The organism is Mucilaginibacter straminoryzae (genome assembly GCF_022953055.1).
In the GTDB taxonomy this organism is placed as follows: domain Bacteria; phylum Bacteroidota; class Bacteroidia; order Sphingobacteriales; family Sphingobacteriaceae; genus Mucilaginibacter; species Mucilaginibacter straminoryzae.
The window spans coordinates 1-57,671 of the sequence record NZ_JALJEJ010000015.1 but is presented as its reverse complement, the minus strand read 5'-3'; the positions used below and the strand labels follow the sequence as shown (position 1 = coordinate 57,671).

At 45.3% G+C, this 57,671-nt stretch carries 50 protein-coding genes, 1 pseudogene and 1 riboswitch; of the genes and pseudogenes, 28 read left to right on the top strand and 23 right to left on the bottom strand.

Annotated elements, in window-relative coordinates; translation table 11 throughout:
• Window positions 1-236: 236 nt before the first annotated feature.
• Window positions 237-614: a PleD family two-component system response regulator gene (locus MUY27_RS19890; RefSeq protein ID WP_245133126.1), complete on the top strand. Its 378-nt coding sequence runs from the start codon at window positions 237-239 to the stop codon at window positions 612-614.
• Window positions 615-646: 32 nt separating this feature from the next.
• On the opposite strand, the gene MUY27_RS19885 is transcribed toward MUY27_RS19890, so the two are convergent.
• Window positions 647-1,408 (bottom strand): response regulator transcription factor, encoded by a 762-nt coding sequence (locus MUY27_RS19885; protein ID WP_245133125.1) that lies wholly within the window; start codon window positions 1,406-1,408, stop codon window positions 647-649.
• Window positions 1,409-1,540: 132 nt separating this feature from the next.
• On the opposite strand from MUY27_RS19885, the gene MUY27_RS19880 reads away from it, so the two are divergent.
• The 4 genes from MUY27_RS19880 (at window position 1,541) to MUY27_RS19865 (ending at window position 4,117) form a co-directional block, all read left to right on the top strand.
• Window positions 1,541-1,786, top strand: a complete 246-nt coding sequence (locus MUY27_RS19880) for a hypothetical protein (RefSeq protein WP_245133123.1) — start codon at window positions 1,541-1,543, stop codon at window positions 1,784-1,786.
• Window positions 1,787-1,794: 8 nt separating this feature from the next.
• Window positions 1,795-2,550, top strand: a complete 756-nt coding sequence (locus tag MUY27_RS19875) for a DUF3667 domain-containing protein (protein WP_245133120.1) — start codon at window positions 1,795-1,797, stop codon at window positions 2,548-2,550.
• Window positions 2,551-2,729: 179 nt separating this feature from the next.
• The gene (locus MUY27_RS19870; protein WP_245133118.1) at window positions 2,730-3,209 is read left to right on the top strand and encodes a hypothetical protein; all 480 of its coding nucleotides are present in this window, start codon (window positions 2,730-2,732) and stop codon (window positions 3,207-3,209) included.
• Window positions 3,210-3,487: 278 nt separating this feature from the next.
• Complete coding sequence (locus tag MUY27_RS19865; protein WP_245133117.1) at window positions 3,488-4,117, top strand: hypothetical protein; 630 nt, start codon at window positions 3,488-3,490, stop codon at window positions 4,115-4,117.
• An 18-nt stretch (window positions 4,118-4,135) separates the two neighbouring features.
• On the opposite strand, the gene MUY27_RS19860 is transcribed toward MUY27_RS19865, so the two are convergent.
• The 5 genes from MUY27_RS19860 to MUY27_RS19840 form a co-directional block, all read right to left on the bottom strand.
• Window positions 4,136-5,563 (bottom strand): T9SS type B sorting domain-containing protein, encoded by a 1,428-nt coding sequence (locus MUY27_RS19860; protein ID WP_245133115.1) that lies wholly within the window; start codon window positions 5,561-5,563, stop codon window positions 4,136-4,138.
• Window positions 5,564-5,681: 118 nt separating this feature from the next.
• Window positions 5,682-7,133, bottom strand: coding sequence for a T9SS type B sorting domain-containing protein (locus MUY27_RS19855; RefSeq protein ID WP_245133113.1), 1,452 nt, complete (start codon window positions 7,131-7,133; stop codon window positions 5,682-5,684).
• Window positions 7,134-7,216: 83 nt separating this feature from the next.
• Window positions 7,217-8,371 (bottom strand): glycoside hydrolase family 18 protein, encoded by a 1,155-nt coding sequence (locus MUY27_RS19850; protein ID WP_245133111.1) that lies wholly within the window; start codon window positions 8,369-8,371, stop codon window positions 7,217-7,219.
• A gap of 145 nt (window positions 8,372-8,516) precedes the next feature.
• The gene (locus MUY27_RS19845) at window positions 8,517-9,692 is read right to left on the bottom strand and encodes an alginate lyase family protein (RefSeq protein WP_245133109.1); all 1,176 of its coding nucleotides are present in this window, start codon (window positions 9,690-9,692) and stop codon (window positions 8,517-8,519) included.
• A gap of 367 nt (window positions 9,693-10,059) precedes the next feature.
• A complete protein-coding gene (locus tag MUY27_RS19840; protein ID WP_245133107.1) occupies window positions 10,060-11,016 on the bottom strand; it encodes a glycosyltransferase family 2 protein in 957 nt (318 codons plus the stop codon).
• 272 nt (window positions 11,017-11,288) lie between these two features.
• Here MUY27_RS19840 and MUY27_RS19835 point away from each other — a divergent pair, with 272 nt between their 5' ends.
• The 8 genes from MUY27_RS19835 to MUY27_RS19800 all read left to right on the top strand — a co-directional run bounded on the left by MUY27_RS19835 (window position 11,289) and on the right by MUY27_RS19800 (window position 20,702).
• The gene (locus MUY27_RS19835) at window positions 11,289-12,209 is read left to right on the top strand and encodes a beta-1,6-N-acetylglucosaminyltransferase (protein WP_245133105.1); all 921 of its coding nucleotides are present in this window, start codon (window positions 11,289-11,291) and stop codon (window positions 12,207-12,209) included.
• Window positions 12,210-12,299: 90 nt separating this feature from the next.
• On the top strand, window positions 12,300-13,640 hold the full coding sequence (locus MUY27_RS19830) for a sigma-54-dependent transcriptional regulator (RefSeq protein ID WP_245133102.1): 1,341 nt from the start codon (window positions 12,300-12,302) through the stop codon (window positions 13,638-13,640).
• Between the two features lie 161 nt (window positions 13,641-13,801).
• Entirely contained in the window at window positions 13,802-15,799 is a 1,998-nt protein-coding gene (locus tag MUY27_RS19825; RefSeq protein ID WP_245133100.1) for a KUP/HAK/KT family potassium transporter, read from the top strand.
• A 32-nt stretch (window positions 15,800-15,831) separates the two neighbouring features.
• Window positions 15,832-17,583, top strand: coding sequence for a HAMP domain-containing sensor histidine kinase (locus tag MUY27_RS19820; RefSeq protein ID WP_245133099.1), 1,752 nt, complete (start codon window positions 15,832-15,834; stop codon window positions 17,581-17,583).
• Window positions 17,584-17,637: 54 nt separating this feature from the next.
• Window positions 17,638-18,405: an exodeoxyribonuclease III gene (gene xth, locus MUY27_RS19815; RefSeq protein ID WP_245133096.1), complete on the top strand. Its 768-nt coding sequence runs from the start codon at window positions 17,638-17,640 to the stop codon at window positions 18,403-18,405.
• Window positions 18,406-19,062: 657 nt separating this feature from the next.
• Window positions 19,063-19,338, top strand: a complete 276-nt coding sequence (locus MUY27_RS19810) for a hypothetical protein (protein ID WP_245133094.1) — start codon at window positions 19,063-19,065, stop codon at window positions 19,336-19,338.
• Between the two features lie 131 nt (window positions 19,339-19,469).
• Window positions 19,470-20,015, top strand: a complete 546-nt coding sequence (locus MUY27_RS19805; protein WP_245133092.1) for a peroxiredoxin — start codon at window positions 19,470-19,472, stop codon at window positions 20,013-20,015.
• Window positions 20,016-20,117: 102 nt separating this feature from the next.
• Window positions 20,118-20,702 (top strand): carboxymuconolactone decarboxylase family protein, encoded by a 585-nt coding sequence (locus tag MUY27_RS19800; protein ID WP_245133090.1) that lies wholly within the window; start codon window positions 20,118-20,120, stop codon window positions 20,700-20,702.
• 242 nt (window positions 20,703-20,944) lie between these two features.
• Here the strand turns inward: MUY27_RS19800 and MUY27_RS19795 are convergent, their stop codons facing one another.
• From MUY27_RS19795 to MUY27_RS19780, 4 genes are read right to left on the bottom strand one after another with little or no spacing between them, the layout of a single operon-like run.
• On the bottom strand, window positions 20,945-22,486 hold the full coding sequence (locus tag MUY27_RS19795) for a DHA2 family efflux MFS transporter permease subunit (protein WP_245133087.1): 1,542 nt from the start codon (window positions 22,484-22,486) through the stop codon (window positions 20,945-20,947).
• 5 nt (window positions 22,487-22,491) lie between these two features.
• Entirely contained in the window at window positions 22,492-23,553 is a 1,062-nt protein-coding gene (locus MUY27_RS19790; protein WP_245133085.1) for an HlyD family secretion protein, read from the bottom strand.
• Between the two features lie 24 nt (window positions 23,554-23,577).
• The gene (locus tag MUY27_RS19785; RefSeq protein ID WP_245133083.1) at window positions 23,578-24,939 is read right to left on the bottom strand and encodes a TolC family protein; all 1,362 of its coding nucleotides are present in this window, start codon (window positions 24,937-24,939) and stop codon (window positions 23,578-23,580) included.
• A gap of 3 nt (window positions 24,940-24,942) precedes the next feature.
• Window positions 24,943-25,572, bottom strand: coding sequence for a TetR/AcrR family transcriptional regulator (locus MUY27_RS19780; protein ID WP_245133081.1), 630 nt, complete (start codon window positions 25,570-25,572; stop codon window positions 24,943-24,945).
• A gap of 191 nt (window positions 25,573-25,763) precedes the next feature.
• Here MUY27_RS19780 and MUY27_RS19775 point away from each other — a divergent pair, with 191 nt between their 5' ends.
• Window positions 25,764-28,238 carry a PIG-L family deacetylase gene (locus MUY27_RS19775; RefSeq protein ID WP_245133079.1) on the top strand — a complete coding sequence of 825 codons (2,475 nt, stop codon included), beginning with the start codon at window positions 25,764-25,766 and terminating at the stop codon, window positions 28,236-28,238.
• A gap of 71 nt (window positions 28,239-28,309) precedes the next feature.
• Complete coding sequence (locus tag MUY27_RS19770) at window positions 28,310-28,507, top strand: hypothetical protein (protein WP_245133077.1); 198 nt, start codon at window positions 28,310-28,312, stop codon at window positions 28,505-28,507.
• Window positions 28,508-28,585: 78 nt separating this feature from the next.
• On the opposite strand, the gene MUY27_RS19765 is transcribed toward MUY27_RS19770, so the two are convergent.
• The gene (locus MUY27_RS19765) at window positions 28,586-29,431 is read right to left on the bottom strand and encodes a DUF2911 domain-containing protein (protein WP_245133075.1); all 846 of its coding nucleotides are present in this window, start codon (window positions 29,429-29,431) and stop codon (window positions 28,586-28,588) included.
• A gap of 626 nt (window positions 29,432-30,057) precedes the next feature.
• On the opposite strand from MUY27_RS19765, the gene MUY27_RS20605 reads away from it, so the two are divergent.
• The gene (locus tag MUY27_RS20605) at window positions 30,058-30,183 is read left to right on the top strand and encodes a hypothetical protein (protein ID WP_262918370.1); all 126 of its coding nucleotides are present in this window, start codon (window positions 30,058-30,060) and stop codon (window positions 30,181-30,183) included.
• A 60-nt stretch (window positions 30,184-30,243) separates the two neighbouring features.
• Here MUY27_RS20605 and MUY27_RS19760 read toward each other — a convergent pair whose 3' ends face one another.
• Window positions 30,244-30,837, bottom strand: coding sequence for a porin family protein (locus MUY27_RS19760; RefSeq protein ID WP_245133073.1), 594 nt, complete (start codon window positions 30,835-30,837; stop codon window positions 30,244-30,246).
• Between the two features lie 124 nt (window positions 30,838-30,961).
• Here MUY27_RS19760 and MUY27_RS19755 point away from each other — a divergent pair, with 124 nt between their 5' ends.
• From MUY27_RS19755 to MUY27_RS19745, 3 genes and pseudogenes are all read left to right on the top strand, one after another.
• A complete protein-coding gene (locus MUY27_RS19755; RefSeq protein WP_245133071.1) occupies window positions 30,962-31,177 on the top strand; it encodes a hypothetical protein in 216 nt (71 codons plus the stop codon).
• Window positions 31,178-31,232: 55 nt separating this feature from the next.
• Entirely contained in the window at window positions 31,233-32,966 is a 1,734-nt protein-coding gene (locus MUY27_RS19750; RefSeq protein WP_245133067.1) for a S41 family peptidase, read from the top strand.
• 83 nt (window positions 32,967-33,049) lie between these two features.
• Window positions 33,050-33,820: pseudogene (locus MUY27_RS19745) on the top strand (DUF817 domain-containing protein).
• Between the two features lie 57 nt (window positions 33,821-33,877).
• Here MUY27_RS19745 and infB read toward each other — a convergent pair.
• From infB to MUY27_RS19725, 4 genes are all read right to left on the bottom strand, one after another.
• Window positions 33,878-36,883 carry a translation initiation factor IF-2 gene (gene infB, locus MUY27_RS19740; RefSeq protein WP_245133065.1) on the bottom strand — a complete coding sequence of 1,002 codons (3,006 nt, stop codon included), beginning with the start codon at window positions 36,881-36,883 and terminating at the stop codon, window positions 33,878-33,880.
• Between the two features lie 61 nt (window positions 36,884-36,944).
• Entirely contained in the window at window positions 36,945-38,183 is a 1,239-nt protein-coding gene (gene nusA / locus MUY27_RS19735; protein ID WP_245133064.1) for a transcription termination factor NusA, read from the bottom strand.
• Between the two features lie 2 nt (window positions 38,184-38,185).
• The gene (locus MUY27_RS19730; RefSeq protein WP_245133062.1) at window positions 38,186-38,653 is read right to left on the bottom strand and encodes a ribosome maturation factor RimP; all 468 of its coding nucleotides are present in this window, start codon (window positions 38,651-38,653) and stop codon (window positions 38,186-38,188) included.
• Window positions 38,654-38,838: 185 nt separating this feature from the next.
• Window positions 38,839-39,243: a winged helix-turn-helix transcriptional regulator gene (locus MUY27_RS19725; RefSeq protein WP_245133061.1), complete on the bottom strand. Its 405-nt coding sequence runs from the start codon at window positions 39,241-39,243 to the stop codon at window positions 38,839-38,841.
• Between the two features lie 185 nt (window positions 39,244-39,428).
• On the opposite strand from MUY27_RS19725, the gene MUY27_RS19720 reads away from it, so the two are divergent.
• Entirely contained in the window at window positions 39,429-40,031 is a 603-nt protein-coding gene (locus MUY27_RS19720) for an FMN-dependent NADH-azoreductase (protein ID WP_245133059.1), read from the top strand.
• Between the two features lie 63 nt (window positions 40,032-40,094).
• On the opposite strand, the gene MUY27_RS19715 is transcribed toward MUY27_RS19720, so the two are convergent.
• The gene (locus MUY27_RS19715; protein WP_245133058.1) at window positions 40,095-40,514 is read right to left on the bottom strand and encodes a hypothetical protein; all 420 of its coding nucleotides are present in this window, start codon (window positions 40,512-40,514) and stop codon (window positions 40,095-40,097) included.
• 24 nt (window positions 40,515-40,538) lie between these two features.
• Here MUY27_RS19715 and MUY27_RS19710 point away from each other — a divergent pair, with 24 nt between their 5' ends.
• Entirely contained in the window at window positions 40,539-41,396 is an 858-nt protein-coding gene (locus MUY27_RS19710) for a fumarylacetoacetate hydrolase family protein (RefSeq protein ID WP_245133056.1), read from the top strand.
• On the opposite strand, the gene MUY27_RS19705 is transcribed toward MUY27_RS19710, so the two are convergent.
• Complete coding sequence (locus MUY27_RS19705) at window positions 41,393-42,163, bottom strand: hypothetical protein (protein WP_245133054.1); 771 nt, start codon at window positions 42,161-42,163, stop codon at window positions 41,393-41,395. The genes MUY27_RS19710 and MUY27_RS19705 overlap by 4 nt on opposite strands.
• A gap of 128 nt (window positions 42,164-42,291) precedes the next feature.
• Entirely contained in the window at window positions 42,292-43,914 is a 1,623-nt protein-coding gene (locus tag MUY27_RS19700; RefSeq protein ID WP_245133053.1) for an NADP-dependent glyceraldehyde-3-phosphate dehydrogenase, read from the bottom strand.
• 196 nt (window positions 43,915-44,110) lie between these two features.
• Between MUY27_RS19700 and MUY27_RS19695 the strand changes: the two genes are divergently transcribed.
• The 6 genes from MUY27_RS19695 (at window position 44,111) to MUY27_RS19670 (ending at window position 52,922) form a co-directional block, all read left to right on the top strand.
• Complete coding sequence (locus tag MUY27_RS19695; protein WP_245133051.1) at window positions 44,111-44,890, top strand: DUF6515 family protein; 780 nt, start codon at window positions 44,111-44,113, stop codon at window positions 44,888-44,890.
• Between the two features lie 130 nt (window positions 44,891-45,020).
• The gene (locus MUY27_RS19690) at window positions 45,021-45,746 is read left to right on the top strand and encodes a ThuA domain-containing protein (protein WP_245133047.1); all 726 of its coding nucleotides are present in this window, start codon (window positions 45,021-45,023) and stop codon (window positions 45,744-45,746) included.
• 474 nt (window positions 45,747-46,220) lie between these two features.
• Window positions 46,221-46,332, top strand: a riboswitch (SAM riboswitch).
• Between the two features lie 150 nt (window positions 46,333-46,482).
• Window positions 46,483-50,193: a methionine synthase gene (gene metH / locus MUY27_RS19685; protein ID WP_245133044.1), complete on the top strand. Its 3,711-nt coding sequence runs from the start codon at window positions 46,483-46,485 to the stop codon at window positions 50,191-50,193.
• 57 nt (window positions 50,194-50,250) lie between these two features.
• Complete coding sequence (locus MUY27_RS19680; protein ID WP_245133042.1) at window positions 50,251-50,613, top strand: four helix bundle protein; 363 nt, start codon at window positions 50,251-50,253, stop codon at window positions 50,611-50,613.
• A 59-nt stretch (window positions 50,614-50,672) separates the two neighbouring features.
• On the top strand, window positions 50,673-51,629 hold the full coding sequence (gene metF, locus MUY27_RS19675; RefSeq protein ID WP_245133040.1) for a methylenetetrahydrofolate reductase [NAD(P)H]: 957 nt from the start codon (window positions 50,673-50,675) through the stop codon (window positions 51,627-51,629).
• A 39-nt stretch (window positions 51,630-51,668) separates the two neighbouring features.
• Window positions 51,669-52,922 (top strand): outer membrane beta-barrel protein, encoded by a 1,254-nt coding sequence (locus tag MUY27_RS19670; protein ID WP_245133039.1) that lies wholly within the window; start codon window positions 51,669-51,671, stop codon window positions 52,920-52,922.
• Here the strand turns inward: MUY27_RS19670 and MUY27_RS19665 are convergent.
• From MUY27_RS19665 to murQ, 4 genes are all read right to left on the bottom strand, one after another.
• Window positions 52,909-53,469: a GNAT family N-acetyltransferase gene (locus MUY27_RS19665; protein WP_245133037.1), complete on the bottom strand. Its 561-nt coding sequence runs from the start codon at window positions 53,467-53,469 to the stop codon at window positions 52,909-52,911. The two genes, MUY27_RS19670 and MUY27_RS19665, sit on opposite strands and share 14 nt — an antisense overlap.
• Window positions 53,470-53,504: 35 nt before the next feature.
• A complete protein-coding gene (locus MUY27_RS19660) occupies window positions 53,505-54,239 on the bottom strand; it encodes a Bax inhibitor-1/YccA family protein (protein ID WP_245133034.1) in 735 nt (244 codons plus the stop codon).
• A 49-nt stretch (window positions 54,240-54,288) separates the two neighbouring features.
• Complete coding sequence (locus tag MUY27_RS19655; RefSeq protein WP_245133032.1) at window positions 54,289-54,855, bottom strand: hypothetical protein; 567 nt, start codon at window positions 54,853-54,855, stop codon at window positions 54,289-54,291.
• Between the two features lie 130 nt (window positions 54,856-54,985).
• A complete protein-coding gene (gene murQ, locus MUY27_RS19650; RefSeq protein WP_245133030.1) occupies window positions 54,986-55,792 on the bottom strand; it encodes an N-acetylmuramic acid 6-phosphate etherase in 807 nt (268 codons plus the stop codon).
• A gap of 101 nt (window positions 55,793-55,893) precedes the next feature.
• On the opposite strand from murQ, the gene MUY27_RS19645 reads away from it, so the two are divergent.
• On the top strand, window positions 55,894-57,474 hold the full coding sequence (locus MUY27_RS19645) for a S41 family peptidase (RefSeq protein ID WP_245133028.1): 1,581 nt from the start codon (window positions 55,894-55,896) through the stop codon (window positions 57,472-57,474).
• The last annotated feature ends 197 nt before the right edge of the window (window positions 57,475-57,671 follow it).

Here is a 57,671-nt window from a genome sequence, read left to right as displayed (position 1 = left end):
TTCATTTTAGGGTTTGTAATAAAATTGTTGATCGAAAATAGGTTGGTTACAGAACTGAAAAAGCGAATGTGTCGACAAACTGGGGATATGTGCCGATAAGTTTTTTAACTGTTAAAAAGTGTTAATTATCAGATAGTTACTTGCAAATTCACTGGTCGACACAATTCGCGGACTCGTCGGGACATTGGGTTTTATTATTCCTGATTGCCCTGAATTTTAGGTCATAATAGTAACGTATGGAACTGCTTAAGACAAAAAAGAGAGTTTTACTGCTCGATAAGGATAACGGGCTGATAAACATCGTTGATGAACTGCTATTTACGGGTAATTGGGATATATCAATAACCTTCGACCCCAATGCAGTATTTGATATTGCCACAAAATTTCGCCCCGACTTAATTATCCTTGATTATACTTTACTTGGCTATGAGTGCGCGATAATCTGTGAGGATTTTAAAGCAGATCATCTGTTAAAAAACATCCCTGTTATTGTGATCACTACGTACAAAACCCGTAAAATATCCAGGGATGTATTTAAGTGTGATGCACTATTTATAAAACCGCAGGACTTTGAAATATTGGCCGCTAAAATGGATTTGCTGCTTGCTTCTTAGTAGCTCGTTTTATTTGTTCGGACGATGTTTTTTCAAACTATTTTACTGTCAATTGCCTGCTGAAGCGCTTCTGACATGTTGCTTACCTGTAACTTATCAAATATGCGCCGCCGGTAATATTTAATGGTATCGGCAACCACAAACAGCTTTTCGGCAATTTCAGTAATAGAAAACCCGCGGGCGTGGAGATGTAGTATTTCCAGCTCCCGCTTGTTCAGTTTTGGCTTTACCGTTTTTCTCCAGATGGCCTGCACCGTATCCAATTCCCATTTGTCGGTAGTGCCCTGCTTATGGATATAAATATTGCCCGCATTTTTCTGATGCGAAAGCGATACCACGCACATCGCCAGCTGGATTTTATTATCTGCGTTTAGAAACAGCGGCGTTAGTTTATGATTGATCAGCAGTTGATCTCCTTCCTTGCTGTTCAAATGAAAATCATAAGTAATGGTATATCGCATCCGCTCTTCGGCGGGTAATTTGTCGTAAAAATCAAACCCTGCGTTATTGATGATGGTCAGCAGTTCCAGATCGCTTTCCGGTACATTTTTAAAGTAGAAATCGTATCCCATCGCCAGCACTTCGTCCGGCGTGTAGCCGCATAAGAATAAAGGATTCTCCGACACATACTCGAACCCCATGGTTTCATAATTAATAATATAGATGCTTTCGTATGTCAGCCGCGAAAAAGCATTAATGATGGGGAGATAATGTTGCTGCTGCGGCCGTTCATCGCCGGTAGTAGGCTTAATGCGGTTCTTCGTTAGCAGGCTTGTAAAGTCTTTATTGCTCATAAAGCATTCCTCATGCGCAATTTACAAAACTACACCCGGGTGTAGTGGTCAAAAATGATCTAATGCTGAATTTTGAAGTAGCCGTTGGTTAAGCGATAACCACACTTTTTATTAAACCTTACAACTAAACACATGAAAAATACAGATCTGCTAAAGAGTTTATCTACCGAAGAGTTACTGACGAAAAGGAAAAAAGCGAAGGCTGCACAGGTAACACTGGTGGTAATTATCGCTATTGCTTTTATGATACAAATTTACGCAGTGCTGCGGACTAAAAATTACGCTTTTATCGCCATCGGTTTTAGCGGCGCCGTGCTTTTAATACCCGGACTAAGTAATATCAAGGAAATGGATGAGGAATTAAAAAGGCGGGCTTAACGATGATTATGGAGAATACAGCATCACACTGTCTGAACTGCGGCAACCTGGTGGCAGAAAAATATTGCGGAAACTGCGGACAAGTTTCCAGCACGCACCGCTACTCGCTGAAACACGTAGTCACCCATGATTTTGTTCATGGGGTATGGCATGTGGACAAAGGCGTATTATATACCCTTAAAGAATTATTTACAAACCCAGGGCATAGCGTACGGGCGTACATTTTAGGAAAACGGGCCAACTATTTTAACTTTATCACGCTCTTGCTGCTGATTTTAGCGATGTCGAGCCTGGTGAGCCATTATTCGCACATCAAATTGACGGATCTGGTCCCAGAATCCGGGAGGAACGCGGTAAGTGCGCTCGAGGAATTTTCGATGAAATATCCCAAACTGGTATTGCTGATCACCATCCCCATCACTTCTGTTTTCAGTCTTTTATGGTTTAAAAAAGGGAAGTTTAATTATGCCGAGCACCTGGTTTTGAATTCCTACAAAGCCTCTGCAGAGCTGACCGTGGCCTTGCTGTTTACCATCATTACCATCTTCTATACCAACATTAGTGGACTGATATTTATCTATTACATCGCGGTAGGTGGTTTTACATTTGTTTACAGTATATGGTTTTATTACCAGTTCTTTTCAAAATCTGATTACACTAAAAAGAGCTTACTGTTCAGAGCTGTAATGGCAGCAGCATCACCTTCGCTGCTCTCGCTTGTAATCGGTTTGATAGTGGGCATTGCAACGCATGCCGGGCATTGAAAAAGGTCGGGATAGTAATGGCGCAATAATTTCCATTCGTCAATCTCATCACTTGCAAAACCAAATTCTATATGCTATAATAGTTATATTTTATTGCAAGGTTTAAGGCTTGCTGTAACAACAGCATTTAGAAGTTATCCAATCAGTAGATAAATTACTTACGTAAGCCTTTTACTGAAATGACTAAATCCGAAAGCACTCTTTCAATAACTCTAAAATCTTTATTAGGCGGCTGGGTGGCCCTGGTTTTCGGTACCAGCACCTTAGTTTATTTCTTTTCACCAATCCCGCATAGAAGTTTTCATCAAAACCCGGTAATCAACGGTTTAAGAAACATCTGGGAAATTGCAGACGATATGGGCCCCGTGGTAAAACTCTCTATCATAGCCGTTTTTGCCGTGTTATATATCCTTAGTAGAAGCATTATCAAAAAAAGCCGTTTGTCGTTTTATACAGGCAGTATCATCATTGCCGTTATCGCCGTTTTGCTGGTGCTTGCCCTATTACCGGCAGATCTTTCAAGAGGCTACGGCATCAGGCTAACCGGTGCCCGTTTCGATTTAAGCATGCTGCCGATCTACCTGTCAGGAGCAGTTCTTGGCGGGGTAGTGTTTTCCTATATTTATTTTAAGCTATCGCGTGCAAGTTTGCTCAATTGACGTCTTACTTAAATTATATTAAAAACAGAGCGTAATACGGAAGAAGCAAAATTTAAATAGTTTACAATCAAAGCCCTTAACGACAAGTAGTAGGATCCGGGTGTTGTTTTTAAACTTGGGTAGTTAGTGATTGCTTCTCCGCCAACCGGCGGATCGCAATGACGACAGTACGGCTAACGTCTTTGCGAGGATTCCGATCACTATTGGGAGACGAAGCAATCCTCGATTTTGAGGAAATGAAATTAATTCTGCGGCACAACAATTGATAGTTTTGTGATATGCAAATCAGAAATATCACCGTATTAGCCGCGCTGTTTCTTGCTGCTTGCGGCCACGCCAAGAAAACATATCTCCTCGCAGATTCTGCTTCGGCCGATAGCCCCAACGTATCCGCCGCCAAAGAAAACCCTGTTACTGCCGATAAACTGATTGTTCCAGGGGAGCGCATCGGCGGGACGCATTTGAACGAAAATGTAGATTCTGTTATCCTTCGCCTGGGTAAGCCTGATAAAAGCGACGCAGCAATGGGTTCAGCTATGGCTACGTGGTTGTCTAAAGAACCCAACAGCCCGTACCAGACCGATATCTATTCGCACCGTAATATGGGGGCCGCAGATGAAAACATCGCAAGGGTAAAAATCATCCGTGTTACTTCGCCATGGTTTAAAACAGAGGAACGTTTAGGCGTAGGCAGCACATTGCCACAGGTAGAAGATCATTTCAAAACCAAACAGGCGATTGTTTATGCTAACGGGAAAGATACGCTGCGTATTTATGACGACCGTAGCAAGGGAATAGGCTTTGAAATGAATAACAGCGGTAAATGTACCGGTGTATTGATCCATACCAAGGGCGATAGTACGGCTGCTTATATTTCCATGCACCCTGATATGAAAAGGGTTCAATGAACTTCCGGGTAATCTGCTTTAACGGATAATGCTTACGCTGCCCGAGAACGGGGGCGTCTGACCACCGGGTTTGATGATGTAATAATAAACACCTACCGGTAAGGGTTTGCCGTTAAGGGTGCCGTCCCATCCCTGGGTATAACCAATTGATTGGTAAACCAGGGCGCCATATCGGTTAAACACCCGGATGTTGCAATCCGGGTAGGCCAGCAGTGGCAGTAAATCCCACGTATCGTTAATGCCATCGCCGTTGGGGGTAAACGCATTGGGCACAATAATGGGTTTGTGCATCAGAATGGTGATCACATTTGAGGTGGCCGACCGCGGCACAACGCAATTTTCTGTCGCGGTAGCTACGCAATAAACCTTGTCGCCAATGGTTAACGTAGATGATAAAAAAGTTGGCCCGTCATAACCAGAGGCTTTGCCGTTCACAAACCATTGGTAACTAAGGTTGCCCTGGTAGGTTGGGTTCGCAGTGAAATAAACGGTTTGCCCCTCGGTGATAAAATTACCAGGCGCGGATGAACTGATGCTTACGGTATTACTTTTTACAGCCGTAATATCGGCAACCACTACCGGGTTAGATAATGCTTCTGCATTGCCGCAAAAGTTTTTGGTAGTGAATTTACAGGTAATCACATCATTGGTTTTTAATGTGCTGCTGGTAAAGGTGGCTGAATTAGTGCCAGCCTTTCCGCCGTTGATCATCCACTCGTAAGCGGGTGCAGTACCTGGGTTGGTGACAGTAGCTTTATAAACCTGCGTGGTGCCAGCGCAGCCACCATCGGCTGAACTGATGGTTATGGCAGGGGTAGGATTAAGGTGTATCGTAATTTCGTTGGAAATGGCAGAATCCCGTGCAAGGCATTTGCTGATCATGATTACATTGCAAACTACCTTATCGCCGTCTTTATAGGGGTAATTTTCTAAAAAGGACTTCTTATTATCGATAGGTTGGCCATTGATCAGCCACTGGTACTGAAGGCTTACAGGCACTAAATTGTAATTAAATGAGGTAGAAGTACCAATTGCAACAGCAACATCCGGGCAAATGGTTCTTTCGCCACCGCTGAAAGTGTCCATGAAATAAATTTGCGCACTGGGCTTATAGTATTTGGCTGTTACTACGTTTGTTAACTGGTTCGAAGTTATCGCCTGACCAGAATCGTTATCAGTAACCACGCAATCTACAATGTCTGTTAGCGCAACCTTAACATTCACGTTGTCAATAACCAGGCTGCTACTGTTCTGATTAGGTTGAATCAGGCCATTTACACGCCATACATAACTTAAATGAGGTCCCATATAAAAAGCTGCTGCGTCGATAATGATCGGATTACCCTCGCAAGTAGGGTAATCTCTCTGGGAGATGATCACATAACTGTCGGCGGATCCGGGCAACCTTGCAGCACCATCTGCCCTGCCGATAAACGTCAACGTCATCAGCAGAAAGATGAAAGCCGGTATAAAGCGTTTACAATACAAGCAGGTGTAATAGTGTGGTTTATAAAGGTAATAAAGTGGCGCGGTGTATAAAATAAATAAAAGACCCTTTTTAGGACTATCGTAACAAACTCAGGCTGCCCCTGAAGGGCGGCGTTTTATCGTCAACCCGGATAATGTAATAGTAAACGCCAACGGGTAAAGGCTTCCCGTTAAAGGTACCGTCCCAGCCATCGGTATAGCCCACCGACTGATAAACTACAGCGCCGTACCGGTTAAACACCTGTGTAAGGCTTTGCGGATAAGCCAATAAAGGTAGTATAGTCCATTTATCGTTAATGCCATCGCCGTTAGGTGTAAACGCGTTGGGAATAACGATGGGCTTGATCATCAGAATGGTGATTCGGTTAGAGGTGACCGTCTGCGGCACCACGCAATTATCCGTGGTGGTTACCGTACAGCTCACCTTATCGCCAAGGGTAAGGTTTGATGAGGTAAATATCGGGCTATTGTTGCCAACGGGCAGATTATTCACATACCATTGAAAATTGACGTTCCCCTTATAGGAATTATTCGCCGTGAAAGTTACGGTTTGCCCCTCGGTAATAAAGTTGTTGACCGCAGAGGAAGAGATGCTTACTGAATTGACATATGACTGAGCACCGCTTACCGTGATCTGGTTAGAAGTTGCTTCTAATGGCCCGCATTGCGAATTGCTGGTTACTTTACAGCTGACTACATCATTTAATGCAAGGGTGGAACTGGAAAAATTCGGCGAGTTGGTGCCCGCTTTATTACCGTTAACCAACCATTGATAGGTTGGCGAAACGGCATCGGTAACGGTGGCCTTATATTGTGCTACTAAGCCAACGCAGGCACTGCCGTCTGAACTGATAGCTACCGTTGGCGAAGGTACCGCCGTTATCGTCAGTGCATTTGAGGTGACTTGCTCAAATGGTTTGCATTTGCCGCTTATTGTAACCCGCAAAGTAATCTGATCGCCGTTTTTTAACGTATTGCCATCAAAGTAGCCTGCAACAGGCTGTTGTACCACTACCCCGTTAACCATCCATTCAAGGGTGTATTTCACATTTAAATTGATGTCGGCAATTGAATAATTATAATTAAAATGGATATACGAACCGACAAATAACAACGAGTTTTTACAGGCCAGCCCGGTGTTGCCCACTCCTGCAAAAAAGATTTCTGCATACGGCGCAGAATATACCAGCCGCTCTACTTTAGTCAGTTTATTAGAGGTAGCCTGTTGCCCCGTTACATTATCTGTTACCACACAATCGATGATATCATCCGGCGTAATGTTAATCATAGTGGCATCAATCGTAAAGGTATCACTGTTTGTGCCTTTTGCCACGCCGTTTATCCGCCATTGGTAAGTTAAATTCGTGCCCAGATCAGAGGGCGTTGCCTTGATAATAATCGGTTCACCCGGACATACCGGGTAATTGGTAATGAAGATAAATACCGAAGGCAGAACCCGCGCAGTAGCCTGTGAGCCGGAGAAACCCCAGAAGATCAGGCAGCAGAAGAGCAGGCGGATATATGGCAAGGGTGTTTTTCTTCAGGTTAAATAAAGATAGAAATATTGCTGCTACTTCGCTCTTTTATTTCCTAATGGGAAAACGTATCAGCTTACTTTAAATCGCGGTTCACCTCGTTCAGTAAATAAGTCTTTTTATCGTCAGCGTATTCCCAAAACATTACCCCTGCCATGTGCTTTTTAAGTACATAGTTGCATTTTGCCTTTACAGACCATTCATCGTCATAAGAAATAAATTGTTTGGTTGCGGCATTAAACAAGTAAGGCGCTTTAGCGTCCTGGTCGCGGTAGTATTTGAAGTCTTTATTCGTTAACAGGCTGTCTTTAATAAAAGTAAAACCTCTGCCTGGCATTCTGCCGGCTGTTGTATCGCCAAGCCCGTAATTTATTGCGTCGCGCACCTTGGCAGACCGGCCGTAGAAAGCCAGCCCCATTACCAGTTTTTCGACAGGAACACCGGCTTCCATAAAATCATTCACGGCTTTGTCTGCATCGTCGCGGGTCTGGTATTTGCGCGAGGCGTACAAGTTGGTGTGGTGAACAGCTATTTTTAAACTATCCTGAAAATAATCATAGGTCATCAGGTTCACATAGTTCAGGTAGCGTTGTACCTGCCCCATCTCTGTATTTTGCAGAAATCGTTTAAAACCGCCAACTGCTGCGGTAAGTAACAACTTTTTCCCCGTTTCGTGCTCCAACTGGTCAAGCTCTTTACGAAGGTCATGGAACATCAGTGTATAGGTGTGTTTATCTTCCGGACGGAAAACGTTCCCAGCGCCGATGTCATTCGGGTATTCCCAGTCGATATCTACGCCATCCAGTTGATATTTTCTGATGATATCCACTGCGCTGGCTGCAAAAGCTGTACGGGCGGTATCACTGAGCATTGCGTCAGAGAAGCGGCCGCTCCAGGCCCACCCGCCGATAGAGATCAGGATCTTCAGATCAGGGTTAACCTTTTTAAGCTTCCGCAGCATGCTGAAATTTGCCGTGTCGGTACGTTCGTAGTGTAAGAAAGCACGGTTGTTTTTAATGTCTACAAAGGCATAGTTGATATGCGTCAGTTTGCGGGCATCTACCAGGTTGGTATCAATCAATCCCCTGAAACCGCCAACATAGCCTATGATCACAGGTTTGGGCTTGGGGGCTGCATGGCGGCGAATGTTCGTCATGGCCGAAAGCAGTACAAAACAAATGATAGCGGCAGCAATGCTATAACCGCTGCGGGTAGCCCGTGGAAACTTCATATCGATTAATTGGTGGTAAATGAAACAGCCTAAGTTAATGGAAAATAAAGCATCACCACAAAGAAGTTCTGTAACGAATTAATGAAATTAAGGTAGGCACAAAGCCGGGCAACGCTACCCGGCTTAGAGTAATCTAAATGAATAATTAAGGTACGTTATGATGGGTATAGGATGTCCAGCCCAGGAAACCAACATCATTGCCGGGTAAGCCGTAGGGCGCCTGCAGATTGCGGATATAGCTGGTTTCAGTGGTGTGGAAACGGCGGTCTGCTATTTCTATCCCAGGCCAGATGGGGTTAGATGGCGAACCGGAAACTGAACAACTCGGCGATACGGTACCCTTGATCAGCTTGTACTGGTACTGGTAGCCGGTAAGTAAACGGCTGCTGCTGGCGGTATAGATAGAATAATCTGCAAACTGGATAGCAGCCAGGTTAGCCGCATAAGTGATACCAGTTAGCGAGTACTGGAAGTGGGTGTAATCGTTATGGCCGCAAATTTCGCCGTTCATAGAGCCATCTGTAGCGATGATTTCTGGGATAACGGTTTTAACCAGGGTAACACCGCTGTCGTAAACGGCCTGGCTATCCAGGAAAATGCCGATTGCCATTTTCGCATATCCCTGAGATACCACCCAGTTGTTATGATAATTAGGGGTATTGTTGATGTAATTATCTTTCAACTTGTTCAGGAAGCTTTTGAATTGGCTGTCTTCAGCAGCAGTCCATCCACCGGTTTGCCCACCGGCAGTCTGGTAGTATTTGATAATCTCTGCTGCTGCTGCAAATGTCGGCGCTGCCCAGGCTGCTTCCAGGGAGCCTTGGTTGGGATTGGGATTGGTACCAACCACGGTAATGCTTTGGAAAGCATTGGCCCAGCCGTCCAAGATCTGTTTAACGGTAGTAGCATAAGCTGCATTACCTGTTTTTGCCCAGCGCAGGGCTAAAGCATAAGAAAGCAGTGCATCGCCTTTAAAGTTGGTCTCGTCCTGCGTGCCCGCACTGGAAGCCACCTGTATTGTTGCTTTATAACCATTACTGGGCGAATGGGTGTTGCAGTAATCAAGCACCTTTTGATAAGCTGCCAGCCGGTCTGCATCATTATTGTTCGCCTGGTTTGCAATGTAGTCCAGGCTGGCCTGGGTGTTTAAAATACCGGGGTGGACAAAGGTTACCGCGTTGGTTTTTTTGTTACCGGCGGCGCTTTCAACGGGCTGATCTACTACCGGGGAAACGGTTTTTTTAGTACATCTTACAAATACGGTTACAAGGGCTACGCAAACTAACGCGCAGAGCCATAGTTTTAAAGTTTGGGTTTTCATAAAACTGGTTTAATTGGTTAAACCGGGCTTAATTAAAGCTGACGTTAAAGCGGCCGTTTGTTTAATTATTGGCTAATTTTTCCGGGTATCTGGCAAACGGTCTTACGGCTTTAAAGCAAGTTTATTAAACACCGTAAGTGCAAATCTTAAGATAAAAAATCAGCAAAAAAAAGCTGATAAACAGCATGATACGCTTTGTTCACAAGCGGGTTTTTTACGTTTGCCGATAGCGCAAACGTTGACAAAAAATTAAAAAAAAATTTCGTGATACGCTCTGTTCACAAGGGCGTTTTAAATGATTGTTGCACAAAAAAACCTCCCGTGATTTTTTGCGGGAGGTTTCAAACGTATGTAATGATAAAGTTGACTAAGCAGTGGCACGTTCCGCTACACGCGCTGCCTGGAATGTTTTGGATGTTCTAGCCTTTACATGCCTGATGCCTGGCCTGAACATGACCGCCCGCAGGCTGGTATTCCAAACAGTTTTAATAAACGGCCAATGATGGGTTTTACGACCAAGCACAATCCGGAAGGGCATAATTAACATCCGGTGTATCCAGGTGATCCAGAATTGCAGCTCGCCCTGGTGCGAACGCTTGGTAAAGAGTTCGTTCCGTAGACCATATCTGTATTTCCACAGATTTTTTTCCGTATCCCGGAATACGTTACTGATGTGATTGATGGGCGTTTCGTGTAAAACCACGCTGTCTTCAACCGCCAGTCCGGCCATTCCATGTTTAATAATGCGTTTAGAGTATTCCACGTCATCGTTCCAGATAAAATACTCTTTAATAGGCAGGCCAACCTTCTCCACCGCCTTTGCTGATAACAGCATAGATACAAACGTGCCAAACTGTACAAACCGGTATTTATCCCGGGGCTCCAGGGTAAGTTTTTCTAATTTCTTTTTGTCGTTAAGCGTGTAGGTGCGGTTCATTTCATGTTCGCTGCCGTCTGTCCACACGACAGACCCTGCCAGGAAGCCGATATGGTCATGGTCTGGTTTCAGGTTTTCCAGGGCGTCTACTAAATGTTCGAGAGCGTCTTTTTGGGGGATGGTGTCGTCATCCATTAGCCAGATCCAGTCTGCGCCATTAGTATAAGCCACTTCTATACCGAAAGCGAAACCACCTGCGCCGCCTTCGTTGGTTGTAGTAACTAAGGTTACGGGTTTTGTTTTCAGCCAGGCTTCTGTACCATCCGTTGATCCGTTATTGATCACAATGATCTCATCGGGCTGGTGTGTTTGTGCGCTTACCGCCTTGACCGATTTTTTTAACAGTTCCAGACGGTTGTAAGTGACAATGACAGCAATAATTTTCATGATTTTTTTTGTGGTAAAGCCTGATTAACCCAGTGGCAGGTATCGGATCGTAATGGTTTATCAGGTACTTTATTGTTAACTTTAAAGAAAATATATATTTAATTGAAGAAATAACCTGAGATGCTTTGTCTTGTTTCGATTAATTTAATTTTATCAAAAGAAATTTTTTTAAAACACTTTCATAATAAGCAGGTATAATAGGTGATACTTTTATAATAAAGAGCGTATTTTCTTAACAGGAAACACAGTGTTGGTTTAAATCATTCATTACTATGAAAAAAGCATACCTGATCATGGCGCATAAGAACCCGCGCCAGTTGCAACGTCTTGTAGCGAGGCTGAACGACGGACATTCAGGATTTTTCATTCACATAGATATTAAGGTAGATATAGCTCCATTTAAAGAGGCTTTGAAGGAGTTTGGTAACGCCATTTGTTTTATCAAAAGGTTTGATTCTAAGTGGGGTAGTTACGGCACCATCGAGCCTTTTATAGAAGGGCTGCGCGAAGTGCGCAAATCCGCTGTGGGCTATGAGCGGATTATGCTGATCAGCGGGCAGGATTATCCGATCAAGAGTAACGAAGAAATGGACGAATTTTTCCGCAGTTCGCCGCATAGCGTTTTTCTGAATTACTTCCCCATTCCAAATCATCAAAAATGGCCCGGTCGCGATCGCGGTGGTTTGTACCGGGTAGATAAATATTATTTTGGTTCTAAGAAGGGCGAACTGTTCCGTTCACGAGCATTGAATTTTTTAGCTACGTATCTGCCATTTCTTAGAAGAAAGATGCCAAATGGTATGAAACCCTATACCGGCCAAACCTGGTGGACGCTGGATGATTACGCTATGAACTACATTTTGGATTACCACGATCAGCACCCCGAATATTTCAGGTTCCACCGGCATACCTTTGTTGCAGACGAACTGTATGTGCAGATGATCGTCGGGAACAGTAAAGACCAACGCTTGTTGAACAGCATTGAAAACAGCGAAAGGCGGTTCACCATCTGGCATGACGAGCGCGATGCCCACCCTAAATTCCTCAGAGCAGAAGATATTGATGCGATTATGGCATCAGACGATTTTTTTGCGCGTAAGTTCGATGATAACATCGATTCAGAGATATTTGATCTGATAGACGAAAGAATTCTGTTAAAGAACACGGCAGAAGCTGAGCGCGTAATGGTTTGATAACCAGGTTTAAACTTTTACAAAGGGGAATGTCCGGAAAGAACGTTCCCCTTTTTTTATACCTTTATTTCGGGTAAAAAGAAAATAGCTATGCCGCAAAGCATCCTGATTATTGATGACGAAGAAAAATTATCGGCACTGATGGCCCGGATTATCGGGCTGGAAGGGTACGAAGTACTGCAAGCGCCTACCGCCGTCCAGGGCCTGAAGGTGCTGGAGCAGCAGGATGTGCTGGTAGTACTGAGCGATGTGAAACTTCCGGATGCTAACGGCGTGGAGCTGGTGAAAGAGATCAAAGCCAGGAAAAATTACGCCGAGGTAATTTGCCTTACGGCTTACGGGAATATCCCTGACGGGGTAGCGGCAATAAAAAACGGCGCTTTTGACTACATTACCAAAGGGGATGATAATGACCGTATACTGCCTTTGTTAAGCAAAGCTTTTGAGAAAGCCCAGGTACAATACCGCTTGTTTCAGCTCGAGAATAAACTGCTGAAGCGTTACAGCTTTGATACCATCATCGGCAATTCCAATGCGATAAAGCAAGCGATCGACCTGGCAAAGCGGGTTTCTGTAACCAATACCACCGTTTTGCTTCTGGGCGAAACAGGTACAGGTAAAGAGGTATTTGCGCAGGCCATCCATTACAACAGCAACCGGAAGGATAAAAGCTTTGTAGCGATTAATTGCAGCGCGTTCAGCACTGAATTGTTGGAGAGCGAATTATTTGGTTACAAGGCAGGCGCTTTTACCGGTGCTGCGAAAGATAAGAAAGGTTTGATTGAAGAAGCAGACGGCGGCACGTTGTTTTTGGATGAAATCGGCGAAATGAGCATCGACCTGCAGGCAAAGCTGTTGCGCGTGCTGGAAAGCGGCGAGTTTATCAAATTGGGGCAAACTAAAACACAGAAAGCCGACATCCGCATTGTGGCGGCGACTAACCGCAGCCTGGAGCAGGAAGCAGAAAAGGGCACTTTCCGCCGTGATTTGTATTATCGCCTGTCAACCTTTGTCATCAACTTACCGTCGTTAAATAACCGCGCGGAAGATATTGGTCCGCTGGCTACGCATTACCTTAAAGAGTTTGCAGTAAAAACCAACCCCGCTGTTAAGCATATCGACCCGGCTTTTATAACCGCGCTGCAAAAGCACCAGTGGAAGGGTAACATCCGCGAATTAAGAAACGTGATAGAACGCGCGGTGATCCTGGCGCCGGGAGATACATTATCGGTAGATCTGCTTCCTTTTGATTTTATGGCAGGTGAACCTTCGCCTTCAGGCGTTTTTGATCTGTCAGAAATTGAAAAGCGCCATATCCGATATGTAATGGCCTATACCAAAGGCAATAAAACAGAGGCGGCAAGACTGCTCAACATCGGCCTGACCACCCTTTATCGCAAGATAGACGAATACCAAATTGGGGTGGTGTGATTTTCAAAATGAAAAACACCTTTTCATTTTGGTAGGGTTCGTTGGAGTCGCAAATCGGTAAAAAGTGCGTTTATAAGCTGTAAACTAAGTTTTTATAAATTGGTATACGTGTTGATTATGGCAGCATCGTCACCCCTGGTAGGGTGTTATGCTGTATCAAAATGAACAATTCGCACTTTAAAAAGCTTTCCGCAGCCGGCCTGCTAATTACATTAGGTATTATTTTCGGCGATATCGGTACTTCGCCGCTTTATGTTTTTCAAACCCTGTTAAAAGAGGGTGGCCAATCCAATGAGTTCCTGGTACTGGGCGCTATCTCCTGCGTGTTCTGGACCCTCACCCTGCAAACCACTTTTAAGTATATCGTAATTACCCTTCAAGCCGATAACAAAGGCGAGGGCGGTATTTTCTCTTTATATGCCCTGGTACGCAGGTACGGTAAGGCCCTGGCTATACCTGCAATTATCGGTGCTGGTACACTTCTGGCCGATGGTATTATCACCCCGCCAATTTCAGTGGCCTCTGCTATAGAAGGTTTGGGGCTGGTACCCTCATTAAGCAAAGAATTTGTACCCGGTAGTCCGCTCATTATCGGGATCATTATGGGTATTTTGCTGTTGCTGTTCACCTTTCAGCAATTCGGCACCAAAGTGGTGGGTTCGGCCTTCGGGCCGATCATGCTGGTTTGGTTCCTGATGCTGGCATTCCTTGGTGGTGTACAGGTGGCCCATTATCCGCAGATTGTTAAAGCACTGAACCCGGTTTATGCGTGGGATTTGCTGGCACACCATCCAAAAGGCTTTTGGCTGTTAGGTGCTGTGTTTTTGTGTACTACCGGTGCCGAGGCTTTGTATTCAGACCTGGGGCATTGCGGCCGAAGGAACATCCAGGTAAGCTGGATATTTGTAAAAACCTCGCTGATGCTGAACTACCTGGGGCAGGGTGCTTGGGTGCTTACTCAAAGTAAATATCATAGTTTTGAAGGGGTGAACCCTTTCTTTGAAATTGTGCCCCACCAATTCCTGATCCCTTCAATTTTAATTGCTACGCTGGCTACCATTATTGCCAGCCAGGCGCTCATCAGCGGTTCTTTTACGCTCATCAGCGAAGCGGTGAGTATGAACTTCTGGCCGCGTATCACCATTAAATATCCTTCAAACATCCGCGGGCAGATCTATATCCCCAGCATCAACTGGTTACTATGCTTTGGCTGTATGGCTGTTACGCTGTACTTCCGTACATCTGAATCCATGACAGCAGCTTACGGGTTTTCGATCACTATTGCGATGCTGATGACCACCGTGCTGATGTATAAATTTATGCGTTACAGAAAGCACTGGCCTGTTTGGTTGGTTACCATCATCCTGTGCGTATTCCTGGCGGTAGAATTCTCTTTCTTTGTGGCCAATGCCGTTAAGATTGTTAAACGTTTGTTCTTCCTGGTGTTTGAAGTCGGCCTGATCTTTACCATGTACGTGTGGTACAAGGCGCGGAAGATCAACAACCGCTTCCTGAACTTTGTAGACCTTAAAGATTATATCCCAGTGTTGAAAGCGATGAGTAACGACCAGGGGATCTCTAAATTCGCCACACACTTAATTTATCTTACCAAAGCAAATAACAGCAAACAGGTAGAGCAAAAGATCATCTATTCTATCCTGAGCCGTAAGCCAAAACGTGCAGACGTTTATTGGTTTGTGCATATCGAACGGACGGATGAACCTTTCACCATGGAGTATACGGTAGAAGAGCTGGAAAAGGATAAAGTGATCCGCGTAGAATTCAGGTTAGGGTTCAGGGTACAGCCGAGGGTGAATGTGTTGTTCAGGAAGGTAGTTGAAGATATGATCAGCCGCGGCGAGCTGGATATCACCAGTAAATACGAATCATTAAGCAGCTTCCATCTGCCGGCAGATTTCCAGTTTGTGATTATGGAGAAATTCCTGTCATACAACAATAACTTCAGCCTTAGCGAAGGATTTATTTTAAATAGTTATTTTGCCATTAAACAAATGGCACAGGGCGAAGCAAAAGCATTTGGTTTAGATACCAGCGAAACCCGTATAGAGAAAATACCGATGGTAGTAAACCCGCTGAATAACATTAAGTTAAAGCGGCTTGAACTGAGCAACTCGCCATTACATGCAGAAGCATATTAAATTTAATTAATAACGATAGAAAGACAAGGTATATGAAAATTAAAACCAGGCTTCGGGCGGGCTTTGCCTTTCTTTTTATCGTATTCATCTTTTTTGGTGCGACGGCTTTATGGTATATCCAGAGAATCTCGGCAGATTCAAAACTGATCCTGAAGAATAATTACGAGACGCTTACCTATACCAGGGGTATGCGTGTCATTCTGGATCAGTCGCCGTTACCGCTAAATTCGCAAAGCTTTGCCGCTTTTAACGGCCAGCTTACCCGGCAGGAGCATAACGTAACGGAGCCCGGCGAGCGGATAGCCACTGCTGATTTACGGCATAGGTTTGAACAAATAGCCAGTAATCAACAACAGGATAGCTTGCAGCAGGTCGCCCGGCTGATGCGTGTCGATCTGCAGAAAATAGAGGAGATAAACCTCGCAGCTATCCTTAAAAAAAACCAGGCAGCCCGGGCTTCGGCCAGCCAGGCGCTAACGGCTTTAGGTTTCATTGGTGGATTCGTTTTTTTAATCCTGCTCAGCTTCAGCGTTAACTTTCCAGATTTTATTGATCAGCCGTTGCAGAGTTTGCTAACGGGTATCCGCGAAATAACAGAGAAGAATTACAGCCAGCGGTTAGATTTTGAACGTGACGATGAATTTGGGCAAGTAGCTAAAGCTTTTAACCGCATGGCGCTACAGCTAAGCGAGTGGGAGGGGAGTAATACCGCCCAGTTAAAGTCTGAAAAGTTGCGCATCGAAACCATTATTGAGCAGATGCAGGATGCCATTATCGGTCTGGATGAGGCGGGGAAGATATTGTTTATCAACAAAGCCGCAGAGCAACTGCTGGGGATCCATAAGCAGGCGGTTACCGGTATACCCATTACCGGGCTGGAGCAAAGGCATGAGATGTTCGGCTTTATTACAGGAAACCGTATCCCGGCCGGGCCTGTTGAAGTAGCCGCAGGCGGAAAGAAGAAGTATTATAAAATTGAAACCCGCGAAATAGCCGTTCCCAACTACAAAGCTATTCAGGAAGGTGAATTGCATAAAGCAACTTTGACCGCAGGCAGGGTGATTGTCTTTAAAAACGTTACCGAGTTTGTAGAGCGCGACGATGCCAAAACCAATTTTATTGCAACGGTTTCGCACGAGTTGAAGACCCCTATTTCATCCATAAAAATGAGCTTGAGTCTGTTGCAGGACAAGCGCATCGGCACGTGGAACCAGGAGCAGGAAGAGCTGCTGCAGCAGATCCATGCCGATAACGACCGACTGCTAAAGCTTACCGGTGAGTTGTTGAATATGGCCCAGGCCGAAACCGGTAAGCTGCAGTTAAACTTTGCCCGCGAAACGCCAGCTAAAATTGTGGATTACGCGTTCAACCTGGTCAGGTTTGCGGCAGAGCAAAAGGGCGTGCGGCTGGAACTTGACGCAGCAAGCAACTTGCCCATGGTATGGGCAGATGTAGAGAAAACAGCCTGGGTGATGGTTAACCTGCTTTCGAACGCGTTAAGATACAGCCCGGAAGATTCGGTAATTAAAGTAACGGTGATCCACCAGGCTAATAACGTTGTTTTTTCTGTTCAGGATTTTGGTAAAGGAATAGAAGAGCAATACCAGCAACATTTGTTCGACAGGTATTTCCAGGTGCCACAAGACGGACAGAATAAAGCGGGGACAGGTTTAGGGCTCGCCATTTCAAAAGATTTTATCGAAGCCCAAAGCGGCACGATCAAGGTAGAAAGTAAGCCGGGCGAAGGCAGCAAATTTACCTTTACCCTGCCTGTAGTTCAATAGAACTTCTTCGCTATCCGGGTGTTTTATATCTTTAGCGCTTACCCGGAGAAAATCATGAGAATAGCTACTTATAACGTAAATGGTGTAAATGGCAGGTTACCCGTTCTGCTGCGATGGCTTAATGAAACCCAGCCAGATGTGGCCTGCCTACAGGAGCTAAAAGCCCCGCAAGAAAACTTTCCGCGTGAGGCAATAGCCGAAGCAGGCTATAACGCCGTGTGGCACGGGCAAAAAAGCTGGAACGGTGTAGCGATTCTAAGTAAGCATGATATTGTAGAGACTGGCAGGGGACTGCCGGGAGACCCGACGGATGAGCAAAGCCGTTACATTGAGGCGGAAGTAAAAGGTATCACCATTGGTTGCCTTTACCTGCCAAATGGTAACCCTGCGCCCGGGCCAAAGTTCGATTATAAGCTACAATGGTTCGACAGGCTGATCACATATGCAGATGGGCTGGTTAAAAGCGATAAGCCTGTAATTATCACGGGTGACTATAACGTAATGCCGACAGAAATAGATGTGTACAAACCAGAGCGTTGGGTTGATGACGCACTTTTCCGCCCGGAAACCCGTGCCGCTTTTCATAAACTGCTTGGCCAGGGTTGGACGGATGCCGTCCGTACGCTTTATCCCAATGAGGTGATCTATACCTTTTGGGATTATTTCCGTAACGCCTATGGCCGTAACGCCGGGCTACGGATAGACCACTTTTTACTTAGCCCGCAACTGAAAGAGAAATTACAAAAAGCAGGTGTGGATAAGCACGTACGCGGTTGGGAAAAAACCAGTGACCATGCGCCTGTATGGATAGAACTAAAATAAAATTCAGGTACTCCGATTACAATCGTCAAATCCAGATCAAAGCGATCAAAGACGATAGGCTGAATCAGCTAAACCTGATATATCTATATACGAATCGTGCGACGATGAGTTGGGGCACTACAGATCTTCCACGAAAAGTATTGATTAATCTCTTAGCAGAATTCACCTTGGACAGTAGCTCCTAGAGTATTAATTAAAGCCAGAATAGAATTCATATTCGCCGGGTGATACTCAGTTGATAGACAGGCAAATATTGTTGCCTTTTTAAGGAGATTCCCTCTATTGATCAAATCAAAATAATAACGTAACTTAGATATCAAATGCCTTATCCTTGGCGCTGCTGGTATATTTAACGCTACGGTGCTACCCCTCCTAAGTAATCACTTTGAGGGAAAATTTGATTGTAAAGCACGCAAAATTGTAAGTATTGCAGATAGCGCGGTAGAAAGGGCGGCATCGTCACAGGAAAAAAATTAATTTCTTAACCTAAATGCTTTAACAATGAAAAAACCTCTAATCCTCCTGATTTGTCTAATGGTGACCAGTTGTTTTTCACCTTCTGAAACAAAGTCGCCTCAAGAAGTAAAATCAAAAATTCGTGATAGCCTCGATAAAATAACTCAGGCAAAATATCACTGTGACTTTTGCGATATTAAGGTGAATTATTTAGCAGAATATTACAGGGCAACAAAATTTGCTGAGAAGAAATTTCCATTAACAGATTCTTCAAAAGAGTTGGGTGGGGATAGAAAGAACCTGGTAGATGAACTATACAACAAAAATATCACGGAGTTGAACCGCCGTTTAAATTATCCCGATACACTTTATAACTGGGTGATGAAGATGGATGCCAAACTGGATACCCCTTGCCTTAAAATGTCGCAATTCATGCGTAAATACTACCATGCTAAACAGAAAATAGATAGTAACTAAAGCGGTTATTAGCTCTGACTGATAGCTGTCTGGTATCATTATAGATTTTACCTATACCCTTATCAATTTATTCAATTTCATGCCGCTTCTTATTTGGTTATCTTTGTGAAAACTTTAAAGAAAAACAAATAATGATAACAGTTGGTGAAAAATTTCCTGCTTTTAATAAAAAAGCTGTAGTAAGTATAGAAAAAGGTAAAGAGTTTGAAGACATCACTTCAGACTACCTGGTAAATGACGATAACGTTTGGACCGTTATTTTCTGGTGGCCAAAAGACTTTACTTTTGTATGCCCTACAGAAATTGCAGAGTTTAACAAAAGCTACGGTGAATTCCGCGACCGCGATACCCGTTTGATCGGTGCTTCTACGGACTCTGAATTTGTTCACCTGGCCTGGAGAAACAACCACGATGATCTGCGCGATTTGAAATTCCCGATGTTAGCTGATACTTCAAAATCTTTAGCTGAAGAATTAGGTATCCTGGAGCCTACTGAGAAAATTGCTTACCGTGCTACTTTCATTATCGACCCTACCGGCGTTGTACGTTGGGTATGTGTTAACGACCTGAACGTAGGCCGTAACGTTAAAGAAGTATTGCGTGTACTGGACGGTTTACAAACCGACGAGCTTTGCCCTTGTAACTGGGAAAAAGGCCAGGAAACTTTAACTGCATAATAATTTATTTCGAAAGAAGCCCTCTCCCTAAACAGAGAGGGTTTTTTGTTTAACAATTAAAATAATGGATTCCTCAATATCTGAGAGGATTTATAAGAGACCATGAGCGAAACTACAGACGTTATAAATGAAATATTAGAAGCGGTATCGTTAGATAAAACTTATCGTAATGCTGCTTTAGAATTATTGGAGAAAGGCGAGTCGCGCTATGTACGCGATCTGAAACTGAACTTCATCAGCACACTTACCTCAGAGCACCTGAGCACTAAGGAGTGCGGGTTGATCGGGTTGTCCATCGCAGTTAATAACAACAACGGCCCGCTTACTGCATATTATACCCAATACAGCGAGCAGCAGGGCGCTACTGCGGCAGAAATTGCAGAAGCGGTGGGATGTGCTTCTTTGCTGGCTTCAAACAATGTGTTCTACCGTTTCAGGCACTTTACGCAAAAGGAAAAATACACCCAAATCCCGGCGCGTATCCGTATGCAGCTAATGATGAAACCGGTTACCGGGAAAGAATTTTTTGAATTGATGAGCCTTGCCGTATCAGCAGTTAATGGTTGCGAGATGTGTGTAAATGCTCACGAAGATTCGTTAATTAAGCTGGGAACTACCGAAGAACGCATCTTTGATGCTGTTAGGATTGCTTCATTAGTAACCGCTACCGGCAAGGTAGTTTATTAACAAGCACATTTTTTTAAACTAAAAGGCCCGAATTTCATCAATTCGGGCCTTTTTAGCTTTTAATTAATTGTGGAAAACATTTTGGTTATTTCCAATAAAATTCGTTAATTTTAGAATTAAGATTAAGCAACCTTCGGTTTCAATATACTTAGTCAGTGTGTTTTCGGGGGGCGACTATTTTAATTGTATTTTTTTGGCGAGCCGTTCAGATGCGACCTGAACGGCTTCGTCTTTTTTACAACTTAGTGTGCATCTGTTGCCGCTTTTAATTTCTTAAACGGCTGCAGGTACAACAGCGGGATGGAGAATAACATCACCATGCCCGATAGCCAGTAAGCGTCATCATAGGTAAGAAGCAGGGACTGACGAACAATTACACCTTCCATAGCACGGTAAGCCATGGTAGTTGCATCTACCATAGATTGTCCTTTGGCCACAAAGGCGTGTACATAACCATTAAAACGTTCTACAAAAGCAGGGTTATACTGGTTAATATTTACCAGCAGGTTGCTGCGGTGCAGGCCCTGCCGGGTATGTATAACGGTAGTTAATACGGCGATACCGAAAGATCCGCCTAACTGGCGCATCATGTTATTTAAACCAGAACCCTGGCCAATTTCCGGACCTTTAAGGTCGGCCATGGCCAGTGTGGTCAGCGGAACGAACAGTAAGGCCATACCCACACCACGGATTAGCAAGGGGATCAGCACATCTTTCTCGCCTGTCGCCAGTGTGGAGTGGCTCAGCATGTTGGTAAACACAAAGAACAGGAACATACCCGCGGTAGCCATAAACTGTGCAGGAATACCTTTGTTAAGCATTTTACCAATAAATGGCATCATTACAATAGTACATAAACCACCGGGGAACAACAGCTCGCCCGTTTGCTGCGCATTAAAACCCAGCAGGTTCTGGCAAAATACCGGGAATACGAATACCGAGCCATACAAACCAAACCCGAGCACGAATGAGGTAAACATACCGACGGAGAAACTCCGGTGCCGCATAATACTGAAGTTTACAATCGGGTGGTTGGTACTTGTTTCCCGCCAAATAAACAGTAAAAATCCAAGCACGGCAGTAATGGTCAGCACTAAAATATAGGTTTTTGCAAACCAGTCTTCGCTTTCACCTTTTTCCAATACGGTTTGTAAGCTACCTACAGCGATGGCTAAGAGGATAATTCCCCACCAATCAACTGGTCGGCTACTGTCTTTGGGCGTTTCCCGCACAAACGTGTAGGTGAAGAAGGCCGCAAGCGCACCCACCGGGATATTTACATAGAATATCCATGGCCAGGAGTAGGTTTCTACAATCCAGCCACCAATAGTAGGGCCTACGGTTGGACCAACTACCGCTCCTAAACCAAATAAGGCGGTGGCGGTACCAATTTGTTCACGTGGCCAGGTTTCCAGCAGGATAGCCTGGGCGGTTGAGATTAAGCCCCCACCGGCAAAGCCTTGCAGTACCCTGAACAGCACCAGTTCGTTCATGGTATGTGCGTTACCGCACAGGAACGACACCACCGTAAACACGATGATAGATGCCATGAAGTATTGCTTCCTTCCGAAACGACTCCCCAGCCAGCCCGACATGGGCAGTACGATCACGTTAGCCACGGCATAACCGGTTACCACCCAGGCCACATCCTCGAGGGTGGCGCCAAGGTTACCCTGTATGTGGGGCAACGCTACGTTTACGATAGTGGTATCAATCAGCTCCAGAAGCGAAGCCGTGATCACCGTAATGGTGATGATCCACTTTTTAAAGCCGGTTTCAGCCATAATAATTATTCTTTAGTAATTACAGAAACGTTAACGCTCATACCCGGACGCAATTTGTCCATCACATCTTTGTTAGCGTTAATTTTAATCTTTACAGGTACACGTTGTACCACTTTCACAAAGTTACCGGTAGCGTTGTCCGGTGGCAGCAAAGAGAATTTAGCACCGGTAGCAGGCGAGAAGTTGTAAACGGTACCCTCTATTTTCAGATCGGGGTAAGCGTCTACTTCCACGTCTACTTTCTGGCCATTGCGGATATCCTCTAACTGGGTTTCTTTAAAGTTCGCAGTGATATATAAGCTGTTATCGTTCACAACAGAGAACAATGTCTGGCCTGGCTGTACCAACTGGCCTACCTGTACGCTCTTTTTAGAAGTAACACCGCTTGATGGTGCATAGATATGAGTGTAAGATAGTTGCAGTTTAGCATAATCAACATCTGCCTGGCGCTGGTCTACACCGGTGGTAGTTACCTTTAACTGGTTACGTACTGCGCCAGTTTGTTGAACTGCAGCATTGTATTGATCTTTTGCAGCCTGGTAATTAGCTTGGGCAACCTGCAGATCTGCACGTGCCTGGTCAAACTGTTGCTGGGTGATAGAACCATCCTTTACCAGGTTGGCATAACGTTGATAATCTTTTTGAGTTTTATCTAAGCGGGCTGCGGCAGATGTTACCTGTGCTTTTGCGCTGGCAGAAGCAGCTGCGTTCTGGTAGATCTGCGCCTGGCCTACGCCGATGCTTGCACCTGCACCTTTTTGTGCGGCTAAGGCTTGTTCCAGTTTCACTTTATAGTCGCGGTCGTCAATTTTAACCAGCAACTGCCCTTTATTCACATGCTGGTTATCTTCAAACATGATGCTGTCTACATAACCGCCTACGCGAGCCACTACCGGGCTGATATCGCCGTCGATCTGCGCATCATCTGTATCTACGTGTTTGCTGTAGTATATATATTCTTTGATACCGAAAATGATACCGCCGATTAACAGTACACCCAATATAATAGGTATTACACGGTTCGGTTTCTTTTTCACTTCTTGTTCTTGTACTTCTTGCTGTGCCATTTTATCTAAAGTTTTTAAGAGGTATTATTTATTAAGGGTTCCGGTTGATTTAATTAAGTTATAGTAAGCCAGGCCTGCGTCGGCTTTAGCCAGTTCCAGGCTGATCTGTGATTGATACAATTGCGATTGTGCATCTATACGGTCTGTTACGTTACCTGTAGCGTTCTGATACCGCGATTCCTGTAATCTGTTATTCTCGGTCGCCTGTGCAATAGAGGTTTGCAGCAGGTTGATACGGTTCAGCGCGGATACATAGCTTTGGTAATTGCGGTTAACCTCGTCTTTTACGTTATCCAGCTCAATGCCTTTGTTGATTACTACCTGGTCACGTTGGATACGGGCCTCTGCCTCCTTGTTTTTATTAGTCCACAATGTGCCGAAGTTCCATGAAAGGCTAAGGCCTACAGTTAACGGGGTAATATAATTACCGCCGGTTGGGAACGGATTAGCAGCCACATCCAGGTAATAACCTGCTGCTGAAGCGCCTAAAGTTGGCAGCTTGTCTGCACGTACACTTTTCATATTAGTTTCCGCAACGCGGGTACGCAGATCCAGTTGTTTCAATTCCTTGCGGTTGCTCATGGCTGTATCCAGGTAGTTTTGCAGTGATGCCGAAACCACTGTTGGCGCGTTCAACTGATCGATGGTCAGCTGGGTATCTTCAGGTAAACCTAACAGGATGTTCAGGTTATAGTTGATGATCTTGCGGTTGCTTTCCAGGTCGATGCCGTTCAGTTCGATATTAGAGCGTTGCAGTTGGAAACGCAAAACATCGTTTTTGGTTACCAGGCCCTGCTCAAAGAAGCGCTGCGACTGGTGTATCTGCTGATCTACTGATTTCAGGTTAGCTTCTACCACTTTTTCGCTTTGCAGTACCTTATAAAGGTTGTAGTATTCGCTGATGATGTCGTAAGTGATTTCTTCTTTATCACGGTCTGCATCCAGGCGTGCTACCTGCACTAAAAGGTCTGTAGATTGCCGGGCGTATTTGTATTTACCACCGGCGAAGATAGCTTCATTTACAGAAACGCTGCCCAGGTAGGCATTAGCGCTTTTCGGTAAGGTAAGTCCGTCAGGTCCGCCCAATGCAAGGTGGTTGTTCGGAATCTGTGCCCGGTTGTACAGAAAGCCGGCGCTTGCGGTAGGCAGCGAACGGTCTTTCGCCTGGTTAAATTCTGAAACTGCCTGATCGATCTTGGCTTGTGACAGCTTCAGGGTTTTGCTGTTGGACAGGCCAAGTTTGATGGCTTCATCTAAAGTAATTGTTTTCTGCTGCTGTGCAAATCCCTGTTGCACCAGCATGAGCAGCCCAAGAGCAAGCGCCATGCCGTACCTGGCAAGGGCACTGTTTTTAAGGTTGATGATTGTATGTGTTTGTGTGGTCATGTTTTATTTTAATAAATACAGATTAAGCAATTTTTTCAGGTAAGCCTTTAAGCGTGGTTTCAGTTTGTTATCCAGGTTTTCCTGGTTATGTACCTCGTAGCCAAGCATTATCGAAGAAATATGCGGTGTATTGAGAATAAAGTTCTTAGAGCCGTAAAGCGTCGCGATCAATAGTTCAACATCAGTATCCGTTTTAAATTCGCCGGAGTTAACACCATCCTGAATGATCTTTTTAAACTCATTTACGCTGCCCATCATCATCTCGGTGATCTTATCTGTCAGTTCACCTTTCCTGGTAATGGCCAATTCCTGATAGAGCATTTTTTGAAAGCAGTTGTTGTTAAACACCCTTTCTGTATAGGCATCAATGTAACGGTCTACCTTGTCCCAACAGCTGATATTTTCCGTTGTCCCTATATTTTTTACAAGATCTTTAAATACAGCCGTGCGCCGGGCGAAAATTGCCAGTAGCAAGCCTTCTTTCGAACCGAAGTAATAGTTCAGCATCGCCATGTTAACGCCTGCCTCGCTGGAAATAAGCCTGGTAGAAGCGCCGTCAAATCCCACTTCTGCAAATACCCGTTCTGCCACGTCCAGGATATGATCCTTTTTGTCTGTCTTTTCTTTTTCCATCGTATTTTCCGATGCAAAATTAATCAATCGTTTGATTAATAGAATTGACTTTTGTCTGTACTTTGTAAACTAATAGGGTGGAGGGCCAAAAATTAATCGTTCGATTAGCTTAAAATTATACTTTTTGCAACAGAAATTGTTTTTCTTTATTGCAATAAAATTCTAACGTGACCACTATTGGACAATTTATAATGAAAAGGACTATCTTCTTTATTATCATATGGTTAAGTTTAGGTAAGGTTGTTGCGCAAACGGCGATGGTATCCAATACTGAAAGCATTGAGCAATCGTTGCGAAAGCTGAACGTTTTGGGCAGTGTGTTGTATGTAGCAGCCCACCCGGACGACGAAAATACCAGATTGTTAGCTTACCTTGCCCAGGAGAAGCATTACCGTACCGGCTACCTTTCACTTACCCGCGGCGACGGCGGGCAGAACCTAATCGGCACGGAGCAGGGCGAATGGTTAGGCGCTATCCGTACCCAGGAATTACTGGCGGCCAGAAGGGTAGATGGCGCCGAACAGTTCTTCACCCGGGCAAATGATTTTGGTTTTTCTAAAGGGCCCGAAGAAACCCTGAAAATATGGGACCGGGAAAAGATATTAGCTGACGTGGTTTGGGTAATCCGGAATTTCCGGCCGGATGTGATGATCTGTCGTTTCCCTACTACAGGCGAAGGCGGCCACGGGCACCATACATCTTCGGCCATATTGGCGCAGGAAGCCTTTACCGCTGCTGCAGATCCAAACCGTTTTCCCGAACAGTTGAAATATGTGAAACCCTGGCAGGCAAAACGCTTGCTATGGAATACATTTAATTTCGGCTCGGCCAATACCATCAACCCCGATCAGTTTAAAATCGACGTAGGCGGTTACAACCCATTTTTAGGCAAAAATTATGGAGAAATAGCCGCTGAAAGTCGTTCGAACCACAAAACGCAGGGCTTTGGTTCTGCGCGCCAACGCGGACAGGCGTTCGAGTATTTTAAAACCATACTTGGCGAAGCACCGCAAACAGACCTGATGGATGGTATTAACACCACCTGGAAAAGGGTGCCCGGTGGCAATGAAATAGAAGCTAACCTGATGGTGATCCGCAAAAATTTCGACGCGGCCGCCCCGCAAAGATCTGTTCCTTCACTGGTAAACCTTTTGGGGATGGTAGAAAAGCTGAACGACCAGTACTGGAAGCAGCAGAAATCACAGGAAATTAAAAACCTGATTGCTGCCTGCGCCGGATTATGGTTCGAAAGCTATAGCGCTGCGCCTGTTTATGCCATCGGGGATAACGTGGAGGTAAGCACGCAGATTATCGTACGGTCTGATGTCCCTGTCGGGTTAAATGGGATCAGCTTCCAGGGCGAACCGGTGAAAGACCGCAGTACGCAGAACATTGCACCAAACATCATAAAAACCGTAAATGCTGGTTTTATTGCCGAAAAAACAACGCAACCCTACTGGTTAAAGTACCCGCACGGAGTGGCGCAATATAAAACGGAGTATCTTGATAGCACCGGCTTTGTGGAGCAGAAAACACTGCCGCAAAATATTGCCCCGTACATGACGGCTATATTTAACATTGCCGGCCGTTCTATCCGTTATGATATACCCGTGCAATATAAATATGTAGACCCTGCCCGCGGTGAGATCTACCAGCCACTGGTAATTGCACCGCCGGTTACGGCCAATGTAGCAAGTAAGGATTACATTTTCAGCACACAAAAACCGCAGACCGTGCAGGTGAAGCTGAAAGCTTTTACTGATGCGGCAGGTGCTGTCGCAATTAAGCAATTGCCGGGATGGAAGATCAGCCCGGAGCGGATTCCTTTTGAAGGTAAAAAGAAAGGTGATGAATGGACCGTTACTTTCACGGTTACGCCTGCCGATGCGAATCCGCGGACATCTACACTACAGGTGGTTACTACCGTAGGCGACAAAAGCTATACAGATGGTTTTCACCAGATCCGGTATGAGCACATCCCAACCATCACGCTTTTTCCCGAAGCGCAAGCCAAGCTGGTTAACATCGACCTGAAAACTGCCGGAAAACAGATTGGCTATATCACCGGGGCGGGCGACCTGGTACCTGAAGCTTTGCAGCAAGTTGGTTACGATGTACACGAACTGACGGAAGCCGAAGTAATGAGCGGCGACTTGTCAAGGTACGATGCCATTGTAATAGGTGTGCGCGCCTATAACGTTAGCCAGCGTTTGGTTTATGAACAACCGCGCCTGCTGGACTATGTGAAAAACGGCGGTAACCTGGTGGTACAGTACAATAATAATGCAGGGATATTGGTAAACCCCATCGGTCCGTATCCGTTTACGGTGGTTAACCAACGCGTGACCAATGAAAATGCGCCGGTAACTGTGACAGAACCAGCTGACGCCTTGCTAAACTACCCTAACAAAATAACTCCGAAGGATTTTGAAGGCTGGGTACAGGAACGCGGGCTGTATTTTGTGAGCAATATTGATAATAACTATCATGCCCCGCTGACGATGAATGACCCCGGCGAAGCGCCGAATAAGGGTTCGCTGATAGAGGCAAGCTACGGTAAAGGACGGTTTGTATATACTTCGTTGTCCTTCTTCAGGCAATTGCCTGCGGGTGTGCCGGGTGCCTACCGCTTGTTTATTAACCTGCTGAGCAATCCGAAAAAGTAAAACAATTGCAATTAGTTATTGCTATACATACAATTAACCATTATTTTTGCCGCTATAAGAAATAAAAGGCTATGTCACATCATCAACATCATAACACAGAAGACAGAAGTTTAGATTCTGTATATTACATTGTTGCCGTGCTTTCTGGCATGTTTACCGGCGCTATTATCGATAAAGGAATTATCTGGGTGGTTGTTGGTGCAGTATTAGGATTATTAACTGCAGCATTCTTTTTAAAATCTGCTGTAAGAGGCCGCTGGCAAGACTAAGTTTTCCAACGAGATCTATACATATAAAAAAGGTATGCCATCGGCATACCTTTTTTTGTTTTCAATCACTTTTAGAAATTACTTTTTCGCTTGTGCAATTACCGCTTCATTCAGGCGGACATACTCGTCGCTTTTAGCTGCACGGGCTAAATCTGCACCCGCTTTTGCTGTAGCAATAGCTTCATCTTTTTTACCTTGTTTCAGCAGGATGCGTGCCTTCCATAACTTAACGTACATGCCATTGTTCGGGTCTTTTTCCAGTTCGTTTGCCCACTCTAAAGCCTTGTTCAGGTCTTTATCGTTTTCGTAATAATACATCATCGCCTGGAAGTAAGGTTTCTTTTCGCCTTTCATTGCCTCGTCAATGCTGGCCATTACTTTAGCATCCGGGTCGGTGGTCAGGTGTACGTTTACAGCAGTGTGTTCCCACATTAAAACCAATTCGCAAGCTTTGGTAGTTACGTTAGCAAACTGCATGGTAAAGGTTTCAGTCAGTTCTTTGGTGGTTTCCGGTTTAACGGTGAAACGCACCAGGTCATCAGCCTGCTTATAATCGTAGGCGCCCCATTGTTTTGGCGTTTTATTGATAATAACAGTCCATTCGTTTTTTCCGGGAATGGTGAACAACCCATACTCACCTGCCGGAACCTGCTTACCTTCGATGGTGACATCATCACTGAACTTAATGCTCGTTGCCGAGTTAGCGCCCGTGCGCCATACTTCGCCGTAGGGCTGTAAAGTGCCTACACCGAAAATTTTACGGCCTTTTACATTTGGTCGCGAGTATTTTAAGGTGATGGTACCTAACCCGAATTCCTGGATGATGGTTTGTGAAGAGCTGGGCTGCGGCATTTTAATTCCTTGTGCCATAGCAGACAGCGTGGTGCATACCCCGAGCACCAGTGCAAGGTATAGATTTTTCATTCTCATGGTTTTTAGATTGATGACACGAAGATAAGTTACAAATTGGAATAATAGTACTTGGTTATTGCTGGTCTCGACCTCTCCCCAGCCCTCTCCAAAGGAGAGGGAGTTTAAATGGTGGCAATGTCAGAAATGCCCGTAAAACTTTTCGTCATTGCGAGGCACGAAGCAATCTTCGGCAAGCTTAAACGAAAGATGGGATGAGTTGGGGATTGCTTCTCCGCCGGTGGCGTATCGCAATGACGGATTTAAGAGATTTAGCCCCTTGTTGGTGTTGTCACCAACAATTTAAAACTAACCCCAACGCTCAGGCTTAGAGAGCCCTTCGACAAGCTCAGGGTGACACTCCTAAGCATGACAAGGTTTTTAAATCTAACTATGTCATCCAGAGCGCAGCGAAGGATCTGTTCACTTTATTTAAAAAACTAAAAAGATTACGTGACGACACAATGACGGACGGACTCATATACACACGTGCAGAAGATGCTACCCGGAACTAGTTCAGAACAGGTCGCTGCGCTCTGCCGGACAAGGTATGTCACTCAGGAGCTTGCGAAGGGCTGAAACTTTAAAGAAATATCAACACTACTGTGCCATCAGCCACTACCTTAAAGGTTAGCAAACCTATGGCAGGCCTGGTAAGTCTGGCAGATGTGGCAGACATGGCGAATGTGGCGAGTTCGGCGAATGCGGTTAACCCGGCGAATGCGGCAGATGTGGCGAACTGGTTTTTGCCAGCCAGGCAAAGTTAATTCCAACAAAAAATGCCGGTAGTAGGTACCGGCATGCTTTTAAATCTTATTTCTAACGGATTACAATAACTTAATACCAACGCTTAATGCCCAAAGGTTCTGGCGCTGACCGTATTTTTCGTTCAGTTTGGTAAGGCCGCCTTCATAACGGAAATCAATGGTGAAAGCGCTGATGTCTACACCGGCACCTGCCTGAAAGCCAAGGGTACTTTTCTTAAAGGTACCAAAGTCGCTATAGGTTTTGGAGTCAGTAATATTTTGCGGAATGCTTTCGTCCTGATTCAGTATGGCGGTATAGATGGGGCCCGCCATCACACGGAAATTAAGGTCTTTCGCACCGAATGAACGGCCGATCAGCAACGGGATATTTAAGTTGGTAAACCGTACCTGGCCGCTGCCGGAAGTAGAGGTATTATTGCTTTGAAAATCAAACTTACCGCCGGTGCTGCTGATGTAAGCCTCTGGCTGAACATAGAAAGTGCTGCCACCACGGATGAAGATACCCACCTGATAACCGGTAAGGGTAGATTCTTTAATGTTATCGCTGTTGATCTTAGAGAAGTTGACACCGCCCTTCGCGCCCAGTACTAATTGCGCTTTTGCCGAAATCCCTCCCGCCACTAACAGGGCAATGGATAAAAAGAACTTTTTCATAGTGTGTAATTTAGTTTTTGTAACTGTTTTGATACATTTAAGGGCTGAAGGTTTAACATAAGATAAAATAACCATTTTGATGCCAAACGCTATTTCTATATTTGTTTAAAAACTATTTAACGATATGCCTGCTATAACAATAAGCGATAACGATTGGAAAAGGGTTAAAATTAAATTAAAGCGCAAATATAATCATCTGAACGACGAACAGCTGCAATACACCGCAGGGCAGGAAGATCAACTGATTGAACGCCTGGCAGGGCTGGTAAACCGCGATAAGGATTATGTAATATTTACGCTTAAGAAAGCGTTAGTGAATATCGACAACAACCGCCTTTAATAACGGGCGGCGATGGCCGTCGGCGCAACCTGTTTTCTTCTTTTGCAGACCACGTATGAAGTCAAAAAGTATTTACCGTAAAGTTGGTATCACCGCCGGCGCGCTTTCTGTAGCGCTGGTAGTGTGGGGATTTAATGAAGACCTGTTCCAGATCTCGAAAAACCTGGATGTTTTTGCTTCTATATATAAAGAGGTGAATTTGAACTATGTGGACGATATCAATTCGGCCAAGATGGTGAAGACAGGCGTTGATGCCATGCTGGACGGCCTGGACCCTTACACCGAGTTTGTGCCCGAATCTGAGATTGAAGATTATAAGCTGAAGTATGTGAGCACGCAATACGGCGGTATCGGTGCCAGCATCTTCATACGCGATAAAAAGATCTTTGTGTCTGACGTATTCAGCGGGTTCCCTGCGCAAAAGAACGATATCCGCCCGGGCGACCAGTTAGTGAAGATCAATGATGTGGAGTTGACCGGTAAGACCAACGAACAGGTAAGCCAGTTGCTGAAAGGGCCTAAAGGCGCCGGGATTAAGCTGGTGATCAAACGCGGTAATGATGCTCCGATTGAAAAAAGCCTGATCCGCGACGAGATCAAACAGCCTAACGTGAGCTACTATGGTATGGTAGATGGTAACATGGGCTATATCAAGCTGGATAAGTTCCTGGAGAACTCTGCCGACGAGGTAACGACGGCTTTAATGGCCCTGAAAAAGAATAACCCGCAGGGGATCATCCTCGACCTGCGTTCGAACGGTGGGGGCATTTTGCAGGAAGCGGTTAAAATTGTCAACCTGTTTGTGGGTAAAGATGTAGAAATTGTATCGCAGAAAGGCAAGATCAAGGAAAAGAACTTCGCTTACCGCACGGTGAGCGCCCCGGTTGAGCCTAACCTGCCATTGACGGTATTGGTGAATAGCCGCTCAGCTTCGGCTTCTGAAATTGTTGCCGGTTCGCTGCAAGACCTGGATCGGGCCGTGGTGATCGGACAGCGTAGTTATGGAAAAGGCTTGGTTCAGCAAACTTTCTCTTTACCTTATAACAGCCTGGTGAAGATTACCATTGCCAAGTACTTTATTCCGTCTGGCAGATGTGTGCAGGCGCTGGATTACACCCACCGTAAAGCCGATGGCAGCGTAGTAAAGGTAGCAGATTCGCTGTTGCACGAGTATAAAACCAAAAACGGGCGTACGGTTTATGATGGCAGTGGTGTTTACCCAGACTTGCTGATTAAGCAGGAACGTTTTGCCAACATCACCCAGGCATTGGTAGGTAAGCTGCTGATTTTTGATTATGCCAATTACTACCGCGCCAACCACCCGAAGATTGCTGATGCAAAGGCCTTTCAGCTAAGTGACGAAGACTGGAACGGGTTTACCAAATACATTGCCAATAAGGATTATACCTATAATACAGCCAGCGAGAAGATATTGAACGGACTGAAGACTGAAGCTATCCGCGAGAAGCAGTTTAACGAGATCCAGGCCGAGTACGAGGTGTTGAAAACCAAGCTAATGAACAGCAAAAAGAACGACCTGGTGCAGCATAAGGATGAGATTAAGCAGGTGCTGGAAAACGAGATCGCTTCGCGCTATTACTACGAAAAAGGCCGCTACGAGGTGAACTTTAAATACGATAAAGAACTGGCGCAGGCCGTGAAGACCATGCAGGATAAAAACCAACTGGCAGCTATCCTCAAAGGCGACGGGACTTACAAAGTGATCGGCAAGCCGCAGCTAACCCTCGCTGCCGCTAAGAAGACAGACGACAGCAGCGACGATCAGTAAGTTGTTACTCAATCGACGATAATACTACTACAAAGTCTTCGGTATTCCGGAGGCTTTTCTATTTTTATAGAAATTGTAAAGCTTTGAACCATAGCCTTCGTCAGTTTCTCGTCTTTGGCATCCAGCAAGCCTTGTCTTGTATTTTTCCCGTATTGGTTTTTACTTCGCTGGCGCTTTCGCATTTGTTTTCTGGCATTATTCCCCGTTACGATTTTATGCTGATCGCCTGCGTGGTGATCCAGCTGGCTTTGTTTTTACTTAAAATAGAAACATTGGACGAAGTGCTGGTGATTTGTGTATTCCATTTGCTTGGGCTATGTATGGAGCTTTTTAAGGTACACATCGGTTCGTGGAGCTACCCGGAAACGGCTTATACCAAGTTTTACGGCGTGCCGTTATACAGCGGCTTTATGTATGCCAGCGTGGCCAGTTATCTTTGCCAGGCCTAGCGCAGGTTTGATCTGGAGATGATTCACTGGCCTAACCACTGGTGGGTACGTGTTACAGGGGCTTTAATTTACATCAACTTCTTCACCAATCATTTCATTCCCGACTTACGCTATTACATCGGGCTGCTGGTGGTGATTTTATTCCGGCAATCGCAGGTGGTTTACTACATCGAACGTAAATCACACCGCATGCCAGTAGTGGTATCTTTTCTGCTCATTGGTTTCTTCATCTGGATCGCGGAGAATATCGCCACCCGATTTGGCGCGTGGAAGTACGCTTACCAGCATAAAACCTGGGCGATGGTAGATTATCAGAAGATCAGTTCCTGGGCTTTCCTGATTGTGGTGAGCTACATTATTGTGGCCGAATTGAAGATGCTGAAGAAAGATATCAAACATTCATAAATAAAAAACCCTCCGGGGAATGCCCGAAGGGTTTGATATTTTCAACACAACTGTTTGTTAAGACAACTTGCGTTTTACTTCTACGTTTTCGTAAGCTTCTACAATGTCGCCTACCTCGATGTTGTTGAAGTTCTGAATGTTCAAACCACACTCGTAACCTGCGTTCACTTCTTTCACGTCGTCTTTGTAACGTTTTAGTGAAGCCAGTTCGCCAGTGTAAACTACTACACCATCGCGAATGATACGGATCTTGCTGTTACGGGTAATTTTACCATCCAACACCATACAACCTGCAATGGTACCCACCTTACTGATCTTGAAGGTTTCGCGGATCTCTACGTTCGCAACAATCTTCTCTTCATAGGTCGGTGCAAGCATGCCTTCCATCGCCGCCTTGATCTCGTTGATCGCGTCATAGATGATCGAGTACAGGCGGATATCGATCTGCTCCTGCTCGGCCAGTTTACGCGCACTTGCAGAAGGGCGTACCTGGAAACCGATAATGATCGCATCGGAAGCAGAAGCTAGCAATACGTCTGAATCAGAGATCTGACCTACCGCTTTAGAGATAATGTTCACCTGGATCTCGTCTTTAGACAGCTTCAGTAAAGAGTCTGATAACGCTTCGATAGAACCATCCACGTCACCTTTAACAATAATGTTCAGCTCTTTAAAGTTGCCGATAGCCAAACGGCGGCCAATCTCATCCAGTGTAATATGTTTCTGCGTACGTAAGCCCTGCTCGCGTTGTAACTGCAAACGTTTGTTGGCAATTTCGCGTGCCTCAACTTCGGTCTCAGTTACGTTGAATTTATCACCGGCGGTCGGGGCACCCTGCATACCCAGTACCTGTACCGGGGTAGAAGGACCCGCAAAGTCTATACGCGCGCCGCGCTCGTTAGATAAAGCTTTAACACGCCCGCTATAGCAACCTGCCAGGATAGGGTCACCTACTCGCAGTGTACCGGCTTGTACCAGTACGGTAGTTACAATACCACGGCCTTTATCTAAAGCAGCCTCGATAACGGTACCAACGGCACGTTTATTCGGGTTAGCTCTCAGTTCCAGTAATTCGGCTTCGAGTAATACTTTTTCAAGCAGCAGCTCTACGCCCATACCTGTTTTGGCAGATATTTCTGCAGTTTGGTATTTACCGCCCCATTCTTCAACCAGGATGTTCATACCGGCTAACTGCTCGCGCACTTTATCTGCGTTCGCACCCGGACGGTCCATTTTGTTGAAGGCAAAGATGATTGGTGCGCCTGCAGCCTGTGCGTGGTTGATGGCCTCGCGGGTTTGCGGCATCACGCTGTCATCCGCAGCGATCACAATAATTACAATATCTGTTACCTGTGCACCACGGGCACGCATCGCGGTAAACGCTTCGTGACCAGGGGTATCCAGGAAGGTAATTTTACCTTTGTTATCCGCCAGTTGAACTTCGTAGGCGCCAATGTGCTGGGTGATACCACCCGCCTCGCCGGCGATGACGTTAGTTTTACGGATAAAGTCTAGCAAAGAGGTTTTACCGTGGTCAACGTGGCCCATAATGGTCACAATCGGTGAACGCGGGATCAGGTTTTCTTCGCTATCCGGTTCATCCAGGTTAACTTCTTCGTCTTCTGGTTTAACAAATTCAATTTCGTAACCAAATTCTTCGGCAACAATGCTCAGCGTTTCCGCATCCAGCCTTTGGTTGATGGAAACGAACATGCCTAAGCTCATACAGGTAGAAATTACCTGTGTTACGCCCACGTCCATCATGCTGGCTAACTCGTTCGCGGTAACGAACTCTGTTACTTTCAGCACCCTGGATTGCATTTCCTGTTCCAATGCTGCTTCCTCTGCAGAAGCCGCTATGTCATCACGTTTCTGACGGCGGAATTTAGCACGTTGTGCAAACTTGCCAGATTTACCTGCACCGCTTAAGCGGGCCAGGGTTGCTTTAATCTGGTCTTGTATTTCTTTTTCTGAAGGTTCTTCCTTCGGTGTAGAAGGCGCATTGTTGCGGTTGTTCCGGAAATCCGGACGGCCACCCTGGCCTGGCCTGTTCTGGCCGCCACCCTGGTGCGGGCCGCGCTGCTGGTTATTATTACCCTGCTGCTGTCCGCCACCGCCTTGTTGCTGGTTAAACGGTGTATCCTTGCGTTTGCGTTTACGGCGCTGATCGGCAGAATTATTATTTGTATTTGATGAAGATGCTACCGGTCCGCTGCGTTTCGGTTGCTCAACCGGAAGCTGGATCTTACCGATGATGTTCGGTCCGCTCAGGCGTTCTGCCTTCGCACGGATTACTTCATTTTCTGGTGCCGGTGCTTCCTCTGCCGCTGGCGCCGAAGCAGGTTTTGCAGGCTCTGCCTTTGGCTCTGGTTGTTTAACTTCCGGTGTTGGTGCAGGTGCAGCTGGTTTTTCAGCAACCGGTGGTGTAATCGGTTCTGGTTTTACAGGCGCTGGCTGTGGTTCCGGTTGTTTAACTTCCGGGGCTGGTGTAGGTGCAGCTGGTTTTTCAGCGACCGGTGGTGTAACCGGTTCTGGTTTTACAGGTTCTGGCTGCGGCTCCGGTTGTTTAACTTCCGGTGCCGGTGCAGGCGTAGGTGCTGCAGGTTTAGCCTCTTGCTTGCCACGACCGTTCAGGTCGTCAAGGTTAATTTTACCCACCACTTTAACGCCAGGCAGCGAACCTTCCGCGCGTTCTGATTGTTCTTCGGCTGGCTTTGCCTTTTCTGCCGGCGTTACGGCAGGAGCGTGTCCGGCGTTTTTAATCAGTATTTCGTCCTGTTCAAAGTCTTTTGAACGCGGACGGTTTTCAAAAGGTTTTTCCGGATTTTGGCCAGGCTCGTCACGACGGATCTTCCCGATGTGGATCTGCTTGGCTTCTTCCTTGATGATTTTGTCGGCAGCAAATTCCTTTAACAGTACGTTGTACATTTCACCGTCGAGTTTAGCGAGGGGTGATTTCTCAACCTTGTACCCCTTAGCTGCTAAAAAGTCGACAATGGTGCCCATACCAATGTTAAGCTCTTTTACCGCTTTAATTAATTTTATGGATTTGTCTTCTGACATTTAATATATTTTCTCTTTACGCTATATGCAAAAATACGATTTTAATTCCGCATATTGATTGTTATTCAAATTCTGCCTGCAGAATAGATAAAACTTCCTTAACGGTTTCTTCTTCAAGGTCAGTACGTTTTACCAATTCGTTAACGGTTAAAGCTAATACAGACTTGGCAGTATCCAGACCGATGCGTTTAAACTCATCAAGGATCCAGCTGTCAATTTCATCTGCAAATTCTTCGATGTCCACATCCTCTTCCTGCTCATCTGCTTCGCGGTAAACGTCAATTTCATAACCCGTCAATTTACCTGCCAGTTTTATGTTGTGTCCGCCACGGCCGATCGCTAATGATACCTGATCGGGTTTTAAATACACTGCAGCCGTTTTTTTCTCTTCATCTAATTTGATAGACGTGATCTTGGCCGGTGATAATGCGCGCTGAATGTACAGCTGGCTGTTATTGGTGTAGTTAATAACGTCTATGTTCTCGTTCTTCAGTTCGCGTACGATACCGTGGATACGTGAGCCTTTCATACCCACGCAGGCGCCTACCGGGTCAATACGGTCATCATAAGATTCTACCGCTACTTTAGCTCTTTCACCCGGTTCGCGAACGATCTTCTTAATGGTGATCAAACCGTCAAAAATTTCGGGTACTTCCAACTCGAATAAACGCTGTAAAAACTCTGGTGCGGTACGCGAGATGATGATCTTCGGGTTGCTGTTCATCATATCTACTTTGCTCACCACTGCTTTAACGTTATCACCTTTCTTGAAGTAGTCGGCAGGGATCTGTTCTGATTTTGGCAGCAGCAGTTCATTGCCTTCATCGTCAAGCACCAGGGTTTCTTTTTTCCAAACCTGGTAAACTTCGCCGGTAACAATTTCGCCTACACGGTCTTTGTATTTTTTGAAGATCTCATCCTTCTCTAATTCTAAAATTTTGGATACCAGTGTCTGGCGGGCAGCCAGGATAGCACGGCGGCCAAAGCTTTCCAATGTGATCTGCTCTACAAACTCGTCGCCAACTTCCAGGTCCTCATCTGTCTGCAGGGCTTCTGCCAGTTCAATTTCCAGGTCGTCATCTTCAGAGAAACCATCCTCAACTACGGTACGCGTACGCCAGATCTCCAAGTCACCATTATCCGTGTTAACAATCACGTCGCAATTCTCGTCTGTACCATATTTTTTTCTGATCATGCTGCGGAATACATCCTCCAGCACGCTCATCATGGTTGGGCGGTCAATGTTCTTAAAATCCTTAAACTCCTGGAAAGAGTCTATCAAGTTAATATTGGTGCTCATCTTTACTTAAATGATATTAAAACCTTTGTTTCTGTAATCTGATCCAGCGGAACCACCGTTTCCACTTCCTCAGCTTTTTTACCTTTTACTTTTATCTTCTCAATTATGGTTAATGCATTTTCATCGGCAGCAATCAGCTGGCCTTCTTTTTTGGTGCCGTCTGCCATTTTTAAGCCTACAGTGCGACCAACGTTTTTCACGTACTGGCGGTGCAGGGTTAGGGGGGTATCAATCCCCGGCGACGATACTTCCAGTGTGTAGGCGTGGTCGATCACGTTTTCCTCTTCCAGGAAATGTCCTACAAACCGGCTGATCTGGGCTACCGCATCAATCCCGGCGCCGTTATCGCCATCAATTAAAATTATTAATTTTCCGTTGGGCTGCATCCGCACGCTTACCAGGAAAATTTCGGGCATTTCAGCCAGCTTTTCTTCAACCAGTTCGGTTACCCGCTTTTCAATATTCGCCATCTGGAGTTTAACTGATAAAAACCAAAAAGAGGGGGCATGCGGCCCCCTCTTTTTTTCTGATGATGCAAATATAATAACTTTTATTTGATTTTCAAGTGTTTGGTGTGGAAAAAATGGTGGTTTCGTTTTTATAAAGTTTATTAAATCAACCAAGTAGAACAGCTGATAATTACTTAGAACCCGGATTAAACTAACGAACTGCCTGCCGTGCTTTTCGCCTTATTTTTCATGCTGCTCTTGATCTTTTCTTTATGCTGCCCGCCCCAAACGCTCAACTCGTGCAGTACATTTTTTAAAGTAAGGCTATGTTCTGTGGCTTCGTAAATAATGGTTACAGGTGTAGTTGGATAAACAGTGCGCCGGATGCACTCATTCAGTTCCAACCCTTTTAATTCCTTTGCCAGAACCTTTGGCGAAATGCCCTTCAGTTCGTTCTGAATCTCGTTAAATCTTTTCGGCGATTGCACAAGGGTTAATATCAACGGCAATGTCCACTTGCCTCCTAATACGTACAGTGCGTCAAGCACGTTGTTAAGCGAGCCGACACATTCCTGCTTGGTAAAAACCTCATTATCTATCAATATTGCCATACCCCAAAGCTACGTACTTTCCTGAAAGTAAGCGCTTTCCTTTGGGTAAGTACTATCTTTTGAATAGCATGCCGGGGTAACTTTGCCATAGGAATTGCGGGAGCAAAGGCCTGACGGCAAAAAACTAATGGCATTTTAATACTTAAAACTCCCGCCTAAAAAGGTAAAACATTAAATAAGTTTTTATGAAACGCATTCTTCATTTAATTTCCAGCATTCAGGGAGATCAGTCTTACAGTATAAAATTAGGACGGGCAGTTGTAGAAAAGGTAATAGAAAAGTATCCGGGCAGTACCGTTGACGAGGTGAATTTGAATGAGCTGGATATTCCGCACCTGAACCCTAAAATTCTGCAGGCAATGTTTACACCCGGCGAACAGCTTACCGAGGAAGATAAGGCATCGCTGCGTTACTCAGACGAGGCGGTAAAGCAACTGCTGGATTCGGACATTATTGTTATTGGCGCGCCGCTTTACAATTTTACCATTCACACTACTTTAAAGGCCTGGATGGATCATATTACACGGGCGGGAATAACTTTTAATTATAGCGAGAACGGCCCTGTCGGATTATTGAAAGATAAGAAAGCTTATGTGGCCATGTCTTCTGGAGGGATTTACTCTGACGGCCCTGCTAAAGGTTACGACTTTGTAGTGCCTTACCTGAAGTTGTTCTTTGGATTTATCGGTGTAACTGATTTTACGGTATTCCGTGCTGAAGGCGTTAAAATTCCTGGTGTTAAAGAACATGCCCTGGAAAAAGGTATTGAAAGCATCCACATCGATTAAGTCTTAAAACTATTTTCAGACAAGGAGCTATACCTTCGGTAAATGACCGGAGGTATTCGCTTTTTAAGGCCTGAATGTTTTCTCTGCATACTGCGGCCTTCTTCCTTTCCATCTGGTTTTTAAAATATCGAAGGCGCTTTCCTGATCTGCAAATTGATAAAGCCTTACAAAATAGCGTTGTCCTTTTACAAGTGGAGTATCGGGCGTAAATACAACAGCGTTATCGCGCAACAGGTATTTACCGGGCTGCGGCTCCTGGAAATCCTTCATGTCTGTATCTGCCGGCATTTTGTAAACAGGTAATAGTTTCTGCCAGCTTTCGTTCGAAAAAGCATCTTGTTTGAAGTCGGACAGCTGGTTTTTATCACCAAAGCTAATGATGACTGTATGCGTGTTTACAACGCTTGCATTTAGAGCAGACGGCGCTTTTTTTAAACCGCAACCACAACAAACCATAAACAATAACCAAAGATATTTCTTCATATTTGAAGCAAAAGGACTATCTAAATGAAACTTTTCAGATACGGACAGCCGGGACAGGAAAAGCCTGGAATTTTAATCGATGAGATAAAGTACGACATTTCGGCCTTTATCAGCAACTACGACGAAGCTTTTTTTGAGACGGATGGGTTAAAACGTGTTGCAGATTTGGTGAAGCAAAAGCCGGAGGGATTGGTTCGGCTGAACGGCGACGTTCGCCTTGGCAGCGCCGTCGCCAGGCCTTCAAAAATTGTATGTGTGGGATTGAATTATAAAGACCATGCTGCAGAAGTAGGCGCCGCACTCCCAAAGGAGCCGGTGATTTTTATCAAAAGTAACTCGGCGTTAAACGGCCCCTATGATGATATTGTGATACCGCAGGGTTCTGAAAAGACCGATTGGGAGACGGAGTTTGCCATGGTGATCGGTAAAAAGGCGTCGTACCTGAAAGAAGAACAGGTGAAGGATTACCTGGCAGGATACGTTTTGCATAATGATGTATCCGAACGTGCTTTTATGTTCGAACGTAACGGCACCTGGGACAAAGGCAAGGGTTGTGATACTTTTGCACCCATTGGCCCTTACCTGGTTACCACCGATGAAATACCAGATACAGGTAACCTGCACGTTTGGATGAGCCTGAATGGCAAACTGATGCAGAATGGCACTACGGCGGATATGATCTTTAACCCGTTTTACCTGGTCGCTTACATTACCCAGTTCATGACATTGTACCCAGGCGATGTGGTTTCTACCGGTTCGCCGGCAGGTTCTGGTGCCGGGTTTAAACCGCCTGTATTTTTAAAGCCCGGTGACCTGGTGGAATGCGGTATTGATGGACTGGGCAGCCAGCGGCAAAGGGTAAAGGCCTATACCGGAGTTTAAAACCGGTAAGCAGCGCCGATCTGAAAGCCCGACGGAAACAGGAAGACATCTGTCGGTATCAGTTTTAGCGAACTGATAAACATCAGGTGGCGGTAGCCCACAACAGCGTTGAGATTTACGTTATTGATAGGCAATCCTTCTACACGGTGGGGCTGGTTGGGAGAGTTGTATAAACCCAGTTTGAAACCTAAAGAAACATCGTCGGAATTCTTGATCAGCACTTCAGAGAAAAGCCCCCAGGTGAATAACCTGCTGCTGGGGTAGAAGGTGTAATCATCATTATTAATACCCTGCTTCCTGAAAGCGGCATAGTCGCCAAATTCTTTACTATACATCACATCTACACCTAATACCCTCCAGTCTGCCTTCTTGCCTGGTATATATCCCGAAATGGAAAAGTTGCCGCCAATACCACTGAAACCTTTACTAAAATCGGCAGTGCTTTTACTATTGTTATTGTCCGAAGTTCTGGAATAGTTTCCCGCATAGCCAAATACGCCATAAGCAACGTTAAGGTTGGGTTCTGCAAGTGTATGCGATTGGTAAACATTCAGCATACCGGCGGTGCCGTAAGCGTTGCCAAACTGGTCGCCGCTATGGATGGCTAGTACACCAGAAGCATAAGTATGGGTTTTTACAGAATCTGTGGAGTGTGCTTTTGCCATGTACTGCACATCGTTCTGAAACATGGCATTGGTAAGGTATTCAGATTTACACGAGCATAACAGGGTTAGCAGTGCGAAAAGGTAGATAGCGGTTGATTTCATGAGATAGTGGGTAGTTTGCGGTAGTTATGATAAACGATAATTCGGCCCCAAAAATACTGGAAGAAAAATAAAAAGCCATTGCTGCCTTTACGCAACAATGGCTTAAGATATAACAATCTGTTATTTTTTTAGAAAATAAAGTCGGTGCTCAGGAAGTTAGAGTCGTGTTCCTTCACTATCGCATTGATCAGTTGTTTGTTGGTATCGTTCAGCTTAGCAGCTACTAAAGAACGGATAGAGAATGAACGCAGCGCATCGTGAACAGACAAGGTTCCTTCGGCACTGTCTTTACGGCCGGTGAACGGAAATACGTCTGGTCCGCGCTGGCACTGACTGTTGATATTTACGCGGCTGACCAGGTTAACAAACGGATCTATCAAAGCGGCAGTTTCAGAAGCATCATTACTAAAGATACTTACCTGCATACCGTGCGGCGAATTGATCTGGTATTCGATCGGCTCCTCGATAGAATCAAACGGCAATACCGGAATCACCGGGCCAAACTGCTCTTCGCGGTAAAGTTTCATTTTCTCATTGATTGGATAAACCACCGCAGGGAAAACAAAAGATTCAACGGTGGTGCCGCCGTTTTCGTTCACTACCCTTGCGCCGTTCGCAATAGCATCATCAATACATTCTTTCAGATAAGCGGGTTTACCAGGCTCTGCAACCGGGGTAAGGTTTACACCTTTTACCCATGGCATGCCAATGTTTAATTTAGCAACGGCTTCGCTTAGCAGTTTCAGGAATTCATCCGCCACATCTTTATGTACATGGATGATCTTGATGGCGGTGCAACGCTGACCGTTATAAGAAAGTGAGCCTAAGATACACTCGCTTACAGCCAAAGGTAAATTGGCAGTTTTGGTGACGATGGCTGCATTCTTAGCGTCGAGGCTTAACACCGCGCGCAGGCGGTTAATTTTAGGATGACGCTTTTTCAGGTCGTTCGCTACCTTGCTCGAGCCGATGAAGGCCAGCACATTGATGTTTCCGGTAGCCATCAGCCCTGGGGTAACGTTTGCACCACGGCCATATACCGTGTTCACCACACCTTTAGGGAAAGATTCCTGGAAAGCTTTTAATAATGGATAGTGAACTAAAGTACCGTGTTTCGGTGGTTTGAAAAGAATGGTATTCCCCATGATGATCGCCGGGATCAGCGTGGTGTAAGTTTCGTTCAGCGGATAGTTAAACGGCCCCATACAAAGCACTACGCCCAGCGGTGCACGGCGGGTTTGTGCAACAACGCCTTCGGCAATTTCAAAACGTGACGACTGCCGGTCTGTATCTTTCAGTGCATCTATCGTCATGTTGATATAGTCGACGGTACGGTCAAACTCTTTGGAAGAATCAGCATAAGATTTACCGATCTCCCACATGATCAGTTTAATTACCAGGTCGCGTTGCTCAGCCATTTTGTATACGAATTTCTCCATACACTTAATTCGGCCTTCAACACTCATGGTAGGCCATTCGCCGCGGCCATTGTCATAAGCAGCCATAGCCGCTTCGAGGGCTTCGTTTGCTTCTTTTTCGGTACCTACCGGGTAGGTGCCAATCAGTTTGCGGGTTAGGCCATCAGGGCCGGGGATGCAAACCGGCGAATAAACTTCGGTTACTTCGCCATCCCACTTTTTCATCTCACCATTGCAGAGATACTCGCGCTGGTGGATTTCTTCGATCCGGAACTCCTCTGGTATCTGGCTTTCTTCTACAAACAGTGATCTGATTTGATCTTGAAAACTCATATGTGAAAATTGATTGATTGCTTATTGTGATACCCCTTTCAGGAGCAGTTAGATGATAGATTTTTTATTAAATTTTTTCATAGGATGCTTAAACCATCGGCACATCGTAATGTCTAAATAACAGCTTTAATTTTAAGAAGGCATAATTTATTTTTAAAATAACGTTAAAGCATCGTTTTAATCTTTAATTATTATCATGAATACCCCATTTAAATTAATCGCAAAATTTGGCCTTGCCAGCCTGCTATTAGCAGGAGTGGCTACTCACGCCGACGCCCAACGGGGCAGAGGCGGTTTCAGGGGAGGCTTCCACGGCGGCTTTTATGCCGGTCCGCGTTTTTATGCTGGTCCACGTATCAGTGTTGGCGTAGGTTTCCACGGCTATTATCGCCCTTATTACTCGGGCATCGGCGTACGTATAGGTGTATTGCCTCTAGGTTATTACCCGTTCTATTGGGGCCCTAACCAATTTTTCTATTATGGAGGAACTTTCTATGCGCCGTATGCAGATGGCGGTTACCAGGTAGTAGCTCCGCCGGTTGGTGCCGAAGTACCTTCGCTGCCACAAGGTGCGCAACCTATCCAGATAGACGGCCAGGCTTTCTATGAGTTCAACGGTGTTTATTACCGCCCATCGGTTAATGCCGACGGTAAGCAGGTTTATGTGGTAGCCGGAAGAGATGGTGTGCTGAATACCAATGGCGGCACTGAAGTAGATCCGGGTAATGATAACGGTACCGTTAACCAGGATGCCGCGCCGCAAATGCCACAAGTGGGCGACATGACCGACCAGTTGCCTGATGGTGCGCGCAAGATTACGCTGAATGGTAAAAAATATTGGGTAACCCCGGATAATATTTACCTGGAAGAGACCAAAACCAGCCATGGTACAAGCTATCGCGTGGTGAGCGTACCTGAACGCAAGATCAACAATACGAACAACGATAACAATAACAACGACAGCAAGGAATTGTAATTGTTAAATAGCTGCTATAATGAGGGAGTACATTCGTATTCCCTTTTTTTGTTTTTATGCGGTAAGAAATAGTAACTTCATGTTTCGTAATGGTTTTCAGAAATAGCCATTTATCCAATTATAAAAGCTTATGAAATTTAAAAACTACCTGTTGGCCCCGGCCTTGTTCTTTGCCATGTTAAACCTGGCTATGGCGGCAAAACCTCGTGTGCTCGTATTTTCTAAAACTGCCGGTTTCCACCATAAATCTATCGCAGTTGGGGTGCCTGCCGTGATGAAACTGGGCGCCGAGAATAACTTCGAAGTAGATACGACCACCGATGCGGCCAAATTCACTGATGCAAATCTGAAGAAATATACGGCAGTAATATTCCTAAGTACTACGGGTGATGTATTGAATGAAGAGCAGCAGGAAGCATTTAAAAGATATATCGAAAAAGGGCATGGCTACGTTGGCGTACATGCTGCTGCAGATACCGAGTATGACTGGCCCTGGTACGGCGGCTTGGTAGGCGCTTATTTCAAAAGTCATCCGAAGCAACAGGAGGCCGTGTTTAACATTGTCGATCCAAACTTTATTGCCACTAAACACCTGCCGAAAGAGTGGAAGCATTTCGACGAATTGTATAACTACCGCTCTTTTGCTGATGACCTGCACGTAGTAATGAAGATAGACGAGAAAAGCTACACCGGAGGCGAGAACGGCGATAACCACCCTATGAGCTGGTACCACACCTACGATGGCGGCCGTGCATTTTATACAGCACTTGGTCACACTGATGAAGATTATAGTGACCCATTATTCCTTCAGCATTTGCTGGGAGGGATTCAATACGCGTTAGGGAGAGCGAAATAAACGCGGTGACCTCACCCTAACCCTCTCCAAAGGAGAGGGAATCAATTTCTTCTGCCAACTGGGGGATAGGATTATTCGCATTTTTTTTGGATGTTCATGAAGGCTTTGCCGTTTAGTTGGGGCTTCATTCACGCCATACTCCTCCGAAGGAGTCCGTTGGGCTGGCCCGCAAGTTTTGACATTTAGGCTCGCGCTCTTCCTAAAACGTTAAAGCAACTGACGTGACGAACGGAACGTGAGCGCGCTAATTGTCGCATCCGGCGCAGGCGGAAACCACAGGATTTGAAGTTGCAGAACAGGTGCATAGACTGCGGCGCTAGCGACGAGTTTTTTCTTGGTTCTTCTTTTTTGACGGCCAAAAAAGAAGAACGTTAACAATGCAACTATTTACACTACAATAACTACAAAATCTTCAAATCCATTGGCTTGTACCAGTGGATTTGTTTTTTAATAGGTTATTGTGCAACTTTGCAACGCTTATAGAGAAAGATGGAGGGATTAGACCCTGCGAAATCTTAGCAACCTGTGCTTACAAGGTGCTACATTCTACTCGGGCGAACACTTGCCAGTTCGAGACGGATAAGCGAAAGTCAGAACAAACCGACTTTTTCTACTAAGCCCTTTTGGTATCAAGTATCAAGTAATTAGTATCAGGATTTTTTTGATGCCGGTTGCTTAATAGCTGATGGTATGAAGCTGATCTTGATACTTGATACCGACTACTTGATACAATAGAATGGATATTAGGAAAGAATTAGCGCAGCGCATTTTAGTGATTGATGGGGCGATGGGTACCATGATCCAGCGGTATCAGTTAACTGAAGCTGATTTTCGCGGAGAACGGTTTAAGAACCATCCTTCTGATCTGAAGGGTAATAATGACCTGCTGAATATTACACGCCCGGACGTGATCAAGGCGATTCACCACGAATACCTGGCAGCCGGTGCAGATATTATTGAGACCAACAGCTTCAGCACGCAACGGATTTCTCTGGCCGATTACCACATGGAAGATCTGGCTTATGAAATGAGCTATGAAGGTGCCCGTTTAGCCCGCGAAGCAGTTGATGAGTGGAATATTAAAACACCTGAGAAGCCGCGTTTTGTAGCAGGAGCTGTTGGCCCAACCAATCGTACAGCCTCCCTGTCGCCGGATGTAAATGACCCCGGTTACCGGGCGGTTACATTTGACGATTTGGCGGAGGCTTATTACGAGCAGATCCGTGGATTGGTTGATGGCGGTTCTGACGTGTTGCTGATCGAGACCATCTTCGATACGCTGAACGCTAAAGCGGCGCTTTTCGCAGCGCATAGATACTTCGATGAACTTAAAAAGTCTCCCTCCACCGGGGGGAGATTTAGAGGGGGGCCTGACGGTTTGCCGATCATGATCTCTGGCACCATTACAGACGCTTCTGGTCGTACCTTATCAGGGCAAACGGTGGAAGCATTCTGGAATTCCATCCGCCACGCAAACCTGTTATCGGTAGGTTTAAACTGTGCTTTAGGTGCCAAAGAAATGCGTCCGCATATAGAGGAGCTTTCTAATAAGGCAGATGTATTCATTTCAGCATATCCAAACGCTGGTCTGCCGAACGAATTCGGTCAGTATGACGAACTGCCGCACGAAACAGCGCATTTTATAGATGATTTCCTTCAATCTGGCTTTGTCAATATAGTAGGGGGGTGCTGCGGTACCACACCAGACCATATCAAATGTATTGCCGATAGAGCTGCAAAATATCCGCCGAGACCATTACCCACAGTTGAACCATATTTGAGGTTAAGCGGTTTAGAGGCCTTTAATGTTACACCCGAAACCAACTTCGTAAACGTAGGTGAGCGTACCAACATTACCGGTTCCCCAAAATTTTCGAAACTGATCCTGGCAGAGAATTACGAGGAAGCACTTTCTGTTGCTCGCCAGCAAGTAGAGGGCGGCGCCCAAGTGATCGACATCAATATGGATGAGGGGATGATCGATTCGGAGGCGGTGATGGTGAAGTTCCTGAACCTGGTTGCTTCCGAGCCTGATATTGCCAAACTGCCCATCATGATCGACTCGTCTAAATGGACAGTGATTGAGGCCGGATTAAAGTGTTTACAGGGAAAAGGCATTGTTAATTCCATTTCGCTGAAAGAGGGCGAGGATAAGTTTAAAGAATACGCCCGTAAGATCATGAGCTACGGCGCTGCTGCGGTAGTAATGGCTTTTGACGAGCAAGGTCAGGCAGATTCGTTGGAGCGGCGGATCGAAATCTGTAAACGATCTTACGACATCCTGGTAGATGAAGTAGGTTTCCCGCCGCAGGATATCATTTTCGACCCGAATATTTTAACGGTAGCTACAGGCTTGGAAGAGCACAATAACTATGCTGTCGATTTCATTGAAGCTACACGCTGGATAAAACAAAACCTGCCTTATGCGAAAGTGAGTGGCGGGGTAAGTAACATATCCTTTTCGTTCCGCGGTAACAACGTTGTCCGCGAAGCCATGCACTCTGCATTCCTGTACCACGCCATTAAAGCGGGTATGGATATGGGGATTGTGAATGCAGGTATGCTGGAGGTGTATGAAGAGATACCGAAAGAACTGCTCGAAAAGGTAGAAGATGTATTGCTAAACCGTCATCCTGAAGCAACGGAACGTTTGGTAGAATTTGCAGAAACCGTTAAAGCTAAAGGCAAGGAAGCTGTTAAGGACGAAGCCTGGCGAAATAACCCGGTAGAGGAAAGGCTGTCGCATGCGTTGGTTAAAGGAATTATCGAGTATCTGGACGCCGATGTGGAAGAGGCCCGCCAAAAATACGCCCGTCCGCTGGAAGTGATCGAAGGTCCGTTGATGGATGGCATGAACATCGTGGGCGATCTGTTTGGTTCAGGTAAAATGTTTCTGCCGCAGGTGGTAAAATCAGCACGGGTAATGAAAAAGGCGGTTGCTTATTTGCTGCCGTTTATTGAAGCCGAAAAACTTGCTGGCGGAAGCGGGGCTTCATCATCCGCAGGCAAAATTTTGTTGGCGACCGTTAAGGGCGACGTCCACGACATCGGTAAAAACATTGTTGGCGTTGTGTTGGCTTGTAACAACTTCGAGGTGATAGACCTTGGGGTTATGGTACCTGCACAACGGATTCTTGACGAAGCCAAAAAGCAGCAGGTAGATATCATCGGCTTAAGCGGGTTGATCACCCCTTCATTGGATGAAATGGTGCATTTTGCCAAAGAGATGGAACGCGAAGGCTTAGACATTCCGCTGATTGTCGGTGGTGCAACCACCTCTCGTATCCATGCTGCAGTTAAAATCGCCCCGAACTATTCGGGCCCGGCTATCCACGTTTTGGACGCTTCACGCAGTGTTACCGTATGCAGTAATTTGCTGAATAAAGAGGGCCGGGATGCCTATGTGCAAACCATTAAAGATGAATACGCAAAAGCACGCGAGGCGCACTTAAATAAGCGTAATGATAAGCGATTCGTTAGCATTACTGAAGCCCGTTTGCAAAAATGTGCGATCAATTTAAACGGTTCAATTCCGCCAAAGCCTACCTTTACAGGTACTAAAGTTTTTGAGGCTTTTCCGCTGGAAGAACTGGTTCCTTATATCGATTGGACACCATTTTTCCATACATGGGAACTTCGCGGCAGTTATCCGAAGATTTTTAACGATCAGTACGTTGGTACCGAAGCTAAAAAGCTTTACGATGATGCCCAGGTACTGTTGAACCGCATAGTAAAAGACAAGTTGCTGCAGGCCAATGGCGTCATTGGTTTCTGGTCGGCCAACAGCGTAGGCGACGACATTGAGTTATATGCAGATGAGAACCGTTCGCAGGTACTGGCTAAGATCCATACGCTTCGCCAGCAGGCTGAAAAAGCGAAAGGCGAGCCTTATTACGCGCTATCTGACTTCATCGCACCTAAAGAAAGTGGCGTGCCTGATCATTTTGGTGGCTTTGCCGTTACGGCAGGCATCGGTTGCGACGAATTGGTGGCTGAATTTGAGCGCGACCACGACGATTATAACAGCATTATGGCTAAAGCCCTGGCAGACCGTTTAGCCGAAGCTTTTGCCGAAAAAATGCACGAACTCGTTCGTCGTGAATATTGGGGTTATGCGAAAGATGAAGCACTGAGCAATGAAGACCTGATCAAGGAAGAATACCAGGGCATCCGCCCGGCGCCGGGTTATCCAGCCTGTCCGGACCATACCGAAAAAACTACGCTATTTGATCTGTTGAAAGCGGAAGACAACGCACACATGTACCTCACAGAAAGCCTGGCCATGATGCCTGCCGCATCTGTAAGCGGGTTCTACTTTGCCCATCCGCAGGCACGCTACTTCGGTCTCGGCCGCATCAGCAAAGACCAGGTGGAAGATTATGCGCACCGCAAAAACATGTCTGTAGAAACCGTTGAAAAATGGTTAGGGCCTAATTTGGCATATTAGATAGGTGCGAGTTGTCAGTTGCGAGTTCCCGGTAATTTAAATCAGCTTACAATAGAAATGTTATTTACTAGTTTAGAAGTTTGGAAAGAATCCAGGATTTTAGTGAAACTTGTTTACGATAATATTTCTGGTTTTCCCAGAGAAGAAATGTTTGGACTACAATCTCAAATTAAGCGCTCGGTAATATCTATCCCTTCCAACATAGCAGAGGGTTGCGGAAGGCAACATCTAAAAGATTCGATTCAATTTTTCTACGTAGCTCGCGGCTCCGCATATGAGTTAGAAGCTCAGCTTTATCTATCATATGACCTCCAATTTATTACTGAAGAGCAATTAAATCTTCTTCTACAAAAATTAGAAATCGTGAGAAAACTTTTAGCCGGTTTTATTACATACTATAAGTCGCAAATCATGGCGTAATTAAAAGTAGTAAAGTGCTCGCTACTCGCAACTGAACACTCGCAACTCAATACTAAAAAATGAAAATCACCGAACATATACAAAACGCTAACGGAAAAACACTTTTCTCTTTTGAGCTGATACCGCCATTGAAAGGGCAAAGCATCCAGGGGATATATAATGCTATTGATCCGCTGATGGAGTTCAATCCGCCTTTTATTGATGTAACTTCCCTACGGGAAGACTTTATCTTTAAGCAGCGCGAGAACGGCTTGTTAGAGAAGCACGCTTATCGTAAACGCCCAGGCACTATCGCTATTTGTGCAGCGATTATGAACAAGTATAAAGTAGATACTGTCCCTCACCTGTTATGTGGCGGATTTACTAAAGACGAAACCGAAAATGCGCTGATTGACCTGCAGTTCCTCGGTATCGAAAACGTGCTGGTACTCCGTGGCGATGCGCGTCGTGGCGATGCTTCATTTATACCTAACCCTAACGGGCACTGCTATGCGACAGACCTGTTGCAGCAGGTAGTGAACATGAACAATGGTATATACCTGCACGAGGATTATGACAATATGGAGCACACCAACTTCTGTATTGGCGTGGCTGGCTATCCCGAAAAACACTTCGAAGCGCCAAACCTGAAGACCGACTTTAAATACCTGAAGCAAAAGGTAGATATGGGTGCAGAATTCATCGTTACGCAAATGTTCTTTGATAACGAGCGCTATTTCGAATTTGTGAACAACTGCCGCGCGAATGGTATTAATGTACCGGTAATTCCTGGTTTAAAACCAATCACCAACTCTAAGCAGTTGGTCAGCCTGGCAAAAACCTTCCATATCGATATACCGGAAACATTAAGCGATGCCATCCACGAATGTAAATCCGAGAAGGATGTGAAAGACGTGGGTATTGAATGGATGATCAACCAGTGTAAGGAACTGGTGAAGTTTGGTGCACCTGTATTACATTTTTATACTATGGGCAACCCTGAACCAACCAAAAGAATTGCAGAAGCAATATTTTAAGTTATCTTGTGACAAAATCAAATAAGAGATACCTTATCAATGAAATTCTTTCTAAGGACAGCGTTGTTGCTGTTGTTACCCTGCCTGGTTTATGCACAGGCAAATTATCAACCTGGTTTTATTGTTAAAACAAATGGCGATACCTTACGAGGCGTAATTAATTATCGTGAAAACGACAATACGCCGCGGATTATTGAATTCAAAAATTCAACCTCTGACCGAAGTGTCACTCAGTTTGGCGCCAACGATCTAAAAGCCTTCACTATTAATAATACCGAGGTTTTTATCTCTTACAGAGGAAAGCTGTCTCTTAACAAAAACATTCTTACCAGCTTGCCTTCATACGTGGATACCACCAATATTCAGGACACCGTATTTCTTAAAACCCTGGTTAAGGGCGTTAACGTAAGTCTGTACAGCCAATCAGACGCAATTAAAACACGATACTTCGTTGCAGAAAAAGACAACTTGCCCGTAGAACTGGGTTACTATCCCCGCATGCGCGAAACAACAGTTTTACCCGGTGCATTATACAAAGGTCAATTAATGGATCTTTTGAAAAAGTACACATCTGTCACCAACACTGATGACCTGCTGAAGGATGTAACGTATGACGATCAAAAACTGATCGGTGTGGTGAATATTATTAATCACCAGCAGTCGCAGACATTGCAAAAAGGCAAAGTTTACTGGCGGCTATTTGCTGGTGCAGCAGTTTCAAGGGTATCTACTACGGTTGATGGCGAGAACTTTCCTTTTACAGGTGCTCCGGCAGATGTAGAATATCGGCCGGTTCTAAGCGTGGGTTTTGACTTGCTGAAAAACCCGCTCATTCAACACGTGTTTTTTCGCACAGAGCTTTCTTTTTATACCATTAAGCCATCGTATAGCGTTCCGGTAGTAATTAGTGGCCCTGATCAGATGAAGGTTTATACTTTTAGGCAAACAAATATATCTATCACTCCACAACTTATCTATAATGTATATGACAAGCCAGGGTTGAAGTTTTTTATTGGTGCAGGTGCGCGCCTTAATTACTCGGTTTACACCGATAATAAAGTAACCTATACCAATGTTGATCCGCAACTAGCAGTTAGTTATAATAAGGAAAAGCCTTATGACCTGGAATCTTTCTGGTTTAGTTTCCCTGTATCTGCAGGTGTAAATATTGCCCGCCGCGTAGAGGCAAGTTTTTCCTATATGCAAAACACAGCCTTTACCACTTATACCGGTTTTTCCATTGGCAGCCAGATGATGAATGTGGGTGTAAAATATTTTATCAAATCGCGTTAGCAGGCGGGTGCAACGAAAAAGTATGCTCATCCATTATTTTGCCCTGTTTAACAACTGATTTAGGCACAATACCCCGGCGGATAAAGCCGGCTTTTTCCAGAACCCGCATTGATTGTGGGTTCTGTTCTAAAACATAGGCAACAATGCACGCTGCATTAAGGCTTTCAAAGGCATATTGGCAAACCAGTTTTACCGCTTCTGCCATGATGCCTTTGCCCCAGTAACGTTCGCTTAGCCAATAGCCAAGCAAAGGCGTTGGGGCATAAATATCAGCCCTTAACTGCAAGCCGATCCCGCCGATTACTTCCCCATCTATATCAATCGCGAAGTTGACAGGGATATCCGCTTGTAGATGGCCCTTAATAAATAATTCTGCATCGCTGATGGTATAAGGATAGGGAAAGCGGTCTTTCAGATAACGCGAAACCAACGGACTGTTGGCATTCCTGGCTAGTGACGCGGCGTCCTCGGGTTGCCAGGTTCTGATGGTAAATTGTGAGCCTTTGATCTGCATGGAACAGGTATAGTGGTAAAATAAAAAAGCCACCTGTTTGGGTGGCTTTATCAAATATTTTTTAAGATTTATCTGCGTCTGCCAAAAATTCTTAATAGCGATAAGAACAGGTTAATAAAGGTAATATATAAGGACATTGCACCAATCAGTGCCAATTTTTTGCCTGTAGCATCACCATATTCCAAGCCTGAGCCGATTTGTTTCAGCATTTGTACTTTATAAGCGGTTAATCCTACAAATACAGCCACACCAACATAGCTGATGATCATATCCAGCTGCGCGCTATGAATAAACATATTAACTACAGAAGCCAGAATAATCCCTACCAGTCCCATCATCATTAAACTCCCAAAGCTGGTCAGGTCTTGATGAGTAATGTAGCCAGCTACCGCCATTACGCCAAATACCAACGCAGCAACCAGGAAAAGGGCCGCTATTGAACCGGCTGTGTAAGCCAAAAAGATAAAGCTAAGACTGATACCCATTAGTGATGAGTAAGCAATAAATAGCGCTACCAGCACCGGAAATGAAATCCGGTTAAAGCCGAAGTTCATAATCATCACAAATGCCAGCGGACTAAATACCACCACCATACCCAGTGCGCTCAGGCCACTGGTTTCAGTGTTGATCAGCAGCCGCATCAGGCTTAGGTCGTTGGCAAATAAGTAAGCAAAAAATGCAGAGATGCCCAAAGCGAGGAACATCCACATAAATACGTTAGCAATAAAATTGCGCGATGCGGTTTTCGCATCGTCCAGTTGTATAACGTTTTCGTAAGTCAGATCACGATCTTTATTTTCCATTTTTAAATGATTTAAAAGCTAAAGTAGAAAATTATTGATGAAGAAAAAATTAAGTCAAACGGCGCATCATTTGTTCTTCCACACGTTTGTATACCTGTAAAGGGCGTAAGGTGCGCCAGTTCAGTTCGTCAAGGCCACCGCCGAAGTTGATGTAGTAGTCTATATTGTTCTGTTTGAATTCCTCGATCACATGGTCGCGGAAGTTCACACCTGCAATCCAGCCGTCTTCCACATCCTGAAACCACTCTTCATAGTAGCAATCGTCAGAAGCATGGAAGTTCAGCACATTCTCGCCAATTATCACAAACTTATTCACTCCCTGGTCCATCATCAGCTCAAACAGTTCGCGCTTCATCAGCATAATATCGTTATTGATGGCATCATTCCATTCGCCGATCAGTTCAATAATACTGTAGTGGCGTTCGTAATCAACAAAAAGCACTTTCAGGTAAAGTGTGTTCGACCCGAATGAATCCCATTGAGGATGCAGCAAATAGTTGTATACCTGCTTATCAAACTCAAACTCGTTATACTCCGTTGCATAGAAAGGCGATAGCTCGTCTTCCGATGCAATATAATCATCCCGCCAGCGGTAATATGGTTCTATTTCGTGCATTATAAAATTAAACAGAGGTATGAATAGTAACGCCCTGCTATATAAAATTACCTAAATCTTTTCACACCCCACGTATTTCTATCAGGGATTTACCTACATCTTACTTCTGCCTGACATACGTCTGCAGTACTTATTTCAGATAGTTTTCTATTGCCTTACGTACACTTCCGTGTGCTTTCAGCAAAGCTTCTGCGGCATGTTCGTCTAAACCGGTTTCGTTCATCACCATGCGTGTGCCCCTGTCTACCAGTTTATGGTTAGTTAACTGCATATCTACCATTTTATTACCCTTTACCCGGCCCAGGCGGATCATCACCGAAGTGCTGAGCATGTTCAAGGCCAGTTTCTGGGCGGTTCCGGCTTTCATCCGGGTAGAGCCGGTCACAAATTCGGGTCCCGTAATAATTTCTACCGGGAACTGTGCTTCCGCTGCTACAGGGCTGCCTGCATTGCAAACAATACAACCTGTTGCTATGCCATGGTCATTAGCCGCTTTTAGACCACCAATTACGTATGGCGTGCGTCCGGATGCGGCAAGTCCTACCACCACATCGCCGCCGTTAATCTCATAGGCTTCCAGGTCTTTCCATGCCTGGTCAGGGTCGTCCTCTGCAAATTCAACCGCTTTGCGTATGGCGCCGTCGCCACCGGCAATGATACCCACCACCCAGTCGAAGGGCACACCGTAAGTAGGCGGGCACTCAGACGCATCAACCACCCCCAACCTGCCGCTTGTACCCGCGCCAATGTAAAATAACCGCCCCCCGTTACTCATCCTTTCCACCACAATATTTACCAGTTTTTCTAATTGGGGTATAGCTTTTGCTACTGCACCCGGTACAGTTTGGTCTTGTTCGTTAATATGTTGCAGTAATTCTGCAACAGGCATCTTATCCAGGTCGCTATAATAAGACTCTTGTTCGGTGGTATTTTGCATTTGGAAATAGTAACGTGCAAAATTCAATAAAAATTTTAATCAGCGAGACAAGCTATCCATATTAATTTGCTGTTAAGCATGTAAATTTGCATTGTTTATAAATGAAACACGCCGCATCTCTTATTTTCCGTTCTATAATTCTGATCCTTGCGGGTGTTACTATTGGCCTTTTACTAAATAATCAAGGTTTTGTAGCGCGCCAGGTTTCGGGAAACCGTAAGGTAGACAGCGCCCTGATGATCATTAAGCAGCGGTATGTAGATACCGTTAATATTGATACCATAGAAACCAATGCCATTAACGGGATGCTGCAGCAGCTGGACCCACATTCTGTTTTTCTGGCGAAACAACAGGCACGCTCAGTTAATGAACGCCTGGAAGGCAGCTTTAACGGCCTGGGCCTTGAATATATCCTGCTGCGCGATACCATGGTGGTGACTATGGTTTACCCAAACAGCCCGGCCGCTAAAGCAGGAATGACGAATGGCGATCATATCCTTTCGATAAATAAAAGGCAGGTAGCCGGAACGGGAATTACTACCGATACCGTTAGTAAATTGCTGGAAGGCCCTTTTGGTACGCGCATTACCATAGCTGTAAAGCATTTGCAAAATGGCGGGCAGGCTACTTATAACCTTACCCGTGGGCCCGTGCCATTAACCAGCCTGGATGCCGCGTATCAGCTCGACGCACAAACAGGCTACGTGAAGTTCAGTAAGTTTGCGAGCACTACGGATACCGACTTCCGCAAAGCGTTCAGCACCTTTAAGAAAGCTGGTGTAAATAAGTTGGTAATTGACCTGCGCGGAAACCGCGGTGGCTATTTAAATGCTGCCACTGCCCTGTCTAATGAGTTTTTGCCGAAGGGTAAACTGATTGTTTATACAAAGGGTGCGCATGAACCCCGACAGGATTATACCGCAAGCGGCGATGGTGTTTTTGAACAGGGAAAACTGGCGGTACTGATAGATGAATATTCAGCTTCGGCCAGCGAGATTTTTGCGGGTGCCATGCAGGATCTGGATCGTGGCGTAATTATTGGCCGCCGTTCTTTCGGGAAAGGACTGGTACAGCAACAATTCCCGTTCGAAGATGGGTCTGCAATTAACCTGACAGTCGCCCGTTATTACACTCCGTCTGGCCGTTCTATCCAGAAATCTTACCAGAAAGGGGTAGATGAGTACCGCGACGAAATCAACCAGCGGGAGCAGAAGGGCGAACTCACCTCTGCCGCAAAGAACTATAACGATCCGTCGCTGAAGAAATCGAATTACCATACCGAAGCGGGCAAAAAGGTTTATGCGGGCGGAGGCATTATGCCGGATGTTTTCGTGCCCGAAGATACTACGTTTAATTCGCAGCTGATTGGTCAGCTAAAGGCGCAGCGTGTGTTCTCCGCCTACACAATTGATCGGCTGCTGCCGATTATCAATCAGTACCAAAGCCTCGACGAGTTTGTACAGGATTATACGGTAAGCGACCGTCAACTGCACGATTTTATGGTGTATGCCACTTCTTTCGTTAAAAACATGGATACTGCGCAGGCAAATAGAAGCGCAAACAACATCAGGCTTTATCTGAAAGCATATGCCGCCCGGTTTAAATGGGGAGATGCCGCTTATTTCCGCTCCTTATACTACCGTGACCAATGTATCGCTGAAGCAGTAAGGGTATTGAAATAGCCTAAGGCTGTAGATGATTAAATACCTTCAGCCTTTTTTAAGAAGCCGGGACTTAATCAAATAGGATAAAAAGTAAGAGGCTGTCTCAAAAGGGCAGTCTCTTGTTGTTTAAGGGATATATTTTTAGTAACTTAAAGACATGGGAGGCAAAGTAGTCTTTAAGGAATATGACCCTGACCAGTTAACGTTTTTACCTT

What these genes read in the sequence shown, in the direction of transcription:
- MUY27_RS19860 (WP_245133115.1), bottom strand. Translation starts at nt 5,563, where the DNA reads ATGACGTTGACGTTTATCGGCAGGGCAGATGGTGCTGCAAGGTTGCCC.
- MUY27_RS19845 (WP_245133109.1), bottom strand. Translation starts at nt 9,692, where the DNA reads ATGAAAACCCAAACTTTAAAACTATGGCTCTGCGCGTTAGTTTGCGTA.
- MUY27_RS19840 (WP_245133107.1), bottom strand. Translation starts at nt 11,016, where the DNA reads ATGAAAATTATTGCTGTCATTGTCACTTACAACCGTCTGGAACTGTTA.
- MUY27_RS19850 (WP_245133111.1), bottom strand. Translation starts at nt 8,371, where the DNA reads ATGAAGTTTCCACGGGCTACCCGCAGCGGTTATAGCATTGCTGCCGCT.
- MUY27_RS19880 (WP_245133123.1), top strand. Translation starts at nt 1,541, where the DNA reads ATGAAAAATACAGATCTGCTAAAGAGTTTATCTACCGAAGAGTTACTG.
- MUY27_RS19785 (WP_245133083.1), bottom strand. Translation starts at nt 24,939, where the DNA reads ATGACCACACAAACACATACAATCATCAACCTTAAAAACAGTGCCCTT.
- nusA (WP_245133064.1), bottom strand. Translation starts at nt 38,183, where the DNA reads ATGAGCACCAATATTAACTTGATAGACTCTTTCCAGGAGTTTAAGGAT.
- MUY27_RS19770 (WP_245133077.1), top strand. Translation starts at nt 28,310, where the DNA reads ATGTCACATCATCAACATCATAACACAGAAGACAGAAGTTTAGATTCT.
- MUY27_RS19870 (WP_245133118.1), top strand. Translation starts at nt 2,730, where the DNA reads ATGACTAAATCCGAAAGCACTCTTTCAATAACTCTAAAATCTTTATTA.
- MUY27_RS19830 (WP_245133102.1), top strand. Translation starts at nt 12,300, where the DNA reads ATGCCGCAAAGCATCCTGATTATTGATGACGAAGAAAAATTATCGGCA.
- MUY27_RS19655 (WP_245133032.1), bottom strand. Translation starts at nt 54,855, where the DNA reads ATGCACGAAATAGAACCATATTACCGCTGGCGGGATGATTATATTGCA.
- MUY27_RS19780 (WP_245133081.1), bottom strand. Translation starts at nt 25,572, where the DNA reads ATGGAAAAAGAAAAGACAGACAAAAAGGATCATATCCTGGACGTGGCA.
- MUY27_RS19790 (WP_245133085.1), bottom strand. Translation starts at nt 23,553, where the DNA reads ATGGCACAGCAAGAAGTACAAGAACAAGAAGTGAAAAAGAAACCGAAC.
- MUY27_RS19700 (WP_245133053.1), bottom strand. Translation starts at nt 43,914, where the DNA reads ATGAGTTTTCAAGATCAAATCAGATCACTGTTTGTAGAAGAAAGCCAG.
- MUY27_RS19670 (WP_245133039.1), top strand. Translation starts at nt 51,669, where the DNA reads ATGAAATTCTTTCTAAGGACAGCGTTGTTGCTGTTGTTACCCTGCCTG.
- MUY27_RS19875 (WP_245133120.1), top strand. Translation starts at nt 1,795, where the DNA reads ATGGAGAATACAGCATCACACTGTCTGAACTGCGGCAACCTGGTGGCA.
- MUY27_RS19865 (WP_245133117.1), top strand. Translation starts at nt 3,488, where the DNA reads ATGCAAATCAGAAATATCACCGTATTAGCCGCGCTGTTTCTTGCTGCT.
- metF (WP_245133040.1), top strand. Translation starts at nt 50,673, where the DNA reads ATGAAAATCACCGAACATATACAAAACGCTAACGGAAAAACACTTTTC.
- MUY27_RS19705 (WP_245133054.1), bottom strand. Translation starts at nt 42,163, where the DNA reads ATGAAATCAACCGCTATCTACCTTTTCGCACTGCTAACCCTGTTATGC.
- MUY27_RS20605 (WP_262918370.1), top strand. Translation starts at nt 30,058, where the DNA reads ATGGCAGGCCTGGTAAGTCTGGCAGATGTGGCAGACATGGCGAATGTG.
- MUY27_RS19890 (WP_245133126.1), top strand. Translation starts at nt 237, where the DNA reads ATGGAACTGCTTAAGACAAAAAAGAGAGTTTTACTGCTCGATAAGGAT.
- MUY27_RS19725 (WP_245133061.1), bottom strand. Translation starts at nt 39,243, where the DNA reads ATGGCAATATTGATAGATAATGAGGTTTTTACCAAGCAGGAATGTGTC.
- MUY27_RS19750 (WP_245133067.1), top strand. Translation starts at nt 31,233, where the DNA reads ATGAAGTCAAAAAGTATTTACCGTAAAGTTGGTATCACCGCCGGCGCG.
- MUY27_RS19800 (WP_245133090.1), top strand. Translation starts at nt 20,118, where the DNA reads ATGAGCGAAACTACAGACGTTATAAATGAAATATTAGAAGCGGTATCG.
- MUY27_RS19825 (WP_245133100.1), top strand. Translation starts at nt 13,802, where the DNA reads ATGAACAATTCGCACTTTAAAAAGCTTTCCGCAGCCGGCCTGCTAATT.
- MUY27_RS19645 (WP_245133028.1), top strand. Translation starts at nt 55,894, where the DNA reads ATGAAACACGCCGCATCTCTTATTTTCCGTTCTATAATTCTGATCCTT.
- MUY27_RS19710 (WP_245133056.1), top strand. Translation starts at nt 40,539, where the DNA reads ATGAAACTTTTCAGATACGGACAGCCGGGACAGGAAAAGCCTGGAATT.
- MUY27_RS19680 (WP_245133042.1), top strand. Translation starts at nt 50,251, where the DNA reads ATGTTATTTACTAGTTTAGAAGTTTGGAAAGAATCCAGGATTTTAGTG.
- metH (WP_245133044.1), top strand. Translation starts at nt 46,483, where the DNA reads ATGGATATTAGGAAAGAATTAGCGCAGCGCATTTTAGTGATTGATGGG.
- MUY27_RS19775 (WP_245133079.1), top strand. Translation starts at nt 25,764, where the DNA reads ATGAAAAGGACTATCTTCTTTATTATCATATGGTTAAGTTTAGGTAAG.
- MUY27_RS19755 (WP_245133071.1), top strand. Translation starts at nt 30,962, where the DNA reads ATGCCTGCTATAACAATAAGCGATAACGATTGGAAAAGGGTTAAAATT.
- MUY27_RS19690 (WP_245133047.1), top strand. Translation starts at nt 45,021, where the DNA reads ATGAAATTTAAAAACTACCTGTTGGCCCCGGCCTTGTTCTTTGCCATG.
- infB (WP_245133065.1), bottom strand. Translation starts at nt 36,883, where the DNA reads ATGTCAGAAGACAAATCCATAAAATTAATTAAAGCGGTAAAAGAGCTT.
- MUY27_RS19695 (WP_245133051.1), top strand. Translation starts at nt 44,111, where the DNA reads ATGAATACCCCATTTAAATTAATCGCAAAATTTGGCCTTGCCAGCCTG.
- MUY27_RS19660 (WP_245133034.1), bottom strand. Translation starts at nt 54,239, where the DNA reads ATGGAAAATAAAGATCGTGATCTGACTTACGAAAACGTTATACAACTG.
- MUY27_RS19835 (WP_245133105.1), top strand. Translation starts at nt 11,289, where the DNA reads ATGAAAAAAGCATACCTGATCATGGCGCATAAGAACCCGCGCCAGTTG.
- MUY27_RS19795 (WP_245133087.1), bottom strand. Translation starts at nt 22,486, where the DNA reads ATGGCTGAAACCGGCTTTAAAAAGTGGATCATCACCATTACGGTGATC.
- MUY27_RS19730 (WP_245133062.1), bottom strand. Translation starts at nt 38,653, where the DNA reads ATGGCGAATATTGAAAAGCGGGTAACCGAACTGGTTGAAGAAAAGCTG.
- MUY27_RS19765 (WP_245133075.1), bottom strand. Translation starts at nt 29,431, where the DNA reads ATGAAAAATCTATACCTTGCACTGGTGCTCGGGGTATGCACCACGCTG.
- MUY27_RS19820 (WP_245133099.1), top strand. Translation starts at nt 15,832, where the DNA reads ATGAAAATTAAAACCAGGCTTCGGGCGGGCTTTGCCTTTCTTTTTATC.
- MUY27_RS19885 (WP_245133125.1), bottom strand. Translation starts at nt 1,408, where the DNA reads ATGAGCAATAAAGACTTTACAAGCCTGCTAACGAAGAACCGCATTAAG.
- MUY27_RS19805 (WP_245133092.1), top strand. Translation starts at nt 19,470, where the DNA reads ATGATAACAGTTGGTGAAAAATTTCCTGCTTTTAATAAAAAAGCTGTA.
- MUY27_RS19720 (WP_245133059.1), top strand. Translation starts at nt 39,429, where the DNA reads ATGAAACGCATTCTTCATTTAATTTCCAGCATTCAGGGAGATCAGTCT.
- xth (WP_245133096.1), top strand. Translation starts at nt 17,638, where the DNA reads ATGAGAATAGCTACTTATAACGTAAATGGTGTAAATGGCAGGTTACCC.
- MUY27_RS19760 (WP_245133073.1), bottom strand. Translation starts at nt 30,837, where the DNA reads ATGAAAAAGTTCTTTTTATCCATTGCCCTGTTAGTGGCGGGAGGGATT.
- murQ (WP_245133030.1), bottom strand. Translation starts at nt 55,792, where the DNA reads ATGCAAAATACCACCGAACAAGAGTCTTATTATAGCGACCTGGATAAG.
- MUY27_RS19715 (WP_245133058.1), bottom strand. Translation starts at nt 40,514, where the DNA reads ATGAAGAAATATCTTTGGTTATTGTTTATGGTTTGTTGTGGTTGCGGT.